The organism is Maribacter sp., assembly GCF_039968975.1.
GTDB lineage: Bacteria > Bacteroidota > Bacteroidia > Flavobacteriales > Flavobacteriaceae > Maribacter.
Map to the genome: position 1 here is coordinate 1 of NZ_JBDVOT010000158.1, position 48,698 is coordinate 48,698.

The 48,698-nt window shown below is 33.8% G+C and carries 43 protein-coding genes, 1 pseudogene and 1 riboswitch; of the genes and pseudogenes, 30 read left to right on the top strand and 14 right to left on the bottom strand.

Annotated elements, in window-relative coordinates; genetic code table 11:
- The coding region (locus tag ABJI11_RS10690; RefSeq protein ID WP_348351967.1) for a DEAD/DEAH box helicase at nt 1-810 on the top strand (810 nt) is incomplete at its 5' end.
- Nucleotides 811-885: 75 nt separating this feature from the next.
- Here the strand turns inward: ABJI11_RS10690 and ABJI11_RS10695 are convergent.
- A complete protein-coding gene (locus ABJI11_RS10695; protein WP_348351969.1) occupies nt 886-1,746 on the bottom strand; it encodes an RNA polymerase sigma factor RpoD/SigA in 861 nt (286 codons plus the stop codon).
- A 181-nt stretch (nt 1,747-1,927) separates the two neighbouring features.
- Between ABJI11_RS10695 and ABJI11_RS10700 the strand changes: the two genes are divergently transcribed.
- Nucleotides 1,928-3,283 (top strand): Xaa-Pro peptidase family protein, encoded by a 1,356-nt coding sequence (locus tag ABJI11_RS10700; protein ID WP_348351971.1) that lies wholly within the window; start codon nt 1,928-1,930, stop codon nt 3,281-3,283.
- 55 nt (nt 3,284-3,338) lie between these two features.
- Here ABJI11_RS10700 and ABJI11_RS10705 read toward each other — a convergent pair whose 3' ends face one another.
- Entirely contained in the window at nt 3,339-4,031 is a 693-nt protein-coding gene (locus ABJI11_RS10705; RefSeq protein ID WP_348351973.1) for a nitroreductase family protein, read from the bottom strand.
- Nucleotides 4,032-4,299: 268 nt separating this feature from the next.
- Here ABJI11_RS10705 and ABJI11_RS10710 point away from each other — a divergent pair, with 268 nt between their 5' ends.
- The 8 genes from ABJI11_RS10710 to ABJI11_RS10745 all read left to right on the top strand — a co-directional run bounded on the left by ABJI11_RS10710 (nt 4,300) and on the right by ABJI11_RS10745 (nt 11,761).
- Nucleotides 4,300-5,568: an aryl-sulfate sulfotransferase gene (locus ABJI11_RS10710; protein ID WP_348351975.1), complete on the top strand. Its 1,269-nt coding sequence runs from the start codon at nt 4,300-4,302 to the stop codon at nt 5,566-5,568.
- Nucleotides 5,569-5,777: 209 nt separating this feature from the next.
- Nucleotides 5,778-6,521 carry a hypothetical protein gene (locus ABJI11_RS10715; RefSeq protein ID WP_348351977.1) on the top strand — a complete coding sequence of 248 codons (744 nt, stop codon included), beginning with the start codon at nt 5,778-5,780 and terminating at the stop codon, nt 6,519-6,521.
- A gap of 137 nt (nt 6,522-6,658) precedes the next feature.
- Nucleotides 6,659-6,958 (top strand): hypothetical protein, encoded by a 300-nt coding sequence (locus tag ABJI11_RS10720; protein ID WP_348351979.1) that lies wholly within the window; start codon nt 6,659-6,661, stop codon nt 6,956-6,958.
- Nucleotides 6,959-7,309: 351 nt separating this feature from the next.
- The gene (locus ABJI11_RS10725) at nt 7,310-8,779 is read left to right on the top strand and encodes an aldo/keto reductase (RefSeq protein WP_348351981.1); all 1,470 of its coding nucleotides are present in this window, start codon (nt 7,310-7,312) and stop codon (nt 8,777-8,779) included.
- Nucleotides 8,780-8,831: 52 nt separating this feature from the next.
- A complete protein-coding gene (gene larE, locus ABJI11_RS10730) occupies nt 8,832-9,629 on the top strand; it encodes an ATP-dependent sacrificial sulfur transferase LarE (protein ID WP_348351983.1) in 798 nt (265 codons plus the stop codon).
- Nucleotides 9,622-10,281 (top strand): nickel pincer cofactor biosynthesis protein LarB, encoded by a 660-nt coding sequence (gene larB / locus ABJI11_RS10735; RefSeq protein ID WP_348351985.1) that lies wholly within the window; start codon nt 9,622-9,624, stop codon nt 10,279-10,281. The genes larE and larB overlap by 8 nt, the downstream gene beginning before the upstream one ends.
- Nucleotides 10,278-11,576, top strand: coding sequence for a nickel pincer cofactor biosynthesis protein LarC (gene larC, locus ABJI11_RS10740; RefSeq protein ID WP_348351987.1), 1,299 nt, complete (start codon nt 10,278-10,280; stop codon nt 11,574-11,576). Before larB ends, larC begins: the two co-directional genes overlap by 4 nt.
- Entirely contained in the window at nt 11,573-11,761 is a 189-nt protein-coding gene (locus ABJI11_RS10745) for a hypothetical protein (protein WP_348351989.1), read from the top strand. Before larC ends, ABJI11_RS10745 begins: the two co-directional genes overlap by 4 nt.
- A gap of 141 nt (nt 11,762-11,902) precedes the next feature.
- Here ABJI11_RS10745 and ABJI11_RS10750 read toward each other — a convergent pair whose 3' ends face one another.
- Nucleotides 11,903-13,246, bottom strand: coding sequence for a hypothetical protein (locus ABJI11_RS10750; RefSeq protein ID WP_348351991.1), 1,344 nt, complete (start codon nt 13,244-13,246; stop codon nt 11,903-11,905).
- Between the two features lie 163 nt (nt 13,247-13,409).
- On the opposite strand from ABJI11_RS10750, the gene ABJI11_RS10755 reads away from it, so the two are divergent.
- A complete protein-coding gene (locus ABJI11_RS10755) occupies nt 13,410-13,676 on the top strand; it encodes a hypothetical protein (protein ID WP_348351993.1) in 267 nt (88 codons plus the stop codon).
- Between the two features lie 559 nt (nt 13,677-14,235).
- Here the strand turns inward: ABJI11_RS10755 and ABJI11_RS10760 are convergent.
- From ABJI11_RS10760 to ABJI11_RS10770, 3 genes are all read right to left on the bottom strand, one after another.
- Nucleotides 14,236-16,263, bottom strand: coding sequence for an NADPH-dependent 2,4-dienoyl-CoA reductase (locus ABJI11_RS10760; protein ID WP_348351995.1), 2,028 nt, complete (start codon nt 16,261-16,263; stop codon nt 14,236-14,238).
- A gap of 248 nt (nt 16,264-16,511) precedes the next feature.
- On the bottom strand, nt 16,512-17,372 hold the full coding sequence (locus ABJI11_RS10765; RefSeq protein ID WP_348351997.1) for an outer membrane beta-barrel protein: 861 nt from the start codon (nt 17,370-17,372) through the stop codon (nt 16,512-16,514).
- 459 nt (nt 17,373-17,831) lie between these two features.
- Complete coding sequence (locus ABJI11_RS10770; RefSeq protein ID WP_348351999.1) at nt 17,832-19,130, bottom strand: Na+/H+ antiporter NhaC family protein; 1,299 nt, start codon at nt 19,128-19,130, stop codon at nt 17,832-17,834.
- Between the two features lie 47 nt (nt 19,131-19,177).
- A riboswitch (SAM-I-IV-variant riboswitch) is annotated at nt 19,178-19,275 on the bottom strand.
- A gap of 208 nt (nt 19,276-19,483) precedes the next feature.
- Here ABJI11_RS10770 and ABJI11_RS10775 point away from each other — a divergent pair.
- Complete coding sequence (locus ABJI11_RS10775) at nt 19,484-20,572, top strand: serine hydrolase domain-containing protein (RefSeq protein WP_348352001.1); 1,089 nt, start codon at nt 19,484-19,486, stop codon at nt 20,570-20,572.
- Between the two features lie 66 nt (nt 20,573-20,638).
- Here ABJI11_RS10775 and ABJI11_RS10780 read toward each other — a convergent pair whose 3' ends face one another.
- The 8 genes from ABJI11_RS10780 to ABJI11_RS10815 all read right to left on the bottom strand — a co-directional run bounded on the left by ABJI11_RS10780 (nt 20,639) and on the right by ABJI11_RS10815 (nt 30,520).
- Nucleotides 20,639-21,013 carry a response regulator gene (locus tag ABJI11_RS10780; RefSeq protein ID WP_348352003.1) on the bottom strand — a complete coding sequence of 125 codons (375 nt, stop codon included), beginning with the start codon at nt 21,011-21,013 and terminating at the stop codon, nt 20,639-20,641.
- A 204-nt stretch (nt 21,014-21,217) separates the two neighbouring features.
- Nucleotides 21,218-23,284 carry a tetratricopeptide repeat protein gene (locus ABJI11_RS10785; protein ID WP_348352005.1) on the bottom strand — a complete coding sequence of 689 codons (2,067 nt, stop codon included), beginning with the start codon at nt 23,282-23,284 and terminating at the stop codon, nt 21,218-21,220.
- Nucleotides 23,285-23,476: 192 nt separating this feature from the next.
- Nucleotides 23,477-24,817 (bottom strand): DUF3526 domain-containing protein, encoded by a 1,341-nt coding sequence (locus tag ABJI11_RS10790; protein ID WP_348352007.1) that lies wholly within the window; start codon nt 24,815-24,817, stop codon nt 23,477-23,479.
- Entirely contained in the window at nt 24,818-26,257 is a 1,440-nt protein-coding gene (locus ABJI11_RS10795; protein WP_348352009.1) for a DUF3526 domain-containing protein, read from the bottom strand.
- A gap of 2 nt (nt 26,258-26,259) precedes the next feature.
- Nucleotides 26,260-28,758, bottom strand: a complete 2,499-nt coding sequence (locus ABJI11_RS10800; RefSeq protein ID WP_348352011.1) for a TonB-dependent receptor — start codon at nt 28,756-28,758, stop codon at nt 26,260-26,262.
- Nucleotides 28,759-28,763: 5 nt separating this feature from the next.
- Nucleotides 28,764-29,453, bottom strand: coding sequence for an ABC transporter ATP-binding protein (locus ABJI11_RS10805; protein ID WP_348352012.1), 690 nt, complete (start codon nt 29,451-29,453; stop codon nt 28,764-28,766).
- A 240-nt stretch (nt 29,454-29,693) separates the two neighbouring features.
- Nucleotides 29,694-29,996, bottom strand: coding sequence for a hypothetical protein (locus tag ABJI11_RS10810; protein ID WP_348352014.1), 303 nt, complete (start codon nt 29,994-29,996; stop codon nt 29,694-29,696).
- Nucleotides 29,997-30,139: 143 nt separating this feature from the next.
- Nucleotides 30,140-30,520, bottom strand: a complete 381-nt coding sequence (locus tag ABJI11_RS10815) for a transcriptional repressor (protein WP_348352016.1) — start codon at nt 30,518-30,520, stop codon at nt 30,140-30,142.
- Between the two features lie 81 nt (nt 30,521-30,601).
- On the opposite strand from ABJI11_RS10815, the gene ABJI11_RS10820 reads away from it, so the two are divergent.
- The 18 genes and pseudogenes from ABJI11_RS10820 to ABJI11_RS10905 form a co-directional block, all read left to right on the top strand.
- Complete coding sequence (locus ABJI11_RS10820) at nt 30,602-31,006, top strand: MerC domain-containing protein (RefSeq protein ID WP_348352018.1); 405 nt, start codon at nt 30,602-30,604, stop codon at nt 31,004-31,006.
- Entirely contained in the window at nt 30,996-31,664 is a 669-nt protein-coding gene (gene folE / locus ABJI11_RS10825; protein WP_348352020.1) for a GTP cyclohydrolase I FolE, read from the top strand. Before ABJI11_RS10820 ends, folE begins: the two co-directional genes overlap by 11 nt.
- Before the next feature lie 21 nt (nt 31,665-31,685).
- On the top strand, nt 31,686-32,450 hold the full coding sequence (locus tag ABJI11_RS10830) for a hypothetical protein (protein WP_348352021.1): 765 nt from the start codon (nt 31,686-31,688) through the stop codon (nt 32,448-32,450).
- A gap of 152 nt (nt 32,451-32,602) precedes the next feature.
- Nucleotides 32,603-32,980 carry a hypothetical protein gene (locus ABJI11_RS10835; RefSeq protein WP_348352023.1) on the top strand — a complete coding sequence of 126 codons (378 nt, stop codon included), beginning with the start codon at nt 32,603-32,605 and terminating at the stop codon, nt 32,978-32,980.
- Nucleotides 32,981-33,020: 40 nt separating this feature from the next.
- A complete protein-coding gene (locus tag ABJI11_RS10840; RefSeq protein ID WP_348352025.1) occupies nt 33,021-34,667 on the top strand; it encodes an alkaline phosphatase PhoX in 1,647 nt (548 codons plus the stop codon).
- A 51-nt stretch (nt 34,668-34,718) separates the two neighbouring features.
- Nucleotides 34,719-35,675, top strand: coding sequence for a prolyl oligopeptidase family serine peptidase (locus ABJI11_RS10845; protein WP_348352027.1), 957 nt, complete (start codon nt 34,719-34,721; stop codon nt 35,673-35,675).
- A complete protein-coding gene (locus tag ABJI11_RS10850) occupies nt 35,665-36,624 on the top strand; it encodes a GTP-binding protein (protein ID WP_348352029.1) in 960 nt (319 codons plus the stop codon). Before ABJI11_RS10845 ends, ABJI11_RS10850 begins: the two co-directional genes overlap by 11 nt.
- 13 nt (nt 36,625-36,637) lie before the next feature.
- Nucleotides 36,638-37,834: a GTP-binding protein gene (locus ABJI11_RS10855; protein WP_348352031.1), complete on the top strand. Its 1,197-nt coding sequence runs from the start codon at nt 36,638-36,640 to the stop codon at nt 37,832-37,834.
- A gap of 15 nt (nt 37,835-37,849) precedes the next feature.
- Nucleotides 37,850-38,479 (top strand): ATP-binding cassette domain-containing protein, encoded by a 630-nt coding sequence (locus ABJI11_RS10860; RefSeq protein WP_348352033.1) that lies wholly within the window; start codon nt 37,850-37,852, stop codon nt 38,477-38,479.
- Nucleotides 38,476-39,717 (top strand): ABC transporter permease, encoded by a 1,242-nt coding sequence (locus ABJI11_RS10865; RefSeq protein ID WP_348352035.1) that lies wholly within the window; start codon nt 38,476-38,478, stop codon nt 39,715-39,717. The genes ABJI11_RS10860 and ABJI11_RS10865 overlap by 4 nt, the downstream gene beginning before the upstream one ends.
- A 16-nt stretch (nt 39,718-39,733) precedes the next feature.
- Nucleotides 39,734-40,144 (top strand): hypothetical protein, encoded by a 411-nt coding sequence (locus ABJI11_RS10870; protein WP_348352037.1) that lies wholly within the window; start codon nt 39,734-39,736, stop codon nt 40,142-40,144.
- A gap of 61 nt (nt 40,145-40,205) precedes the next feature.
- Entirely contained in the window at nt 40,206-40,592 is a 387-nt protein-coding gene (locus tag ABJI11_RS10875) for a hypothetical protein (protein ID WP_348352039.1), read from the top strand.
- A 164-nt stretch (nt 40,593-40,756) separates the two neighbouring features.
- On the top strand, nt 40,757-43,126 hold the full coding sequence (locus tag ABJI11_RS10880; protein ID WP_348352041.1) for a TonB-dependent receptor: 2,370 nt from the start codon (nt 40,757-40,759) through the stop codon (nt 43,124-43,126).
- 40 nt (nt 43,127-43,166) lie between these two features.
- Complete coding sequence (locus ABJI11_RS10885; protein WP_348352043.1) at nt 43,167-43,979, top strand: DUF4625 domain-containing protein; 813 nt, start codon at nt 43,167-43,169, stop codon at nt 43,977-43,979.
- 56 nt (nt 43,980-44,035) lie between these two features.
- Nucleotides 44,036-44,515 (top strand): DUF4625 domain-containing protein, encoded by a 480-nt coding sequence (locus tag ABJI11_RS10890; RefSeq protein WP_348352045.1) that lies wholly within the window; start codon nt 44,036-44,038, stop codon nt 44,513-44,515.
- A 214-nt stretch (nt 44,516-44,729) separates the two neighbouring features.
- A complete protein-coding gene (locus ABJI11_RS10895) occupies nt 44,730-45,503 on the top strand; it encodes a DUF1080 domain-containing protein (RefSeq protein WP_348352047.1) in 774 nt (257 codons plus the stop codon).
- Between the two features lie 72 nt (nt 45,504-45,575).
- Nucleotides 45,576-46,313 carry a DUF5995 family protein gene (locus ABJI11_RS10900; protein ID WP_348352049.1) on the top strand — a complete coding sequence of 246 codons (738 nt, stop codon included), beginning with the start codon at nt 45,576-45,578 and terminating at the stop codon, nt 46,311-46,313.
- Between the two features lie 327 nt (nt 46,314-46,640).
- Nucleotides 46,641-48,698: pseudogene (locus tag ABJI11_RS10905) on the top strand (glycosyl hydrolase); the annotation flags it as partial.

Genomic DNA, 48,698 nt, shown 5'->3' on the forward strand with positions numbered 1-48,698 from the left:
AAAACCAGACGTACATTTTTATTTACCGCTACCATGAGCGGAGCTATAAAACAATTGGTTCAAAATTACATGTCTAAACATGTAGTTCATAAAGAAGCAGATATGGCTACCCTAGGTCATAAAGGTATTGACCATAAATATGTAGTTGTAGAACCTATTGAGAAATTAGAAGTGCTAATGCATTTTTTAAATACCAAAGAGGGACAACAAGGTATTATCTTTTGTAAAACAAAAGCAGCCGTAAATAAGCTAGCAAAGAAACTAGCTATCAATAAGTTTTCTTCTGGAGCATTACACGGTAGCTTAACCCAAGGAATCAGAGACCGCATTATGGGTCAGTTCAGAGAAGGGCATATCAATATTCTTGTAGCAACTGATTTAGCTTCACGTGGTCTAGATGTTAAAGAATTGGCTTATGTGGTAAATTATCATTTACCAGACACCTACGATGCGTATGTGCATAGAACCGGCCGTACGGCTAGAGCGGGGGCAAAGGGACTTTCATTAACCATTCTACAAAAAGAAGAAGTTGCCGAAGTATTCGATTTTGAAAAAGAATTAGGCATTTCTTTCTCCAAATTTCAAAAGGCAGATGCGCAAAGTATTAAAGAAAACAACACCTTACTTTGGGCAAAAAAAATATTTAAGACTAAACCTAATCGCGATATATCAGACGAATTTAAAACCAAGGTCAAAACTATATTTCATCACTTAACCAAAGAAGAATTAGTGGAAAAAATATTAGCAAACCATATAGCCCAAACTACAAGTTTGGACAGTAAAATGAAAGAGCCCAACAGAAAAAAATAACATCGATTATTTTTTAAAAACCGAAAGCCGACCCATTGGGTCGGCTTTCATTTTATGTGTAGTATAAACTTTTACTTATAAATACGCTCTCAACATTTCGTTTTGTGATTTATTGCGAAGTTTACGTACTGCTTTTTCTCTTATCTGTCTTACTCTCTCCCTGGTTAGGTCAAAAAGCTCACCAATTTCGCTTAAACTTTTGGGGTTTCTTTCTCCTAAGCCATAATACAACCGTACAATTTCGCTTTCTCTACTCGGTAATGTATTTAAAGCTTGATTAAGGTCTGTTTTAAGAGAATCCATCATCATATTCGCGTCAGGTCTGTTTGCGTCTTTATTGCTCACAACATCATATAAATTAGATGATTCTCCTTCTTGAAAAGGGGCATCCATAGATAAGTGCTTACCTGAATTTTTTAATGCAAGCTTTACTTGCGTGCTACTCATATCAAGTTCTCTGGCTATTTCAATTGTACTTGGTGGTCTTTGTAATGATTGTTCCAGGGTAGAGTAGACCTTGTTAATTTTACTGATTTCACCAATTTTATTCAATGGAATACGTACCATACGGGACTGCTCTGAAATAGATGATAGTATAGACTGTCTAATCCACCATACGGCGTATGATATAAACTTAAAACCTCTTGTTTCGTCAAAACGTTTTGCGGCTTTTACCAAGCCAATATTTCCTTCGTTAATTAAATCTGAAAGTCGTAATCCGCTACCTTGATATTGTTTTGCCGTAGATACTACAAAACGTAAGTTAGCATTTACTAATGTATTTAGGGCATTCTGATCTCCTTCGCGTATTCTTCTAGTTAACTCCACTTCTTCATCTGCGGTAATCAAATCAATTTTTGATATTTCTTGAAAGTATTTTTCTAATGATTTAGTGTCTCTGTTTGTAATTTGCTTAGTGATCTTCAGTTGCCTCATATATTATTTTTGTTTTTATCGTTACTATAACTTAAACTATTTTTTGATGATATCCTAATGAAATTGATTATTTGTTGAAATTATTTTAATTAATTCTAAAATTCAATTCATAAAATTTAGTAATTTTCTTCAAATTGATGTTATTTTATCAAATCATTAAATTCTAGACAACCATAATACCATGAAAACAACCATCGCTTTATTTATCCTATTATTTTCTAATGCATTTCTTTTGGCACAAACTCCTATGCAATCCTATTTTGAATGGACAGAATTGCCTTTTTCTAAAGAAGAACTAAAGCAACGTCGAGAAAATTTAATGAATATTTTAATCGAAAACGAAAAATCAGGTTTGGCTGTGATACCTGCTAATGACGGATTTTCATTCGGAGAAACTTTTAGACAAGCAGATGATTTTTACTATTTCACCGGTCTAGAATTACCTAACGCTATTCTTGTGCTGAATTTAGAAAATAAATCAGCCTCTATTTTTACTCCTGAACATGATTTACGATTTGAAAATGGCTCTAGAAAAAATGATTTTCCCGGAAGACCTTTATTAAATGACGAAAGTATATCTGATAAAGCTGGTATCAGCCTAGCTTCCATTAAAGATTTTGCGTCTGTAATGAATACTGAAAGTACCAAAGAAAACACCATTTTAATTAATAGTGGACGACAAGGCAATATTAGATATGCATCTGAAGATTACATTGCGACCTATTCTCCTGTTCAAGTGCTTTTACAGGCTTTGCAGAATAAACATAAAGGATTGAAGTATGAAAATATGTACGAAGCTATTGCCAATGTTAGAATGATCAAATCTGAAGCAGAAATAGAAATCATTAGAAAGGCTGCTACCATAACAGTAGAAGGTATTAAGCAATCTGCTAAAAAAATTAAACCTGGGGTAGATGAGCGTTACCTAGAAGGTATTTTGGAAGGTGACTTTAAAATCAACGGCTCTCAACGACTGGCTTTTGGGTCCATCATTAAGTCGGGACCAAATTCTCATTGGCCATGGAGAATATTAGCTACCCACTATAACCGTAGAAATAGAGTGATGGAAAGTGGCGACTTGGTTATTTTTGATGTCGGTTGTGAATATGAGCAGTACGTTAGTGATATTGGAAGAACATTCCCGGTTTCTGGGAAATTTACAGATAGGCAGAAAGAGATTCTTGTAATGGAAACCAATATTGCAGATGAGATAATCAAGTTCCTTAAACCCGGAATTACCTTTAAAGATGTACAAACACTAACCAATAGCATTATTCCTAATGATGCAAAAAAATATATGCAAGTTGGTTTGTTTTTTGGTCACCATTTAGGACTCTCGACCGGCGACCCAAACTTAGCTACCGCAGAATTAAAACCAGGTATGGTATTTACGGTTGAACCATGGTATTACAATCATGATGAAAATATATCTGTTTTTACTGAAGATATGATTCTTATAACTGAAGAAGGTTGTGAAGTGCTAAGTGCCAACTTACCCAGAACCCCTGATGCATTAGAAGGTTTGATGAAGCTATAACAAACTCATTTTAATTTATTAAAAATTAGAATTTAGGCATACATTACTTAAAGTGTTACTCATAGAACTTAGAAACCTCATCTAATGGTTTTCTTTCAATATCCGGAACATAGGTTGGTGTCTTTGGATACCCAACTGGTAACAATAAAAATGCGCGTTCATTACTTGGTCTATTCAACAGTTTTGCTAAAAAATTCATGGGGCTAGGAGTATGCGTTAACGTAACCAAACCTGCATTATGTATCGCAGTAATTAACATACCGGCAGCAATACCAACAGATTCATTTACGTAGTAATTATTTACCTTTTCACCATTCTCACCTAAATCATGTACTTTCTTAAAAACGATTATAAGCCAAGGAGCATCTTCTAGAAATGGCTTATACATATTTGTACCCATTGGCTCCAGATCTTTTAACCAACGTTCGCTCATTCTATTTTCATAACTTTCTTTCTCTTCCGCTTCTGCAGCTTCTCTGATCTTTGATTTCAGCTCCGCATTAGAAACAGCGCAAAAGGTCCAAGGTTGTTTATGTGCACCAGAAGGTGCAGTAGATGCTGTTTTAATAAGCGTTTCAATAACTTCTTTAGGGACTAGTGTTTCTGCATATTCCCTTACGGATCTTCTTTCATCTAGGTGCTTATAAAAAGCCTCACTCTGTTTTATGAGTTCTTCTTGAGATAAAGCATTTTCTTTATAAAGTACATGCGTATGTCCGTTTACAGATATATGAGATTCAGCAGCCATTATTGAAGTAAAATTTTAATTGTTATTTCTATTCTCAAAGATATTGCTTTTTTGAGGTATTGTTTTAATACTACCAACTACTCATTTTATATGCATAGGTCAGTTCATAAGAATTTGGCTAAAACCATTTACCGTGAATAAACACGGTTTTACTTATTCTTCATCCAAATACACTGATTGTTTCAATTTTGCATAAAGCCTAATTCTATATTTATCCTGTAGCTTAAACGAGCTACATAAATTATATTAAATCTTAAAACAACTAGTTATGAGTAAATCAACTTTTAAGATAGGTTTTTGCACTGTTTGCATAATATCTATGTTTATTACTTCTTGCAGTGACGACGACGCTGACTTGACTCTTTCTGAAGATACTTCAACAACTGAAGACTCTGAAACTGTTAGCAGTACTGTAGATTCCAACTCTTATATATTAGCAGTTGCACCAGATGATGGTGTATTCTTAATTGATCATGACGGTAATACATTGTTTGACTGGGACTTTGACGGGGACCAATTGGGCAACGATGCCGAACTGCTTAGCGATGGTAGTTTAGTAGCCACTATTAAAGTAGATAATCCTCAAATAAACTATGGTGGTTATGGGGGTAGTTTTAGAAAAATTAATGCTGACCAAACAATTGATTGGGAAGTTAATTATTCAAGCGACAATTACATATCACACCATGATGTCAACTACTTATCTAACGGCAATATTATTTTTCCTGTCTGGGAAAAGGTAAGTGCTGAAGATGCGCAAGAATTGGGGTTTTCCGGTAATTTTGATATTTACCCAGAAGCCATAATAGAAATGAACCCATTGACACAAGAAATTGTTTGGGAATGGCATGCCATAGATCATATTGTTCAAGATGATGATGAAAGTAAAGAAAATTTTGGGGTAGTAGGTGACCTACCAAATTTAATCGATATTAATTACAATGATGACCAAACCGATGGTGATTTAATGCACGTTAACGGCATTACTTTAGATGAAACGAATGATTTGCTCTATATGACCGTAAATTTCTACAGTGAGGTTTGGGTTATTGATCATAGTACATCAACTGAAGAAGCAGCTTCTGATACCGGCGGTAATTATAACCTAGGGGGTAATTTGGTGTACCGTTTTGGAAATCCTTTAGCGTATGACAACATTGGGGAAGTCACTATGAACAGAGTGCATTATCCAAACTTATTCGATGACAATAAAATGTTGGTTTTCGTAAATAACAAATATGACAATCAATCTGCAGTGGCTGAATATCAGTTAAGTCCGCCGTATGAATTAATTGCAGGTCAAGATAGCGAACCAACAATTACTTGGGAATTTACAGATAGTGATTTATATAGTAACGGATTAGGTAGTGGTGTACGAATGAGCAATGGTAACACACTTATTGCAGAAGGCACTGGCGCCATTTGGGAAGTGAATAATGCTGGAGATGTATTATGGAGATTTACAAATTACAGTAGACCGTGGCGGGCATACGCTTTTACTAAAGATGATGAAGCCATAACAGCTTTGGGTCTATAAAAATAGTTTTTGGTTTAGATTGATTGGTAAGAAAAAGCTCTAGCAGAAATGCTGGAGCTTTTTTGTAAATTAAAATCTTACTAAATTATATCTTTCGTTTATTAGTTGATGCCCTTCACCAATAGTTAATTGACATTCACTTAATTTTCTTTAAAAACACTAATGTTAATGGTAAGTTTGTTTAAATAACAGAAATCTAATAGTTAAACATGAAATTATATTTTAAATTTTTAATACTGTTTGCATGTATAAGCACCCAAGCGCAAAATACAGTAGATAACATAACCTACAACAGTAAATTAGACCAAGACAATGTTTATGTGGAGTTGAGTACTACAGATGAACCTACCATGATGTCTATGTTACACCGAGGCTTCTATGTCTACTTTGATGAAAAAGGTAAAAAGAAAAAGAATGTTTCCGTTCAATATCCTTTAGAAGTTAAAATGCCGCAACGTCCAGATAGAAATGAAAGAGGAAGCGATAATAGAGATGAAGAAAAGGAAAAAAAAGGACCCAATATACCTTTACTAATCGAAGAAATGCCGAAAACTGCCAAATATATTAATTACGATTCTGAGCAAGAATTTCATTTAGACTTAAACAACTTAGGTATCAATATTAGCTATTTATTTAATGAAGAGTCAAAAGAATTAATATACAGACTTTCAATTCCTAAGAGTAGCATAGCGGATAGTGGTACAGAGTATTCAAAACTGTCTATAGGTATCGTTACTCCGAAGATGGAGACACCAAACAAAGATCTAAACTCAAATATAAGTTTTGGAGGGGGCGGACAGGGCAGAGGATCTGGAGGAGGAAGAGGTCAAAGAGGCTCTGGAGGCGGTCAAGGTCGTGGTGGTCGTGGCGGGTCTCAAGGTGGACCATCACAACAAGATGAAAGACCAAAAGAAACTAGTATTAATATTTGGTTCAAGGCTCAAGTAGATTAATATTTTTCATATTCATAATTTTATATTTCATCTATTGATTCAGCCAGTTTGTAGTTATAAAAGTGCTATTTGTATATCATTTTTATAAACACATTTAGATTAAGAGTATTTTTGCATTCTAATTAAAACACAATACCATGAAAAAAGTAATAGCCACATTTATTCTTATAGCTTCTTTTACTAGCTGTAATAGCGTTAAAAATATGGATACTTCTCAAGTATCTAGTGCTGCTCAATTATTAGGTTCTTTAAGCTCTAATTCTACAGTTCAACAAGTATCTAGCTTATTTAGTCTTTTGGATACTAATAATGACCAAGCTATTAGCTCATCTGAAGCTATTGGAGAAGTTTCTGAAAATTTTGATGTTTTGGATACTGATAATAACTCAAGTCTTAACCTTCCAGAATTAGAAGGTATTCTTGGATTATTAAAATAAAAAATAGTTCACATAAAAAAAGGCGTATTCAAATGAATACGCCTTTTTTGTTTCCGTATTTTAAAATTGGCAAAAACTATATTTAATCTGCACTCATAATTTAAATGCAATCTTTTTAATAGAAATACTGCTTTTATAATAATTAAAATGTCCATTTAAATATTTCAAATTTGCATTTCAAAATCATGGTGGATGTCGCCTATAAAAATTATCATATATACTATATTACCCCAAAAATTTGGTGTATTAACCTACAAATTAATAATGATGTTAAATTGATTATAATTAACGTTTAAATTTTATTTTTTCAAATAAGGATGTTGAACTTCAAGAAGACAAAACCTAATTCTTATGAAGAAAATATATCCAGTTACTAGACGAGATTTCATCAAACTTTCAAGTACAGCTGCCGCAGGAGTTGCCATTTTACCAATGGGCGGAGTTAATTTTTCCGATAAAGCACCTGCTCCAATGTTGAGAAGCTTTGGTCGATTAAAGAATAAAGTAACAACTTTAGGTCTCGGAGGTCAGGCTTCTATACAATGGACACCAGAAGGTGTTGACCCAATTCAGATTATCACAAAAGCTTTTGACTTAGGCATTAACTATTTTGATACTTCTAATGTATATGGACCCAGTCAAACATATTATCATAAAGCATTTGAAAAATTAGACTTAATTCCAGGAAAACCTAATTATAATAAAGAATTGAGGGAGTCTATTACCTTAACAAGTAAAACTTTAATGCGTTGGGGAAAACCAGGCTGGGAGGAAAGGGAGAATGTTAGAAACAAATCTCAAGGGGAAGGAATTCAAACTGCTGCCGAAGATGTTAGAAGAACAATGTCTCAGATTTTTGGAGATGGGAAAGGAAACTATCCAGAAGGTTCTTATGTAGATATTATGTTGATACATAGCTTAGAGACTGTTGAAGAAGTTGATGTTTTATATAAAGGAATTGAAACACCTATAAAAGAAGATGAGAATTTTGGAGCCTTAGTAGTATTACGTGATTTTAGAGATGGCACCAATTTTACAGGAACCAATCCTAAAAATGAAAAATTAATTAAACATATTGGGTTCTCAGGTCATAAGAACCCTGTTGCAATGATTGATATTATACAACGAGATAAATATGGCTTACTAGATGCACTTTTAGTCTCCATAAATTCTAATGATCATTTATACTTTAACATGCAAAATAATGTAATACCATTGGCTAAAGCAAAAGGCATTGGGGTTATCGGTATGAAAGTATTTGGTGCTGGTACCATGTACAATAAAGTAGGAGCTTTCTCAAGAACTCCTGATCAAATTTACCGTAAAGTGGGTTCTCCAAGTTTACCAAGCGATAAGCTTATTGAGTACGTATTAACTACCAAAGGTGTTGATACCCTTATTATAGGTATTGGCCAGATTGATGATGACCCATTAAAATGCCAATTAACTCAAAACTACTACGCTTCTCAAGTAAAACCAGAATCTATGCCTTTAAAAGAGCGGAAAGAAATAGAAGCAAAAACGTCACAAATTTCAAATGGTAGAACTAATTTCTTTCAATTAGATAAGATTGATATGACGGCTCCTAGAGAAATTGAAAAAACTGTAGTTGATGGTAAAGTTAAAATTACATGGCAAACCGCGTATGCTGCCGCTAGCCCTATTTCACATTATGAAATTGTAGCAAATAACAAAGTTTTAGGTACGGTTAAACATGAACCACAACTTTTAAAGAGTGAACCATTTACTTTTGAAACTGATGAGTTGAATTTAGAGGCTATTACTGTTCGCACAGTAGATGAAGATGGTTCTAGAGCCTAGTGCTTAATCGTTATAGCAAATTAAAATTACTGCTAATTCATAAAATTTACCCATGTCAAAATTAACATTGCTTAAAAATTGGTTCAAAGAACATAAAGGAACCGTTACAGCATTTTCAGGAGGCGTAGATTCTTCCCTCGTATTATATGTTTCAAAAATGGTCCTTAAAGACCAAGCTATTGGATTAATATCTAATTCTGAAAGCTTGAAAACTAAAGATTATAAAATTGCGACCGATTTTTGTAAAACAAATAATATCAGTTTAAGAGTCATTAAAACTGATGAATTAAATGATCCAAATTATACAGCCAATCCTACTAACAGATGTTTTTTTTGTAAAACACATTTATACGAGGCAATGGTTGATATTATAAAAGATGAATATCCTGAATTCACAATTTTAAACGGTACCAATCAAGATGATTTAGGAGATTATAGACCAGGTTTACAAGCGGCTAAAAACCACGCCATAAGATCTCCTTTAGCAGAACTTCAAATTACTAAAAAAGAAGTTATTGAAATGGCAGAAGTTTTAGGATTAGAAACTGCACATAAACCACCAAGTCCCTGTTTAAGTTCAAGAATACCTTACGGAACTGATGTAAATAATGAAAGACTGAAACAGATAGAACATGCAGAATATCATCTTAATAAATTTGATTTTTTTGATGTTAGAGTTAGGCATTTGGGCGTAGAAGCGTCAATAGAAGTTCCAGAAAATGAAATTGAACGTTTAAGTTCTCATTTTGATGAAATTTCTAAAGGATTAAAAGATTTAGGTTTCTTAAAAGTAACTATTGATGAAGAAGGATTTGTATCCGGAAAATTAAACCGAGTATTGAATGGATAAAACATTTATTATTGATGAAGAGAGAAAGCAGCGTATAGGCTTTGACGAGGTAATTTATGGAGCCTCAAAAAGTGTTGCTTTATTAAAAAACATATTAAAAGAATATTCTGATAAAAATGAAAACGTATTAGTAACTAAACTACAAGAAGATAAAGCGAAGGTTTTATTAAAAATTTATAAAAATGCTTTTTATGAGACAGATTCTGGCATATTTACTTTAGCGAACATAAAAATAGAAGAAAATGGTTCTGCGAAAGTGGGAATTATATCTGCAGGTAGTTCTGACATTGGTGTGGCCAATGAAGCCTATTATACATTAAGCTATATGGGAGTGCAATCACGTATCATTCATGATGTTGGTGTTGCTGGTCTGCATAGGCTACTAAATAAGTTAGAAGAATTAAAAACTTTTGATGTATTAATTGTAGTTGCAGGTTTTGAAGGTGCATTACCAACAGTAATTGGTGGTTTGTTGCCGCAACCAATCATCGGTGTGCCTACTTCAGTAGGGTATGGTTCAGCGAAAGAGGGTGAAACAGCTTTACATGCAATGCTTACCAGTTGTGCAAATGGTATTACAGTAGTAAATATAGATAATGGTTATGGTGCCGCCATGAGTGCATTCAGAATGATTAAATTATTAAATAAATGAATTCGATTTATATAGAACCTTTTTCTGGACTATCAGGAAATATGTTTTTGAGTGCTTTTTGTGAGTTACTTGGTGATTATGACCTTTTAACAGATTTACCTAAAAAATTACATTTACCAGATGGCAAAATTGAAGTTAAATTAGTAGATAAGAATGGGATCAACTGTAAGTATGTTGAGGTTATTGATTTAAATATAGGTAAAGAAGCATCAGAAGATGATCACTCACATGATCATAGTCATGGGCATTCTCATGAGCACTCGCATACGCACAGTCACGATGATGGGCATTCGCACTCACACGAACATTCTCATGACCATCATCACGGTGCACACCGCCATTTAAGTGATATTAAAAAAATAATTGATGGAGCTCATATTAGTGCTAATGCTAAAAAAATAGCACATGAAATTTTTCTTTTAATAGGTAAAGCAGAATCAAAGATTCATGATATGCCATTAGAGACTATTCACTTTCATGAAATTAGTGGTGTAGATTCTATTATTGATATTGTAGGTAGTGCAGTTCTTATTGATAAACTTAATATTTCAAAAGTATATAGCAGTCCTATTTGCACAGGTTATGGTATTGTAAAAACACAACATGGTATGTTGCCAGTACCAGCACCTGCAACAGCAGAATTATTACAAGGAATGCCACTTTATGCAGGTAATGAAGAAGGGGAGAAGATAACCCCCACTGGAGCTGCTATTCTTCGATATTTAAACCCTGATTTTACAAGCAGAGGTTATGTGCCTTTAAAAACAGCATATGGTCCAGGTAAAAAAGACTTTGTGAATGCAAACGTTGTTCGTATTTCATTATTGAAAATTGAAGTAGAGAAAAGCAAAGACAGTTATTTGCAGTTAGAAGTTTCTATTGATGATATGTCTCCTGAATATTTGGGAACAGACTTTCAAGATAGGTTATTAACAGCAGGTGCTTTAGATTTTAGTATCACACAACAATTAATGAAAAAAGGTCGATTTGCTTTTTTATTAAGTGTAGTTCTTCCTCTAGATAATTTAGAAAAAGTATCTAACTATATTTTTGACAATACTAGTACTATTGGTGTTCGGTATTACCCAATAGATCGTATTGAATTACCTAGAGTACAAAAGAAAACTAAAACCGAATTTGGAGAAATTCTCGTAAAGGAAGTTATAACCCCTACAAATAACACAAAAATAAAACCTGAATTTGAAGAGGTAAAAAGAGTATCAAAATTAATAGATAAATCACCTTATCAGGTTAGCAATTCAATTAATATTAATCCAATAAATTCAAAACCATGAAAAAAGTATTCTCTATTTTTTTATTCGCTATTTGTATTCAAGTAGCGCAAGCACACCCAAGTGTTGAACATCATGCACATAACTCATTTATTGAGCAATGGGCTTGGTTTGTTTTTCCTGTAATTGCCATTGCTGCAATAGCATGGAAATTTTTTAACTCACGCTCTAAAAACGTAGTAAAGTAAAAAGAGCCTTATTAACTTTAAGTGAAAAATTAACTAAAAAGAGTGTATCCTTTTCCTTGAATACACTCTTTTTATACTATTAAAAATAAACTTTAAATAAAAGCAATTAAAACATTTATATTAAGTTTTTTATAATGTTATTTATTGATTATACGATGGTAACTCTACCACATAAGACTCTACTGAAGAACCATCTTCACTACCGCTCCAATCAGAACCAAAAAGAACTCTTGTACCTGTTGGACTAATTACGGCGTGCGGCTCTCCCCAATAGTCAAACTCATCTTCATCAGCTCTATGATGCCCTATTCTATACACCTCTACACTACCAGGCTCTACATAGGCAATTACTAGTTCTTGATCTAATAACGCTTGCCCGTCTCCTTCAAAGCCTATCATAGAAGCAGCTATCCATCCTGGGTTTTTATGTGCTATAGCAGAAATATGAGTTCCGGTTTTTGGATAGTCATACCCTAAATCTTCAGAGATGACCGGTAAACAATTTCCTGTATTTAAATCATAGGCTATGATATTCCCAAGGCAACCACCATTTGGTCCAGCATCAAAACTTACTGAAAAGTCAGTATCTGTGCCATCTGCCATTTTACCTAAACAAGAATGTTCTGGCTTACTTTTGTTGAGTCTCGCTTTAAAGTTACCATTGGCATCATAAGATGATACGTTGTGGTAAAAAAGGTTACCACTAGGTGCTGGCATTACTGCCGTATAATTGACATCATCTAAATTAAAGGTTATTAATTCTTGTGTAGACAACCTATAAGAATAGGTTTGGTTATTATCACATCTAAATCCGATTACATCAGAATCCCAGGACATCATCTGTACATCGTTACCCATACTAATACTTCCGGTACAGTTAATTATTTCTTTAAGATTCACAAGTATATCCTTAGTTCTAGATGATACTGTATATTTAATAAAGTCATCCGTAACGGCATCCAAATAATATAAAATATCAGGATTATTAAAATCCCAAAAGAGCTGTTCCAAATCATCGGGTCTAACATCATCAAGGTTTCGAATAAACTCATAGGTAATACCGTTCAATAATTGATGAACTCCATTAGTTTGATCGTACAAAATCATTCTAGTTTCATCTGCATTCCAAGCCTGTATGGTACTATACATTGGCTTTATAACTCCACCAGTACCTGCATCAGAAATTCTTCTAATGATTGTACCAAATGAAGGGTCAACAATTGTTTGCAAATATCCCGGCTTAGCTACATCTTGCATGGGGTGCGGTGATAAGTCGTTCACGATAAGCTCAGTTGCCACCTCTATTGTTGTTGCATTTTCATCGGCTGTAGCTTCTTGACCCTCATCTTGTTCAGATACATCTTCGGTACTTTCAATTATAGGATTACTATTTTCATTTACAGGAAGAATAACTTCATCATTCGTGCATGCCAGCAAGGTAAAACCCACAGCAAATAGCAGTAGATTAGTTTTCATTTTTTTCATAGTGTTTATTTTGGGGTTAGTTTATGTACGTTTAGAACTGATGATTTAGTTGTTAAAACAATGATTTTCCGTAATTTGAGACAGATTTACTAATCTTTAAAATTTAATCCAGAAGATGGTAAGTAGACGAAAAATATAGATTTATAAATCACTAGTTTTTTAAATGAACAAGGCACTCTTTGCACTAATTTTCACACTATATACTGAATATAATAATGTGCTATTTTCTCAGAATACTTTTGATTCAGTATCTATTGATAATCATTTGACTTCTATTTATAAAAAGTTTAGTGACAATAAACATGACTACGCTGGTAAATATGGGGAAGCTAGAGATAGCATTTTAATAAGGTTTCAAAACACATTGGCTATAACTCTTGGAAAGGAATCTTTTTTAATGTTAAATACGATTCGTTATCTAAATACATAAAAATCCTATCATCAGAAGATGATAAACTAAAGATATTTTCTTGGAATGAATTTAGTGGCGGCACATGGCATGTTTATAATTCTATGTATCAATACAAGGTAAATAATGAATTAACCGTTGGGTTTCTTACAACAAAAATTATATTATTACAGATAACACTAATGTTTATCATTATCAAACATGTTATATCGACAAAGATAAATACCTAGTAAAGGCATAAGGTACACACGGAAGTGGTAAAGAATTTTATGTGTTTAGATTATTAGGTTTTAAAGATGGTATTTTGAAAGATTGTAATGGTTGCTTTCATGGGGAAGATAAATTCATCTAAGAAATAGGTCGGGGCAAAGATGAACTGATACCACAATACGACCCAGAAACAAAAGAAATATCTTACCATGAGCTAGTTGAGAATTATATAGGCGGAGACTTAGATTCCCCATCGGGCTTCATGGACGCCACCGGTAAAATTTTAACACTGAACTATAAAGACGGAGTATTTTTACCTCTCAAATAATATTTCATTTCCAAGTAAATACTTCACTTATTTTTTCCAGTGCTAAATTTTAGCAGCTAATCTACAAGCCTGATTTATTGCACGTTTAGCATCTAATTCTACAGCAACGTCTGCTCCACCAATAACATATGTCTTTATACCTTTTGCTTGAAGTGGTTCTAATAGTTCTTTAAACGGCAATTGCCCGGCACAAATGATAATAGAATCTACTGCAAGTAACTTTTGCTCATTGTTTTGGATATAATGCAAGCCTTCATTATCAATTTTAGTATACTGCACTTCATTGATAAACTGTACTTTTTTCTTTTTTAAGGTAGATCTGTGAATCCAGCCTGTGGTTTTACCTAACTTACCACCAAATTTACCCTTACTACGCTTAAACATAAATATTTCTCTAGGCGATGGATGAATTTCTGCCTGAATATTTTCTATACCGCTACGAGCTTCTAAAGTTTTATCAATACCCCATTCTTTAAGCCATGCATCAATATTTAAAGCGGTACTTTCCCCTTCATGTGCTAAATATTCAGAAACATCAAAACCGATTCCTCCTGCACCGATAACCGCTACTCGTTTACCAACCGGTTTTTTATATTTTAAGACATCTATGTAATTTAATACCTTGGCGTGGTCAATTCCTTCTATTTTGGGGCTTCTTGGTTGTATTCCGGTAGCCACAATAATCTCATCAAAATTGTCATTTTGCAAGTCATCTGCAGTTACTCTAGTATTCAGTTTAACCTTTACGTTATGCAGCTCTAACTGCTTTTTAAAATATCTTATAGTTTCATAAAACTCTTCTTTACCGGGAATTTGTTTTGCTAGATTGAATTGTCCTCCAATTTCACTTTCCGAATCTATCAATGTTACATCATGACCACGCTGCGCAGCAACGGTAGAAGCTGCCAAACCTGCAGGACCAGCACCCACAACGGCAATTCTCTTCTTTGTTTCTGTTGGCTTATAATTCAATTCCGTTTCATGACATGCACGCGGGTTCACTAAACAACTGGCTACCTTACGTTCAAAAACATGATCTAAACAAGCTTGATTACAACCTATACATGTATTTATTTCATCGATTCTATTACCTTTAGCTTTGTTTACCCATTCTGAATCTGCCAAAAATGGGCGTGCCATTGAGATCATATCTGCATGACCTTCTGCTAAAACTTTTTCAGCCGTTTCTGGCATATTAATTCTATTAGAGGTTATTAACGGAATAGACAATTCCTCTTTCATCTTTTTAGTAACCCATGTAAATGCAGCCCTAGGCACAGATGTAGCAATGGTTGGTATGCGTGCTTCATGCCAACCAATACCTGTATTGATGATGGTAGCACCAGCTTTTTCAATTTCTTTGCCCAATGCAACTACTTCTTGCCAGGAACTTCCCTTTTCGACCAGGTCTAACATAGATAGTCGGTAAATGATGATAAAGGCTTTGCCAACAGCCTCTCTTGTCTGTTTAACAAGTTCTATTGGCAAACGCATTCGGTTTTCATAGCTACCACCATAATTATCGTTGCGCTTATTTGTTCTATCGGCAATAAATTGATTGATCAAATATCCTTCTGAACCCATAATCTCTACTCCGTCATAACCTGCTAATTGAGCTAATTTGGCTGAATTAACGAAATCGTTGATTGTACGTTTAATTCCAGATTGTTTTAGTTTAAATGGTTTAAAAGGGGAGATGGGTGATTTAATTGCGGAAGGAGCAACGGCAAAAGGATGATACCCATACCTGCCCGCATGTAGTATTTGCATACATATTTTACCATCTTCTTTATGTACGGCATCAGTAATGACCTTATGATGCGATGCATGTTTCTTTGTACTCATTCGGGCAGAAAAAGGACCAGTCCATCCTTGTATGTTAGGTGCTATACCTCCAGTAACTATTAGACCTACACCGCCTTTGGCACGTTCAGCAAAATAAGCGGCTATTTTTTCCACTCCATTTTTTTCCTCTTCTAATCCAGTGTGCATAGACCCCATTAAAATTCTATTTTTAAGGGTGGTAAATCCTAAATCTAATGGCTCAAAAATGTGTTTATACTTGGTCATTTTACTAATGGTTTTATTTCACTTACTATGCATGCATAATAGTTGAAGATACACTTAATAACTGAACATTTTGTGAGTAGCTATAAATTACACCGAAAAATGATTATTGATTATTTAAAAATATAACCATCTTCAACGTTCTTAGAAAACAGAATTCAATTCTATTTTTTATTGATTAGAATAAATAAAAAGCCCCTATTAAAACAATAGTTTTAATAGGGGCTTACTAATTATAAACTCTTTTAATATTACTCTTTACTTGCTTTTGCAAATTTATAAGTAACACCAATGTTTAAACCAAATGATGAATAAGGTACTTTTTGAGAAAGTTCTTGAGTAGGATCTGTATTAGTATTAGATAACTCGTCTACATATGTAGTATTTCTATTAAAACCTTCTGGTAGATTATCAATGGTAAATAAACCACTAACGGCAACAGTTCCATCAGGTAGTTTAACATCTGTATTAAATTCAGAGATTTCTGAATCTTTACGCTTTAAACTAATACCATAATATTCAACTTCTGCAAAAATGCTAAAATTAGAATCTAAGTCATACTTATACCCAAGTGCACCTACAAAACCTAAAGGAAAATGACCATGAAAATCTTCTTTATAGTTTGTTTCAGAATATGATCCGTTTGGAACTCCAAAAGCTTCTGCTTCTGCTTCAGAAAAAACAGATTTCTGATAGATAACTCCTTCTGTTTTACCACCTAATTTTAATAAAGCCCCAAAACGACCATATATATTATTGGTAAATTTATAAACTACTGATGCAGAAGCTCCAAATGCACGTGCTCTTGCTACAGCATTTACCTCTGTACTTGGTAAATCAACAATTGATACATCTTGGTCTGTACCTTGTAAATAACCTACACTAAGATCTACACCAAAAGAATCATCAAAGAAGTAAGTTCCTCTAAGTTGAAAATTTGTTCCTTCGCCGTAACTACCATACGAGTTTTCAGTTGAAGAAGCGTCAATGCGTTCTCCTAATTTCATGGTTGCGCTACCAATTGCATAACCTGAACTTGCAGATACTTGCCATTGTCCGTAAGATACCGAGCTTAATAAAAAAGCTGCACAAACAGCGATTAAGTGTTTCATAATAAATGATTTATAAGTTGAAAATTGATTAACCTAATTTTTTGTCAAGTAAAAAGAAAACCACATAAACACCTCATAAAAAATGTTTATAAACTATAAAACTTAAATGAATCTTTACGAGTTTAAATGTACCCTTTAAATTAGTCTATCAAAGTTACTTTATTAGGAAAAGTTCTTAGATCTATGTTTTTGGTTTAACACTCTGACTAATATTTACATTTTATTTAGATATAAATTTTATCAAATATTTAATTTCAAAGCATTAAAACATACTTATCTGTAATATTTTAATAAATCACACTATTGAACACCTCTAATTCTTGGAAGTACATCTAGCTAATAATCCATGATACATTCGTACATAATACGTACTAGCCATTAGAAAGTAGCAAATAAATTATTCTAAAAACGGACTAGCATATTTTTCCTCGTCATAAACGTATTATCAATAAAGCATTGTTACCCTCGCAATGGTCTTAATCCGATAAATAGTAGCGTATAAATAAATAAAAGCAATAAATACCATGTATTACTAACCAAATCTAAATAATCTATTTTCCCTTTAGAGAAACTTAAAATCATTAAAACTTGTGCTCCATAAGGTAATAGTCCTTGAAAAATACACGCAAAAATATCTAAGATCGAAGCAGTTTTCTTATTATCTAAATAGTACTCGTCATTTATAGTTTTTGCAATAGGACCGGCAATTATAATTGACACCGTATTATTGGCAATTGCCATGTTAATTGTACTCACCAAAGTGGCTATACCAAATTGTGCGGATTTCTTATTTTTAATCAGCTTTCTAATATTGACCAATATAAATTCAATTCCGCCATTTCTTGCTACCAAGGCTGCCAGCCCGCCGGTCAACAAAGACAATAGAAATATTTCTGTCATATTGGTAAATCCCGCATAAGCAATCTTAGCGGATTCAATTAACGTGAAGTCTCCATAAACAATACCTAATGCAACTGCTGCTAAGGACCCCAACAAAAGCGTTACAAATACATTAACTCCTACAATTGACAAAACAATTACTAATACATAAGGTAAAATCTTTACAATATCATAGTTATAAATAGTGTTTTCAGATACGGCGGACTCTAATCCCAATCCTTGAAAAATTAATATTGCGATGGTAAATACTGCAGCTGGTACCGCTATTTTGATATTCTGTTTAAATTTATCGCTCATTTTACAACCTAAAGATTGTGTTGCCGCTATGGTGGTATCTGATATAACGGATAAATTATCACCAAACATACTACCACCCAATAACGCACCGCATAGTATTGCCAGCTCTGCATTACTTTCTTCTGCAAAACCTACCACAATAGGTGCCAATGCAACTATTGCACCAACTGAAGTTCCTGTTGACACCGATAGAAATCCGGCAATAATAAATATACCTACATATATGTATTGTATGGCTATAAGATCTAAACCAAGATTTACAATGGCATCTACACTACCGGTTTCATTAGTAATTGCCGCGAAAGCGCCTGCTAATAAATAGATAAGGCACATCGTCAATATCTTATCATCGCCACAACCTTTTAAAAGCATATCTATTTTATTTGAGATAGGCTCCCTAAAAATGATGAATGCAACTACAATACCCATAATAACTGCAATAGGAGCGGGTAGTGCATAGAAATCATTCTGATAGATGCCTACCCCTAAAAAAGTAAATACAAATACAAACAGGGGTATTAATGCCGAAAATTTTGGTATGATCTTTTTAGCAACTTCCATTTCTTTTTATTTTAATAAAAAAGGAATAGCAAAAATTAGATGGATCATGAATTAACATTTGTTCCAATTAATGGCTTATCTATTTAGCACCTTGCTTGTTATTGCAGGTTGCTATCTCCTTTTTTTGAGATTCTTGATAACAATTTTAAGGCGGCAAATTTAGGGTTTAAATAGTTCTAACAAATCTTAAAAAAGGTTAAATTATTCTCATAAAATTCTTACTTATTAATTAAGCATATACTGCTTAACAATTACATAAAATTTAACTTCAATTACTATTTTATTAACAACCTCATACAATTAAATAAACGAAGTTTGAACACCATAACATTTAACAATTCAGCTATTTACGTATGATTATAAATTACTTCAAAGCTTTATTCATATCCTTTTTATTTCTTTTAATCGTTTCATGCTCTACTGAAATAGAAGAGTTAGGTAAAGATTTTGAATGTGATAAACTAGACTTATTTTTCTCTAAAATTGAAGATCAAAATTTAGGAATGGGCAGTATTTCTATTTATAAAAATGGTAAGGAAGATTATCAAAACTCCTTTGGTTTTATTGATAAAGAATATTCTATCAAAGCCAATATAAACTCTAAATATAGAATCGCTTCTATTTCTAAAATGTTTACCGCAACTATGATTATGCAACTTATCGAAGAAAGCAAATTAAGCTTAAAAACTACATTAGACCAATACTTTCCTGAAATACCAAATGCAAAGACTATTACTATAGAACAATTAATGAATCATAGAACCGGACTTTTTAATTTTACTGAAGGTGATTATGAACCAGAAGAAAGAATTCAAAATTCATCAAGACAGAAACTTTTAGAAATTTTCATTAAAAACGGAACTAATTTTAAACCAGGTGATAAGTTTGGATATTCAAATACCAATTACTTATTGTTATCCTTCATAATTGAAGATATTGAGGAAAAAACTTATGCTACTTCTTTCAATGACAGATTAGCAAAACCTTTAGGGCTCAATAATACCTATAACGGAAAAGAAATAGATGCTACAAATAATGAAGCGTACTCTTATCAAATTGAAAATGACGAATGGGTACGATTGATTGAAACTCATTATTCAATTCTTCAAGGTACTGGCTCAATAGTTTCTACTGCCGCTGGGGTGAATAAGTTTTATAATGCTTTGTTTAAAGGAGACTTGATTTCCGAAAATTCACTTCTTAAAATGACAACTATGGTAGATGGTTACGGTTACGGCATCTTTACTATTCCCTTTTACAATAAAAACGGATTTGGACATGATGGTAGGGTAGACGGTTATCAATCTTTAAGTATTTATTTTCCTTCAGATGATGTAACGCTTACCTATTTATCTAACGGTGTAAATATGGCACCAAATGATATTGTTATTGGTGCTTTAAGTATTTTTTCTGGTTTAGAATATGATTTACCTAAAAAGTAAATTTAAGTTTGGCTAATAGGGCGCTGTAGCCATATTTAAAACATTGGCAAGAATAATAAAATTAATTCAGCTTACCTTTTTACCATACATATGATAGTTAATTAAATCTATTGAATGATGCATATCGGTTTTGGTAAAAGGCTTGGTAATAAAATCTACACAACCAAGTTCTCTTGCCACTTCTTCAAATTCTTGCTTAGTAGAGGTAGAAATAAAAGGTAATTTATTACTGAACATTTCTAAGAATGAAAGACCATTCATACCAGGCATCTCAATATCAGAAATAACAAATTGTGGCTTGTTTATTTGAATATGAACCCACGCATCATAAGAGTCTTCAAAAGTTGTTACTTTACCAACTAAGGGATGAGTTTTGGCGAGCTTTTCTGCTAACGACAGCCAAAGATGGGAATCATCTACTATAACTAGTTCTAGTTTCATGCTAATAGAGTTTAAAGGGTGAAAAGTACCCTATTGTCTCAAAATGAAAAATTAATTCAGTTGAAAGGTGTAAAAGTTTCTTTATGTGTTAATTTTTTACATTAAATACCAAACCAACTTCTGAATTAAAAAAATGGAAAGTACTTTTTTTATAAAGCTTAGGTTTCCTAAATCTGACATTTAATTTTCTCTTTTAGAATTTATTTAAGAAGCTATTTTTAGATTTTCTTGTTTTTTAGGTATTGTAAAAAATACACTAGTACCTTTATTAGGTTCGCTTGCAACCCATAATTTACCACCATTACTTTCTACCATATCCTTACATATAGATAATCCTAAACCAGTACCTTTCTCATTATTGGTACCATATGTTGATTTAATATGTTTTTTTTGAAAAAGCATAGCTTGTGTTTCTTTATCCATACCAACCCCATTATCGGCAACTTCTATTTGTAGTTCATCATCTTTCTCTATAACACTAATAATTATTTTACCTTGTTTATTGGTAAATTTAATGGCGTTACTAATTATATTTCTGACGATAATAGTAATATGATTGCTGTCACTATAACTAATGGTATTTATTGGTATATTATTTATAATATTAATTTCTTTCTTTTTAGCCAATGGAGTCAATATTGAAACTGTCTTCTTTACAATTGCGCAAACCTTAATATTAGAACTATCTAATACAGTGCCTTTCATTTGTGTTTTTGCCCATATTAATAAGTTGTTCAACATTTCAGAAATACCTTGAATATCACTTAAAGCTTGTGGAAAAAAAGTATTGTAATCTTCTTTACTAATAGTCTCATTAGAAGTCATTTTCATTAAAGTGTAGAAAGAATTTATAGGTCCCTTTAAATCATGGGCTATAATAGAAAATAGTTTATCTTTTGTTTTATTAGATTCTTCTAATTGTGCTTCACGCATTATTAAAGCATCTTGTTTTTGTTGTAATATTTTATTGTATTTTTTTTGAAGTTTCCCTGTTCTATATAAAAAAACAAGAAATAAAGAAACAATGGCTAGTGCTGTAATTGCTATATAGACATATATTTTTTGTTCAGCAATAGCTTTTTCTTGATTCTCTATTAATTGTCGTTTTTCATTCTCGTACTTTGTTTTACTGCGTAAAATTCCAAGTCCTTTTTTAAATTTTTCTGTTGAACTTTTCTCATATAATTCAAGATAAGTAGATTGATATTTATAAGCTAATTTGTCTTGACCCTTGAGATGGTACACTTTAGACAAAATTAAATTTGATTCTTTGATTGATTCCGCTATTTGTTGTTCTGTAGATTTAGCTAAACCTTTTAACCCGTATTCTTCAGCCTTCTCTATATTATTCATTTTCAAATAACACTCGGCTAAACCTTTGTATACAAGTGTATATCCGTAACTAAAATCTATTTCATCGCATAATTTTTCCGATTTCAAATAATAATCCAGAGCTTCCTCAAGTTTATTTTGTTTTAAAGCTAAAGACCCTTTCTGCTCAAAAGCATGAGACATCCAATCTATACTATTTTGCTTTTTAAAAAAATCTAAACTCAAATCAACCGTTCTTTCAGCCTCTTCAAAATCTCCCATTTGTGCATATACAGATGCCATATTAATTAGGGTGTAAGCCAATACTTCATCATTCTCTTGCTCTGTACTTAATTTTCTTGCTTTGACTAGAAATGTTAAGGCAGTCTCATTATCATCATTAAGACCATATAAATTAGCAATATTGACATTGATACCTATCATTCTATCCACATCGTTAATCTCTGTGGCGACAGCTAAAGCTTCTAAGAATTTAGTTAAGGCTTTAGCATCCTCTCCCTGTAACCAATAGTCAAGCCCTATATTATTCAATGCTGCTAACTTTGGCTTATTAAGTTTATATGAATTAGCTATATCTAGAGCTTTCATATTATACTCATAGGCTTTTTCTATTTTGCCTTCCTCAAAATACAAATATGCATAGGTAGATAATGCTGTGCTTTCACCAGCCTTATAACCAGTTTCTAAGCTTAAATCATACCCTTCTTTTATCAAAACATAAGCACTATCAGTATTTGATCTAACTTTTAATTTTGCTAATTCTAGCACTAAATTTATATATTCTTCATTCGGCTGTTTAAAATCTTTAGAAGCTTTTAATTCTTCAATCTTCACTAAAGTACTTTGTTCAGATTGAGCGAATATTGCAACAATACCAAAAAGCATCAAAAAAATTGAAACATAGAAATGGCTCGTAGTAAGAAATACCTTTTTCATCATTTAAATTTTCAAAAAAGATACTTTACATTAATAGAATAAAAATATTAATGTTGTGAAACACTTTAATTTGTAAGTAAATTCATACAAATTGTATGTATTTGAATTTAATTTTATTAAAATTCAAAGTAAATCATCCAGAGAATTATCAACTCAAATACATACAACCATTATAATTTCTATGGAGATTAAAAATTATAGCTTTCTGAGATTAAAAACACCTATTAAACCGATAATTAAAGTTATTAGTAGTGTTGGCAATACTAACTTCAACCAACTAAAATTATAATCTAGTTGGTAGAATTTTAAATCGTGTTTTGTCCAGTCTACTGAACTCTCAGATTTTTCACTGAAGATTTTGTCATAAAAGCCCAGTCTTAAATTTTCATGAAATTTGGTTAATGCATCTAAAAATCCTAAATGACTTATCATATCTGTGCCTGCTAGGTGATTCATACTTAATTGTGCATGCATAGTTGGTATAAACAGGGCTGCTTTTTCACTTACAGTATTACGTTGCATAATTTTCTTTGTCATTTCTTCACTGGTTTCTTTAGCTGCTAAATCTCCCATATGCTGCATGCCATAATACCAGACCCAGCTAAATCTATCTTGCGGTACTTCATAATTTATGTACTGGGGATAGGCTTCTATAAACCCGTTCATGGTAACATCTTTTTCCATATCCCATTTTTCATGATAACCATCTCTCTGCTCTACCATTGCATTTAAGGCTTCTGGCACTTGGTAGGTGTTGATCACATAGTTATTCACTAATGCAGGAATCAATATGGTCAGTACTACCCAAATGGAGATTAACGCCAATGCATTAAAGCTTGAATTTTTTAATAGAGATACCATCCAGAAACATAGAGCGCTCCAAAACATTAAATACAAAATACTTTGTAGAAAAATAGCCCAGAAATTAGCGTTCATTGAAATTTGTAAGATAGTACTTGCCAAAAACATAAGCACAATTAAAACCGCAAATACAAAGAGTATTCTCACTACCATTTTTTTGAATAAAAACTCAGCTTTTCTTGATGTCTGTGCGGCTAAAATTCGCCAAGTACCCAGTTCTTTTTCTTCTGAATATAGATTAAATGTCATGGCTATCAGTACCAATGGAAACAAGTAAATAATTACAAAGCCCAAGTCTAAATTACCCGACATTAATAATGACGGATTCTCAAAATCCGTATCATATTTTTGCCCTTCAAGACCACGAATGGTTACGGCTTGTAATAGCGGATTAACATCACTCTGCCCTATAGAAATTGCACTTATATTTTCAGGCTTTTTTGCCAAAGTAAAACGCAAATAATATAAGAGCAGACCTAAATCTTCACTATGGTATTCTATGTTCTTTTTAATACTTTCTTCCTGAAATACTTGGGCTGCGGCTATGGTCTTCTCTTGTTTTACCAAGTATTGTTTTCCTATAAGAATGCTGATAACCCCAACAGACAGTAACAAAACAAGACTAACCAAAAATATTTTCGTTCTAAAAAACGATTTAAATAACAAACTAAACATCTATATGGCTTTTAGGTTTGTTGACAATTTTAATAATCCAAATACGGATAAAAGACTCCATAATAACAAGGCAATCAAAGAGGTCAACTCATTTTTAAATACCTCTTTTATACTCAAAAAATGATATTCAAAAGGAGGAAACTCTTTCCAGTAATCACTAGATATAGTATCAGGTCCTTCTTTGCCTTTGTTCGGAATAAAATCCATCTGAAGCTGATTCATATCCTGAGCTAATTTGAAACGATAAGTTTCTGCCTCATCCTTAAAATGAAGAAAAGATTGAAAATCTGTGCCAGAGAATGCCATTGATAAATTTTTAATTGCAGAATACGGATTTATGAATGCAGAATAACGCTCTAAGTTGTTTTGTTTATGATATACTTCATAAAGTTCTTCTTGATGTTCTAGGTAAACTTCAACACTTAATTCCTCGCCCTTAGACATTACAAATCCTCCGTAATTAAAAGGAAGATCTTCAACTTCTGTAACCTTATTAACTAATAAAACAGAGTCTTTCAATGCCTTGAAATGTGGGTCATCTGGATTGTGACTATCTCCCAACATTACTAAATCATGCTCTACAGCAGTTTCCATTTCTATTTTAGAAGGAGTAGGGTATAGGTAGAAACCCATTGCTTGCAATGACTTTGGCACTATAATCACAAATAACAGCCAAATACCTAACAGCTTTACCAAAGCGCCTTTAGCAGTTGCGCTAAAAGCGGAAACCAAAATAGTTATGGCACTTAATATACCGAAGAATAAAAAATAGGAAATAAGCAAAACCCCATACCTCAATAAACTATCGGTATGCATACTATCATGGGATTCTAACAGAACAAAAAGAAGCAATACCAAGAAAATAGAGGTCAGAAAAATGAGCGACAGGCTCCATAGACCCAACCATTTTCCAAAAACGATTTCTTTTCTTGTTATTCCTTGTCCTATTAAAAGTTTGAGCGTTCCGTTTTCTCTTTCTTGAGCTATGGTCGCAAAGCCCAAATAGAAAATTAATAACGGAACGATAACTTTTAGTAGCATTGCTAGGCTTACTTCCCCAAAACGTAAGAGCCCGGTAGACATACTCGCTTCAGAAAAATTAACGGTATTCTGTTTATGTGCCTCCAAGAAAACGGCATTACCCACAAAATTTTCCATTCCAAGGTCAAACACACTTAAAACGTGTTTTAGTCTAAGTGCAAATGAGCCGTAATGAGACATTCTATGCGGATGTTTATCTGGGTTGTTTTCCCAACTTTCTTGAACTTCCTCTTGAATTTCGTCTCGGGTAAAATTTTGGTCATGATAATTCTCCCAACCACTATACGCAGAAAAGAGTAGCAAGAATAGCATCAAAGTAGATGCTATCAACATGACCTTAGATCTAAAGGCATCTTGCCATAATTGGCGCGCTAACAATTTTATTACGTTTTTCCTCATTATTAGAATTTATAGGTTGCATTCAGCAATACATTTCTAGGAGCTCCAGGACCTAGTCTAGAAGGGTTAAGACCACCTAACCAATACGTTTCATCAAACAAATTGTTCAATTTTAAGGTTAGTTGTATACCTGTATTATTAGGCTTGTAATACACCGCTGCATCAAATACAGTGTATGATGGTAATAATAGTCTATCTGTATCGTATGTAGGGTTGTACCACGTATATCGTTCATCCATAAATTGAGCACCCAAACCAAAGCCTATTCCTTTTAAGGTTTCATTTGTAAAATCATATCGCCCCCAAATATTTGCATTGTGTTTTGGAGCTCCACCTATAGGTTCACCAATGAACTCTTCTATGGCATCTTCTACAATTTCTGCATCTGCAAAACCATAAGATGCGGTAATTTGAAAGTTAGATGATATGTAACCAGATACATCCATCTCAAAACCTCTACTTCTTTGTTCTCCTCTAGTAGTCAAATTGTCCAAATCATAGGTATCACCTAAAAGGATATTTTTTTGCGTAATGTTGAATATAGCAAGGTTCGCAAATATTTTTCCGTTTAAGAATTCACCCTTTGCCCCAATCTCTGTTAAGCTACTTTCAAGAGGATCAAACCTACTTGGTGACGTGGACCAAAAGAAACCTTCCGCAGTTGGTGATAACGAAACTGTATTGGTGTGCGGCTGAAAGCCCTCTAAATAAGTAGCATACGCACTAACGGTATTGGATACTTCATAGGTTAAACCTAATCTAGGCACGATAGCATCATTTGTAAACTCTTGCTCATCGCCTTCATAATCAAAAATATCAGTAAAACGCTCATATCGTAGATTTACCAAAGCTGAAAATTTACCTACCTTGAACTGATTTTGAATATAGAAACCATTTGATGTGTTCAAATTTGCAGGAATACTCAATTCTGCAAGATTATACGCATTAGTATTTCTAGCACCGTTAAAAGGATCTTCTAAATTAAAATGAGGTACTGCAGGTACTGGCATAGTAACACCGTCTACCACCATCTGCTGAAAGTTAGCTGCATTTGCAGGATCATAATTAGATTGACCACCATCTACCGTTAAGTATCTTCTGGCACGCAAAAAACCTGCACCAATTTTTCTTTCCCAGCGTGTAGCGTCATAACCAACTAGTAACTTGTTGGTAATCTTATCCGTTTTAATATCGTACGTAAAGTAGGTGCTAAAATTATCAGTTTCCCAATATTGCTGTCTTTCATCATAACGCATTCTAGCTAGCGTTGGTATCACATTTCCATCAATATCTACCGCTGTACCATCAACTCTATGTTCTGCTAAATCTTCATCCCAAGTCTGTTTCATAAACTGGGCGTTGAAACCTAAATTATCAGATAACTTTTTACTGAAGTTAGCCATGAATATAAACTCTTTATTCTTGTAATGATCGCTAGATGCACCAACGTTCATCGTAATCGGGGTACTATCTAAATCATATTCACCATTAATAGCACCAAAAATTGGCTGACCTCTATCTAAATTACCTACAGCGTCGCTATAAATCATTTCTACATTTAACGATGTAGTTTCATTTGGGATATAACTCAATGAAGGCGAAAACAAAATAGCATTGTTGTTTACCACATCTCTAAATGAATCTGCTTCTTGAATAGCAGCATTAAAACGATATAATAACGTTTTTGATTCGTTCAACGGACCCGTAAAATCAGCAGTAGCCCTAATGGTTCCAAAACTTCCTGTTGTTAACGAAACTTCGCTACGCTTTTCTGTCAATGGTTTTTTAGTAACCATATTTACTGTACCCCCTGGGTCAGCACTTGAAAAAGTTACCGATGATGGCCCTTTTATTACTTCAACACGCTCTAGGTGAGAGGTAATTGGTTGTAGAAAATAGTATTGACGTGTACGCATACCGTTTAGTACCTGCCCGTCATCCGCTTGCGTAATACCTCTAATATTGTAATGATTATATAAACCTGTAACAGATACGTTACTTACGGTTTTTACCGCATCGGGTAATTGAAAAGCTAGTCGATCTGAAATTAATTCTTTAGTTACGGATGTTATTGCCTGCGGTAGTTCTTTATTGGCGATCGCTACTTTTGTTGCAGAGAACGAATAGTCACTATTGTAATCTGTTCTGGCTCTTCCAATAACTTCTACCGACTGTAATTGCTCTATGTTCTCTTGTAATTTTAAACTACCTAAATCATAATCTTGTAATTGATCAAAAACTTTTTGAAAACGCATCGTTTTCATGCCTATGTAGCTAACTGTTATTTGATAATTTCCGGTTTCTTTTATTTCAAAACTAAAGTCTCCGTTTTCTTGTGAAGTAGTACCGGCTTTTCTGGACGCATTGTCATAGGTATAAGAAATAGTGGCTCCAAAAATTGGTTGCCCTACGTTATCAATAATTTTACCCGTTATTGAATTTTGGGCAAGTGTTACATTACATACTAGCAATGCTAGTATCATTTTTATATAGTTGTTCATCTGTTCTAAATAGTTTCTAGGTAAAGTTGATTTAATTCATTTGCGTTAATCTCGCTGGCTTTTAGCTTCTGCGCCAAAACACCTTCTTTCATGATACCAATTGTGGTACCTAATTCTACGGCATTAAAAATATCATGCGTAGCCATGAAAATGACTTTTCCCATTTTAGCAAGTTCTTTACAAATCTTGGTGAATTCGGCTGTAGCCTTAGGATCTAGACCAGAAGTAGGTTCATCCATAAATATTACTTCTGCATTTTTGGCAAGTGCAACCGCAATTCCCACCTTTTGGCGCATTCCTTTAGAATAAGCTGATAATCTTTTGTGCTGGGCATCTGGCTGTAAGCCTGTTTTGGTTAAGAAAGCCTCTAATTCTGATGTTGAATACGTAAAGCCAGCTAACTTGCTAAAAAAATTAAGATTCTCTATACCTGTAAGGTTACCGTATAATTGAACTGTTTCTGGTATGTACGCGGTAAGTTGATTGGTATCATCTTTTCCAACCTCCTTATCGCCAACAAAAGCTTGCCCGCCATCTTTTTTAATGAACCCTAAAAAAATGTTTATGGTGGTAGTTTTCCCCGCACCATTTTGTCCTAACAAACAAAATATCTCTCCTTTTGAAACCTCAAAAGAAACATCTTTTAATGCCATTTTTCCATTATAGGACTTGGTTATATTTAATGCTTTTAGCATATAACTATTGTGTATTAAAATTGGTAGTACTTGTAGTAACACATCATTAAACCGCAATTAACACGGTTTTTGAGTATTTTAAAATTATTGAAGTTTACCTTAAAATAAAGGCATTGTCCATATGATGAATTTCGTATTATTAAAGATTGATTAGCTAAAAAAAGCACGTTTAAAAATCTTAATAACAATGAAAAATGATTTAATACCCAAACTTCAGGTATCTAAAACATGACATACGGATTAAATAAATTGTGGAGGAGGTCTAGTATAGAGATAACTAGATAAATGCCTATCGTTTAAGGCTACAACTGGAGCGGCAATGGTAATCGTTGGCTCACAATCATAAAATTCTATTTGCGGAACAACAAGGGGTTGTGTCTTTAAGAGCGGAGTAAAATTAACAGCTGTGGTTATATGACAAACCTCGCAATGTTGAATGTCATTATCGTCTGCATGATGAGAAAGCGAGTGCAAGCCAGCTACCTTGAACAATAGAATCAAGGAAACATAAAATATGGCAATAAGATGACTACTGTTTTTCATCTGCAAGCCGTAAAAATAAATATTATTATGATTTATTTAAGAATTAATTTTAAAAAACTATTTAATAAAAAATTGGGTTTTATTCAAGCAACAGTTATAGTTAAACTCCGGATGCTTATTTTTCAACTAATTCTAATAAGAGGTTACACAAAACACTCTTCGCATTTACCTTGAATCAATAACTGCGATACTTCAATTTTTCTGTTCGGTATTTGAGGTAGTAGTACGGTAAATGACAAACAATCAACTCTGCCACAACTAAGACATTGAAAATGAGGATGAACATCTTTATGCTCTTTTGAAGTACAACCATTACATTTTGCATACCATTTTAGACCCTCTTTTCCTAAAAAGGAATGCAGAATACCATCGTCTTCTAGCTTATCTAGCACACGATAAATAGTAGTCTTATTAAATGTATCCCCTAACTGCTTAATTAATGCCTTCGCAGAAATAGCTACATCACTAGTATTGAATTCATTAAGCAAAACTTCTACTGCTTTGGTTTTTCTAATTACTCCCATACAACAAATATAACGCAACCTTGTTGCATTAACAAATTTTATATCTACATTTGCAACTCAGTTGTATTAATACAAAGTTCAATGATATTACTTAAACAGAAATCTGACATTTTAGGCAGTTTAGCCAGTACACTTTGCCTTGCACACTGTATTGCCACACCGTTTCTATTTCTAGCTCAAGCTAGTGCGACAACATTATCTAGTGGTCCTCCTAATTGGTGGAAATCTTTGGATTATTTATTTCTAATTATTTCATTTGCCGCCATTTTTTGGACTACAAAAACCACTACTATTAATTGGTTAAAACCATTAATATGGATAAGTTATTTTGTATTATCTGCAATCATAATAAATGAGAAGTTAGAACTATTCCCTATACCCGAAGTAGCCATATATGTTCCTACTATAGCATTGGTAATACTTCATTTATATAATAGAAAATACTGTAAATGTGCTACTGATAATTGCTGTGTAAATGAAAGATAAAGAACATATAGAAAGCATAGGAGACAACCATATTTCTTCTAACGTAGAAACGCCGCTAAGGGCAGATGCCTTTGACAAAAGTGATGATGAAAAAATAGAAAATATTCAGCATCATTTTTCTAAAATAATGGAAGAACTAGGCTTAGATTTAACCGATGATAGTTTGTCTGGAACGCCATACCGTTTTGCTAAAATGTATGTAAAAGAATTGTTTTACGGTTTAAACCCAAAAAACAAACCTAAGCTTTCAGTTTTTGAGAATAAGTACGAGTATAAAAAAATGCTTATTGAGCAAAACATCACTATAGATTCATCTTGTGAGCATCATTTTTTACCAATTACTGGTCATGCACATATTGCATACATTCCAAAAGATAAGGTTATCGGTTTGTCTAAAATTAACCGTCTGGTTGATTATTATTCACACCGCCCACAGGTACAAGAACGTTTGTCTCTACAAATTTTAAAGGACCTTCAAGGCATTTTAAATACTAAAGATGTCATTGTAATGATTACTGCTAAACATCTTTGTGTATCATCAAGAGGAATTAAAGACAAAGATAGTTTTACCACCACTATTGAATATGATGGTGAGTTTAACAAAGCTAAAATAAGAGCAGAATTTTTTAATGCATTACAGAACGGAGACAATTTATAAACTAATCTACAAGATACAGTTATGAAAATTAAAGAAACGGTAAACACACATTACCCTAGTGCAAAAACAGGTAATGAAATAACAGAAGGCTATTTATCTCTCTTAGAAACGGAGTATAAATCTGATCTAAAAAAAATGTTGTTTGCTACTTCTGTCTGTTCAGATGATGTAAATGTTTCTACAGATTTTCGTAAAGTTTTAAGCAGACCTTTTACCATGGGTGGGCTTGGCGGATTACCATTTTCTGGATTTACAGGCATGGTCGCTTTTTCTCACCATATTCCAGATGACGGAGATGCATTTATATTCTACGGTCCACATATTGGTATTACAGATGAAGGAGAACTGGGTCGTATGCGCAGAATTGGCCAATCTAGGTTAACAAATAGTTGTGGCGCCTTAATGCTTGCTCTTGAGCGATTTAGCCAAAATACCGAGGAACCAATTTACGTACCTCAAAATGTATATTACGACCAACAGCAAATACAATTAGAACAATCGTTAATGCCTTTTAAGCATGATATCATCAATTCTGATAATCCTAAAAAAGCCATAACCGATTATACTTATATCGCCATAGACAAACAAATAAAACAATTGGTGAAAATGAGTTTAAGTGAATTCACATGTAAGAGAATATTTCTTTTGGGTGGCGTAATTATCAACACTAGTGAAGAATTTAACGATTATGTAGATGTTAGAAATTTTGATGTTATAAACACAGAAGAGCCTAACAATTTTAAATCGGTATCTATTATGGAAACAGAAGCATTCAAAAATCTATAACTACATAATCATCAATATTTTATCATATTTTATTAATGCAAAACAACCTATTTCTTTTATGTCCTACAGATAATTTAGAACCTATAATTGATTGTATGTATAGTTATGACAACTATTTCTACACCTCATTAGGGAATACATTCTCAAAGGATTTGAAAACAATAGAAAACCTTAAAGCATTAATAAAAGCAAAAAGTATTGGAAACATATTTTTTATACTCTCCAGTGATAATAAAATTATTTTAGATGCAATGGGTACCCAATTTTTTAGAGAAACCACAGGCTTAGAAGAACTTTATACAAAAATTGAAGAGCAAAAAAGTTGTTCTAGATGTTGGGATAACAACCATTCTAAAAATTTACTGTTTTCGTACTATTTAAATTATAAAATTAAAGAACTCAGTAATGACTTAAGTCAAATGTGCTTCCAATCCGTTTCTATAAAAGGAAAAATTTACAAGCAAAATGAACATAAATTTTATCCCATTTATTCAAATTTAATTTGTCAAGAAAAATTTCATTTTAATTAAAAATGCTATGACATATAATCGCAGAAAATTTATTTCCTTTATGGGAAAAGCTGGGTTAGGCACTGTGGTTATGCCTCAGTTTTTAATTAGCTGTGGTAGTACTGCAACACCAACCAATGCTTTTGGAAATATATCAAAAGAAAGGCTAAATGCATTGAAGGCTTTTGCTTTACAAGGTGTAGCTGCAACTGACCAAGATGATTTAGTATTGGCAAATGGACTTGATTATCATACCATTGTTAAATGGGGAGATAAAATCAGTGATACGGACACATTTGGGTTCAATAATGATTTCACCTGTTTCATTCCTTTTGACGATAATAATCCAAAAGACGGACTATTATGGGTAAACCATGAGTATATAAATCCTTTTTTTGTATCTAACTATAGTTCATCTAAAGAAAACGAGCAACCTAAAACAAAAGAGCAGGTAGATAAAGAAATGTACAATGTTGGCGGTAGCATAGTACGTATTAAAGAAGAAAATGGTACTTGGAAAATAGTTGAAAATGATTCACATAATCGTAGAATTACCGCAAAAACTCCAATTAAATTAAATTGGGATTTTCCTGTTAAAGGCGCAAGTACCGTTTTTGGCACAAACAGTAATTGCTCTGGTGGTATTACACCATGGAAAACATTTATTACCTGTGAAGAAAACTATGACGGCTGTTTTGGCGAAACTGAATATGACGAGAGCAATACAGCTACCCACAGACCTAGTTATTATGGATGGGAAAAATTTTATAACTATCCGCCAGAGCATTATGGTTGGGTAGTTGAAGTTGACCCAAAGAGCGGGACTGCACAAAAACATATTGCCTTGGGCAGGTTTGCACACGAGTGCTGTACTTTATATGAATTAGAGGATAAAAGAGTGGTTGCCTATACCGCAGATGACAAAAATGATGAACATCTGTATAAATTTATTTCTTCTAAACCAGGTTCTTTAAAAGAAGGAACACTTTACGTAGCCGATACGGTAAACGGTAAATGGTTGGCTTTAGATTGGGAAAATCAACCCATATTGAAAACAAAATTTAAAGACCAAACCGAAGTTTTGATAAGAGCTAGGGAAGCTGCAAAACTATTAGGAGCAACAGCATTGAACAGACCAGAAGATATTGAAATTGATCCTATTACCGGTAACATCTTTATTACATTGACCAATAATAAACCTAAAGGTGATTTTCATGGTTCTATCTTAAAGGTTGAAGAAAACAACGGTGCTTTTGATGCTTTGAGTTTTAATGCAGAAACGTATTTAGCCGGTGGCGATGAAAACGGATTTTCATGTCCTGATAATTTAGCTTTTGATATGTCCGGAAATCTTTGGATGACATCAGACATGTCTGGCAGCTCTATGAATAGAGAAGATAAGCCATACATGGCTTTTAAAAATAATAGTTTATTTGTAATCCCAAGATTAGGTAATGATGCCGGTAAGGTTATTCGTGTTGTTTCGGCCCCGGTAGATGCTGAACTTACCGGACCGTGGTTTTCACCAGATGGTAAAACCTTGTTTTTGAGTGTTCAGCACCCAGGTGAACAAACAAAAGATATAAAACAACCTACTAGTACATGGCCTTTTGATGCAGATAAAATTCCTAAACCTGCTGTAGTTGCAATAACCGGCGATTTAATTGAAAAAATGAATTTGCTAAATAGAATTGAAGTCACTTCCTGATCAATTAATTCAAACATCTAAGTTGACGATATAAACGAAACAAAAGGCTTAATGATGAGATATCAACTTTCTATATTTTTACTTTTGGTTTTATTGGTTAATAAAGCTCATTCGCAGAATGGAAAAATTATAGAAAAAGAGAGAATTACGTTGAGTGATTCTACAATGGCATTAATTCAAAGAGCTGATTCTACGCTCGTGGCATCTCTTAAAAAGGTTGAATTTTTTCGCATCACCTATTTATCAGATTCTTTAAAAATTAAAGGTTTTATAGCTAAACCAATTGAAGACGGTAATTTTCCATGCATTATATCTAACCGAGGTGGAACAGGTAAATTCGGTCAATGGAACGAAGTAGGTATAGGCTTCTTTTTAGGAAAACTTGCCAGCTGGGGTTATGTCGTTGCTGCAAGTCAATATCGTGGAAACGACGGTAGTGAAGGTGTTGAAGAAGCTGGCGGAAAAGATTTGAACGATGTTTTAAACCTCGTGCCTACATTTAATGAAATTACAAACGCAGATACTTCTAGAATTGGAATAGAGGGTGGCAGCAGAGGTGGCATGATGACGTATTTAGCACTTAAAGAAACTTGCATTTTTAAGGCAGCGGTAGTACTTGCAGGTTCAGCCAACGCTTTTACCCATCTTAAAAATAGACCAGATTTTGAAGAGCATGTGTATTCAAAATATATTCCAAATTATTATCAGAACAAAGAAGAGGAACTAAAATCTAGATCTGCTGTTTTTTGGGCAGACAAATTATGCAAAACCACACCACTATTACTAATGCACGGTAGTTCAGATTGGCGCGTTAAAGCGTCAGAATCTTTAGAATTGGTCACTAAACTTTATGAATATAAACATCCTGTTCGGTTTATTTTATTTGAAGGAGCTGACCATGGTATAAGAGAATATCGCAACACCTATTTTAACCAAACCAAAAGCTTTTTTGATTACTATTTAAAAAACTTAAACGAGTTACCAAACATGGAGCTTCATGGAAGATAAAGAGTGGTTTAAAATATACGAAACAAGAACAAAACAAGTAAAACTGAATATGGAAGCCATAATTACAATTGTGGGTTTCTTAGGTGCAGGTAAAACAACCTTACTCAAATACTTAATCAACAGTTTTATTGATAAAGGCTGGAACCCCTATATTATTCTAAATGATTACGAGAATGCCCATATTGACGCACAACAACTAACAAATCGTGTAGAGTTGAATTCTATTAAGGCCCTTAGTGGTAGCTGTATTTGTTGTAACGGTATTATGGAACTTAGAGATACGGTAAATAGAATTCCGAAAAGACCATACGGAATAACATTAATTGAAGCTAACGGAACTTCAGATGCCTGTACACTAATGGAATTTCTTGGTGTAGGGCTTAATGAGCGATTTTTACCTCCTATTCAAATTTCTGTTGTTGATGTTAAAAACTGGCAAAATAGGGGAGAACATAATGAATTGGAAACTAATCAGATTCAAGTGTCATCGCTACTTGTGTTAACCCATTTAGAAAGTTCTTCTAAAAGCAGACAAACAAAGGTTAGAAAGGAAATTAAAGAGCTAAACCCATATGCCAAAATAGTTACATTAAACGATTTAGATATTTCCATTTTGACAGAGCTTGTGCCAAATAAAAATATCGCAAAAAAGTTAGACCATCAAAAAGCACATTGGGCTTCTTGCTCTATAGACCTTCCCAAATTACCAAACTTAGATTGTATCTATGAAATTTGTAAAAACCTACCTGATAGTATACTCAGGGTCAAAGGGTGCACTACAATCGGTAGCGAAGAAGATTACACCTATTTTGAAAGAACACCAGATGGTAACGTTTCCATTAGACCATTTAGGGGAATTCCTATTACCGGAGCTAAACTGTTAACTATTGGACCTGGTAGTACTCCTAGTATTCTGGAGCACGCTATTGAAACAAGCCAAAACATATAAAAGAATTGAACACATGAAAAAATTACCTGTTACTGTATTAAGTGGTTTTTTAGGAGCTGGAAAAACGACACTTCTTAACCATATTCTACATAATAAAGAAGGTTTAAAAGTCGCTGTTATTGTAAATGATATGAGCGAAGTAAATGTAGATGCCCAATTTATAGAAAATGAAAATACACTCTCAAGAACGGAAGAGAAACTGGTAGAAATGTCTAATGGTTGTATTTGTTGCACATTGCGAGAGGACCTTATGATAGAGGTTGAAAAATTGGCTGCACAAAATAGGTTTGATTATTTGTTGATTGAAAGTACCGGTATTAGTGAACCAATCCCAGTAGCGCAGACCTTTACATTTGAAAGTGAAGACGGTACTATTGATTTAAGCCGATTCAGCTATATAGACAATATGCTGACCGTTGTAGATGCGTTTAATTTCTTAAAAGATTTTTCAAGTTCGGATTATTTGACTAGTAGAGATTTGACAAATATTGAGGGCGACAATAGAACCATTGTAAATCTATTGACCGATCAAATTGAATTTGCCAACGTAATCATTCTTAATAAAATTGATTTGGTGACAAATGATGAACTTGAAGAACTACGTGCAATTATCAAAAAATTAAATCCAGAGGCACGCATTATTAATGCTGAAAATTCTAAGGTTGAAATAGAAAATGTAATTAACACAGGTTTGTTCGATTATGAAAAAGCCGAAGCATCAGCTGGTTGGTTACAAGAATTAGAAAATGAACACGTGCCAGAAACTGAAGAATATGGTATTAGTTCTTTTGTTTTTAGAAGTAAAAAACCATTTCACCCAGAACGATTTTTAAATTATCTAAACCAGCGTTTTCCTCAAAACATTATTAGAAGTAAAGGCTTGTTTTGGTTGGCTTCTCGTTCAGACCAGGCTTTACTTTGGAGTTCTGCAGGTGGTTCTTGCAAAGCTGATTCTGCAGGAGTATGGTGGGCATCTATGTCATTGGCAGAGCGTGTAGGCTACGGTGCTTTTGCTGAAAATCAAAAACAGATAGAATCAGATTGGGATGTTCATTTTGGAGATAGAAAGATAGAACTGGTATTCATAGGTCAACATATAAACAAAGAAGAAATGATTTCAGAATTGGAAAATTGTGTGCTTACAGAACCTGAAATCAACCTTTGGGCACAACAATTATTTCCAAGACAAGATCAGTGGCCAATAGCTTAAAAAGGTAATATTAAAATGGTACAGACCGATCATCTTAAATTTCAATATAGAAAAAGCGAACAGCAATTTAGCTTTCCTAATATCAGTCTTAAAGAACAAGAACATTTACTTATTCTTGGTAAATCTGGTATTGGAAAAACTACGTTGTTACACCTTTTAGCCGGTTTACAAAGACCTACCAATGGCTCTATTGAAATTAATAAGGTACTGATCAATTATTTATCCCATTCGCAACTAGACAAATTTAGAGGACAACACATTGGGCTCGTCTTTCAAAAAAGTCATGCAATTACGTCTTTAAATGTTTATGAAAATCTAAAAGCACGTCTTCTTTTCAGTAAAAAATCTATCTATCAAAAAAATATAGATGCTTTATTGAAACAATTAGATTTATTCGAATTTAAAAAAAGTAACATCAATGAGCTTAGCGTAGGGCAATTGCAGCGTTTGGGTATAGCCATGGCAGTAATTCATCAGCCAAAACTTATACTTGCAGATGAGCCTTCTTCTAGTTTAGATGATGAAAATTGCGCAATTGTGATGAATTTACTACAACAACAAGCCCAAGAAAATCAGGCAAATTTGATAGTCATAACCCATGACGCACGAATTAAATCATCATTTAAAAATGTGATGACATTATGAACAACTGGACCATTAGTCTTAAAAACTTACTAAATAAGCCACTATATGCGTTTCTAAGTGTATTCTCACTTTCTATTAGTGTAGCACTATTACTTGGCATTCAACAATTAGATACTTCTATACAAAACCAATTTGAAAACGGATCAGGAAATATAGAAATGGTAGTAGGCGCAAAGGGTAGTCCTTTGCAATTAGTACTTTCCTCTGTATTACATATTGATAATCCTACCGGTAATATTCCGTATACAGAAGTTGAGAAGATGTCCAAAAACCCAATGATCAAAGATGCGGTACCTATTTCATATGGCGACAACTATAAGGGCTACCGTATTGTTGGATCTACTTTAGATTTTGCAAAAATATATGAAGCAGAGCTTTTAGAGGGTAAAGAGATAAATCATACTATGGAGGTTGTTTTAGGAAATGACGTTGCTAGGAAATTAGGACTAAAACTAGGCGATACGTTTTTAAGTTCTCATGGATTAACCGAAAACACCATAGAAGAGCACGAACAGTCTTTTACTATTGTTGGTATCTACAAACCAACTTTTAAAGTAATAGACAGACTTATTGTAACCAATTTAGCCAGTATTTGGGATGTACACGAGCATGAACCTGAACACGATGAAAAACAGGAAATGCATGAAGCACATGAAGAGGGACATGAACATGATATCCATGAAGAAGATGAAAGAGAAATCACCTCTATTTTAGTTTCATTTAAAAGCCCAATGGGTTTAATGACCATGCCAAGAACTATTAATGCCCAAACCAATATGCAAGCCGCATTGCCCAAATATGAATTAGAACGATTATTTCAGTTTACAGGTGTTGGGGTTAAGGCTATTTCTTGGATTGCCTATATAATAGTACTCATTTCATGTATTACCATTTTTATAAGTCTCTATAAAATGGTTAAAGAACGTGCTTTTGACCTTGCTTTAATGCGTACCTATGGGGCAAGTAATTTTCAGTTGTTCTGTATTGTTGCCATTGAAGGTATTATTATGGTATTGGTTTCTATGTTTTTCGGGTTTTTATTTTCACAAATCGGGTTGCACTTAATCGTTAATATTTTTAAATCTCAGTTTCAACAAGATATTATGCTAACATTTTCAACACCTCAGATGATACGCACCTTACTCATAATATCGATAATAGCCATGCTATCTATTTTGCTGGCCATACTTCCTATATTAAAAATGAATATTTCAAAAATTTTAAGCGATGAAAAATAACTATCTCTATATACTAATGATGCTCATTTCAATGAGCGCTGTAGGTCAAGTTCATCTTACTTGGGAAAATTTGGCTAATATAACATACACTGAAAAGTATTTTGTTGCCTATGATTCTAATTTTTTATACCCTGAATTTAGCACAGAAATGTCGAATCTTGTGGGTAAGAAAGTTTCTCTTTCCGGTTATTATTTAGATATATCACCTACAGGGGATATGATTATATTATCAAAAAATCCGATGGCATCATGTTTCTTTTGTGGTAATGGTGGACCAGAAACAGCGGTGGAAATTCAATTCAAATCTAAACCAAGTTTTAAAACAGATGATATCGTTGTTATTACAGGCACGCTTAAACTAAATAAAGATGACATTGAACATTTTAACTATATACTTACTGACTGCTCTGGTTATATATTGAAATAATCAAACTGCTCAATCAAATACAAATCATCTTTAACAACACTACTAATGCAACTTAGTTGCATTGTGTCAAAAAAATTATATCTTTGCCGGATATTATTTACCAATTGCTACATTACAGCGTTACACCACTTTCATTTTAATGAACTTTAGTCGATATAAAATAGTTATTTCCTCCGTTTTACTTGTTCTTTTTCTAGCTACGAAATTGACGGGTATTCATGCTCTGGTTGAAACACATAATGCAGATGAAGTAGATAATTGTACTATTTGTGACTATGCTATTTCACAAAACCTGACTCCAAATATAGCTAATGAACTTAACGATTTTCTGGTAGAAACTTTACTGCTTTATGTACGGATAGAGGTCATTAACAACTACAACTATTCGGCTACCAGTACTATTATTACAAGAGCACTATTTTCTAGACCTCCACCTTCTATACTATAAATTTTTTTTACATACCTGCTTTGAAATTAAGTAATCTATCTGTCTTACGCTTTAAGACATTAGGTTAGTTATAACTCAACTTATTTTCAAATTAGTTATGCGTATAGATATTGTAATGGTTCCTTTTTTCACAGAACATCAATTCAATTTTTTAGCACTCCATTATGTTTAAACAAATACTGGGTATTTGGCTATTTTTTAGTCTTTGCTCAACTGTATTAGCACAAGATTCCTTTCAAATAAAAGGCATTGTGCAACACGCAAAAGATATGTCACCGGCGCAAGGTGCCACTATTATCGGAAAAAATTTTTACGCTGTTTCTTCAGAAACGGGTGCTTTTACCATTTCTAATGTAGTTAAAGGCACACACTCTCTTACGGTATCTCATATAGGATGTGAACCAACAACTATTAGTGTTGAAGTAGGCCAAAACATAAAAGAATTGACAGTTTTCTTAGTAGAATCTGCTACTATGCTTGAAGAAGTTAAGGTTAATGGAAAAACTAAAAGAAGAGAAGTCATGGAAGTGCCTATTGTTTCTCAGACAGTATCTAAAGAATTTCTAAATCAGAATAGAGAGAATACACTAATGCAAACGTTGAGTAAAATTGCAGGTGTAAGCACTATAAATATTGGCTCTGGACAATCTAAACCAGTTATAAGAGGTTTAGGTTTCAATAGGGTTGCTGTGGTACAAAACGGTATAAAACACGAAGCACAGCAATGGGGAAATGATCATGGTTTAGAAATTGACCAGCACGGTATTGAAAATATACAAATCATTAAAGGTCCGGCTTCTTTATTATATGGTTCAGATGCCATTGCAGGTGTGGTAGATATACAACCAAACAAAACTCCGCTACCGAACACTTTTGGTGGCGAAGTCAATATTCTTGGAGAAAGTAACAATGATTTATTGGGTGTTTCTGCGGGTATAACCTCAAGAAAAAATAAATGGTTTTACCGTGGGCGATTAACCTACAGAGATTACGGGGATTACAAAGTACCTGCAGACAGAATCAACTATGAAAACTATGTTTTTGAGTTAGATGACAATAACTTAAGAAATACTGCCGGGAACGAAGCAGATGCCAGTATGGGTGTTGGCTATATTACAGAAGGTTTTAAGTCTGAAACCGTATTTAGCAATGTAAATGCCAAAAACGGATTCTTTGCCAACGCACACGGTCTTGAAGTTCGTACATCTAGTATAGATTACGATAGCTCAAACAGAGATATTGACCTTCCATACCACAAGGTAAATCACTTTAAAATAACAAATAATACTTCTATCAGTGCCGGGGAACATCTATTACAAGTAGACCTTGGGTACCAAAACAATAACAGGGAAGAACATTCAGAACCTGTGCCGCACGGCTATATGCCAACACCGCCAAACACGAAAGAAAGGTTGTTTATCAAAAACACATACTCATTAAATTTTAGAGATTCATTTAACCCTACAGAAAAGCATGATATGGTGCTAGGCTTAAACACAGAATATCAAAATAATAATATTGGTGGATGGGGATTTTTAATACCAGAATATAATCGATTTACAGCAGGTATTTTTGCGTATGATCAGTTTGAAGTAAATACTAATTTTCATGTCTTAGGAGGATTGCGTTATGATGTTGGCAGGGTAGATACCAAGGAATATTTTGATTGGTACCCTTCAACGGTAAACAATGCCGATGGTTCAACATCATATATACACCAACAAAGGTCTAGAAACAAAACTTTAGATTTTGGTAGTCTTAGTGCGTCCTTGGGATTGAGTTATATTAAGGACAAAACCAATTACAAAATAAATGTTGGTCGAAGTTTTAGAATGCCTTTGGCCAACGAATTAGCTTCAGACGGAGTTAATTATCATATGTATCGCTATGAAAGAGGTAATTTAGATTTAGACCCAGAAGTATCATACCAGCTAGATTTATCCGTAGAACATACAGAAAACTCTTTTAGTATTGGGGTTAGTCCGTTTGTAAACATTTTTCAAAATTACATTTACCTCAATCCGACTTCAAGTTATTATGAAACCATACAAATTTACGAGTATACACAAGCTGAAGTATTTAGGATAGGAGGAGAACTCAACGCGAGTGCCACAATAACCAATAACTTACAGTTAGATGCCTCTGTAGAGTATGTGTATTCAGAGCAAACCAGCGGACCAAAAGAAGGATTTACATTACCATTTTCCCCGCCATTATCTGGATTGTTATCTGCCAGGTATCAATTTGAAAAGCTTTTGTTTTTCAATAAACCTCAGTTCATTGCAGACTATAGAATTACCGCGGCACAAGAAGAAATTGTTCCTCCCGAAGAAAAAACCGATGGTTTTCAAGTTTTAAATATGTCTTTTTTATCAGAAATAGATGTGTTCAAAAACAATTTACCCTTAGAAATGCGAATTAAGCTGAACAACGTATTTGACACCAAATATTTTAATCATACTAGTTTTTACAGGCTAATAGATGTGCCAGAAGCTGGTAGAAATATATCATTATCACTAACAATAGTTTTTTAAACAATCAATAATCATAAATCAGTAATTAAATTTAAGTACCATGAGAACAATTAGTATTAAACCGAATGTAAAATTTTTAGCAATCGTTGCGTCTGCAGGACTCTTTTTACAATCATGTAGTAGCGATGATGATGATAGTACCATTTCATTGAGCGCACCAGAAATTACCAATTTTGAATTTGGTGAGGGGTTTCATGACGAAGGTGAAAATAACGAATCAGAAGAAGCCTATGCTCTTAAAGGTGCCGATATTCATTTAGAGGCAGAAATTAATGCCCCGGCAACTGTAAGCAGTATTACTGTTTCTATTCATTCAGATGGGGTAACCGCTGGAGAAGGTGAAATAGACTGGGAATTTGAACAAGTATTTACAGATGCTAAATACTTAGTTATTAATCCTGAGTTTCATGAACATATAGATGTTCCTTCCAATATTCCTTCAGGGGAGTACCATGTTGAACTATTAGTAACCGATGAATTGGGAAATAGCACAGAAGTGGACGGTCACCTTCAAATCATTGACAGCATTACCATTAGCGGTTTTGAAATGAGTGAAACGGTAGTAAGAGGAGATGATTTTCACATAGAATTTATGATTGAAGCAGTAAACGGTATTCACAGTATCTCTGTTGATCTTCATGCCCATGATCTTACACCTGCAGAAGGAGAAGTAGAGTGGGATTTTGAGGAAGAATTTCTAGAAGGATATCATGAAGAAACGGAAGCAGAATTTCATGAGCATATTGAGGTACCTACAACTGCTCCTGCAGGAGAATATCATATCACTTTTACAGTTGAAGATGAGGATGGTAACACCATTGAATTTGAATCACATATAGATATAACTGCTTAACAATAATCAAAACCTCACAACACACCTTTGTGCTGTGAGGTTTTAAATTTAATTTTATGAAATCTACATTTAAAAACTTTTACTTTTTAGTTATTATATTTTTAGCAGCAGCTTGTTCTAGTGATGATAGTACTGAAATAGATGAAGAGGTACCTACCATTAGCGTTAATTATACCGCTGGTTTTCCGCAAGGTTGTGCTTTCTTAACAAAAGGCGAAACCTATAATTTTAGGGCTATGGTTACGGACAATAGCGAATTGGCTGCTTACAGCATTGATATACATCATAATTTTGACCATCACACACATGATGACCAAGTAACGGAATGCGATTTAGGAGACATTAAACAATCTGTAAATCCATTAATTTTCATTGAAAATTATACTATTGAAGGATCTCTTACCAGCTATGAAATTAATATACCGGTAACCATACCAAATGATATAGATACCGGCGATTACCACTGTGCATACTCGGTAACAGATGCAACTGGTTGGCAGAGTAGAACTTCAATAGATATAAAAATTGTGGAGTAATTCTTTTCTAAAAGAATAGTCATAGTAGTGATGCTGTTGTACTTCTGATATTCTATTGGCCAACATCTTTAAATTATAATGCGGTCATAAGTTATATTGTAAATTATTAGTATTTTTTGCTTTTAGTATCAAGTAGTATTTTCAATTTGTAATCACTACTTTAGTTTTGATAAACCCGGCTGCATTTATCAACTTATAATTTAAGATTACATCAATGACTAAATATTCCCTTTACATTCTAACATCAATAGTGCTTTTCACAACCTCATGTAAGACCGATAAAAAAAAAGATTTTGAGATTTTACGTTCTAAAGAAATAGCAGCTCAAAACAAGGTTCACAATGAGTTATTGGATATTGAAAAAGAGCAGGGTTGGAGCTTACTTTTTGATGGCGAGTCATTAAAAGGCTGGCATCTTTTCAATAAACCAGATTCCACACAATTCTCTGCATGGGAAGTAAAAGATGGAATGATATTTTGCAATGCTACGGATGAAAGTAAAGTGTTTGGAGATTTAGTTACCGATAAAGCTTATAAAAACTATGAGCTGCAATTCGATTGGCAAATGGCTCTCAGAGGTAACGGAGGTGCTTTTATCAACGTCCAGGAAACACCAGAATATAAGGCTACTTACAACACTGGTATAGAATACCAATTATTGGAACCAGAACATATGGATACAGCAACTCCTTTAAAAAGACCTGGTACCATATGGGGCTTGACCCCACAGTTAAATACCGTTGAAGCTAACCCGGTAGGGCAATGGAATACCACCCGTATTATCCAGAAAGACGGTAAAATTCAATTTTACCTTAATGGTATACTCACTGCCGAGGAAGAAATAAACTCCCCCACATGGAGAAACAAGGTCGCCAGCTCCAAATTTAAAGACGCACCTGGTTTCGGTAAAGCAACACATGGTAAAATTGCATTTCAAAATTGGTATTTTGAGTCTTGGTTTAGAAATGTAAAAATTAGGGAGTTGTAAACAATACCTTAACCATAATTTAGAAATTAAACTTCATATTTTAAGACCAATACTATTAGCCGACCCACCACCATACAAGAAGTTTTAATTCAATTAGATGCCATTATAGAAAATGCCATCTCCAGTAACGACCGTATTGGTTATTTTGCCTTTTTATACAGACGGGTTACCGCTGAAATTCTGAATGAAGTACAATTAGGCAATTTCGAAGATAATGCTAGAATGGAAACTTTTGATGTTGCCTTTGCCAACTACTACATTGATGCATACAATGGTTATACCGCAAACCAACCAATTAGTAAATCATGGCAATTTGCATTTGATACCAAAAACGACCTGTTAACCATTCTACAGCATATCATGTTAGGCATCAACACCCACATTAATCTTGATCTGGGTTTAGCAGCTAGCGTTGTAATGCAAGGCAAAGAAATAAGTGATATAGAAAATGATTTTAATACTGTAAATACCATTCTTGGTAATATCGTCAATGAAATGCAAGACCGCCTTAGTCGTGTATCTCCATTACTATTTCTTTTAGATTTCGCAGGAAAAAATACCGATGAACAAATTATCAACTTTAGTTTGGCTAAAGCTCGTGAACTTTCATGGATAAATGCAAATCTACTTTGGGGATTAGGAGATGGTCACCAAGATGCCGCCATTCGTCAAATGGACAACACCGTGTTAAAACTTGGCGAATTTATAAAAGCACCAAAATCAAAAATAGTTACTTACGCACTAAGGCTTTTAGGCAAGTTTGAAGAAAAGAACGTAGGCCTGGTAATTTCTAGATTACGAGAGGATTAGTTTAGTTGCAAATGAATATCTAAAACCCATTTTTTCTTTAACATTTTGAGTTCTATTTTCTCAAAAATGACAATTCTTTAATGCCCGATTGTGAAAAATTCTTCTTACAATTATCATTTTTGTAATTGTACGTTAAAACGATATTAAATAGTCTTAAAAGACCATCTTATTTCGCTAAATTCAAGCATATAAAATAAATGGATTTCGGTCTTATATCTAAAAGATATCTCCCTTAGAATTTTGCTAAGATTACACCTTCCAATCTATTGTTTTATAGTGACTTATATTTTAACATTATCTCAAACCAATCCAACTATGAAGACTATTATGAAGTCCTTTCTACTGCTGTTATGCATTAGTAGTTTAGGCGTCTCTTTGCGTGCGCAAGAAAAAAGTAAAAACCCATTTAGCGGGTTAGAATTCAGGAATATCGGACCTGCTATGACCTCTGGTCGTATTGCTGATATTGCCATTCATCCGGATAACGAAAACATCTGGTATGTTGCCGTAGGTTCTGGCGGTATGTGGAAAACAATGAACTCCGGTACTACTTGGAAACCCATTTTTGAAAAACAAGATGTATACTCCATGGGTTGTGTAACCATAGACCCAAGTAACCCACACACTATTTGGGTAGGTACGGGTGAAAATGTAGGTGGTCGCCATGCCGGCTTTGGTGATGGTATCTATGTGAGCCATGACGATGGTAAGACTTGGAAAAATATGGGTCTGAAAAATTCAGAACATCTTTCAAAAATTATTGTTCACCCAACAGATTCCAATACCCTTTGGGTAGCTTCTCAAGGTCCTTTATGGAGCAAAGGTGGCGAACGTGGTGTATATAAAACTACTGACGGTGGTAAAACTTGGAAACGTACTCTTGGCGATGCCGAATGGGTAGGTGCTACAGATATGTTGATCGATCCAACCAACCCAGATGTTTTATATGCCGCTACATGGCAAAGACACCGTACGGTTGCTGGTTATTTAGGTGGTGGCCCGGGTTCTGGATTACATAAAAGTACAGATGGTGGGGAAACCTGGAAACCGCTTAAAAACGGTATTCCTAAATCCAACCTTGGTAAAACAGGTTTAGCAATGTCGCCTTTTAATTCTGAAGTTATTTATGCAGCGCTTGAACTTGATAGAACTAAAGGTGGATTTTATATGTCTACCAATGGAGGTGAATCTTGGGTTAAACAATCAGAGGCAGTTTCTGGAGGTACCGGTCCACATTACTATCAAGAAATTATAGCCTCGCCTCATGAAGAAGGTACCGTTTATTTTATGAACAATAGCGCTTTAGTTACTACGGATCATGGTAAAACATTTTCTCAAATGAGCAGGTCCAACCAACATAGTGATAGCCACGCATTGGTTTTTAAAAAATCTGACCCAAATTATTTGCTTATTGGTACAGACGGTGGTCTTTATGAAAGTTTTGATAATACTGAAAGCTGGAAATATGTAAGAAACTTACCTATTACCCAGTACTTTAAGATAGCAGTTGATGATGCCAAGCCTTTTTACAATGTATATGGTGGTACTCAAGATAATGGCTCTCATGGCGGACCATCAAGAACTAGAAGTTCAGACGGTATTGCCAGTGCTGATTGGTGGAAAACTTTAGGTGCAGATGGCGCCCAAACTGCTACGGAACCTGGTAATCCTGATATTACATATGGTGAGTTTCAACAAGGGGCTTTATGGCGAATTGATAGTAAAACATTAGAAAGTGTTTTTATTCAACCTCAAGCTAGGGAAGGTGACTCTTTTGAACGCTTCAATTGGGATGCTCCAATTCTTGTGAGCCCTCATAACCCAACACGTTTATACTTTGCATCGCAACGTGTTTGGAAATCAGAAAATAGAGGAGATGCATGGAATCCTATTTCCGGAGACCTTACACTTGATCAAGAAAGAATGACGTTTCCTTATTACGGAACATCGCAAAGCTGGGACAATGCCTGGGATATTAAGGCAATGTCTAACTACAACACCATAACCTCATTGGCCGAATCTCCAAAACAAGAAGGATTGATTTATGCTGGTACTGATGACGGATTAATTCAGGTTACAGAAGATGGTGGTACTACGTGGAGAAAATTTAGCCTAAACACTATTAAAGGTGTTCCAGATACGCCATTTGTAAATGATGTTAGAGCAGATCTTTTTGATGCTAATGTAGTATATGCAGCATTAGACAATCATAAATACGGAGATTACAAACCGTACATTCTTAAAAGTACTGATAAGGGAAAATCTTGGACTTTAATCAATGGAAATTTACCGAACAAATTATTGATCTGGAGATTGGTACAAGACCATGTAAAAAAAGATTTACTATTTGCCGCAACAGAATTTGGAGTATACGTAACTCTTAAC

What these genes read in the sequence shown, in the direction of transcription:
- ABJI11_RS10780 (WP_348352003.1), bottom strand. Translation starts at nt 21,013, where the DNA reads ATGAAACTAGAACTAGTTATAGTAGATGATTCCCATCTTTGGCTGTCG.
- ABJI11_RS10890 (WP_348352045.1), top strand. Translation starts at nt 44,036, where the DNA reads ATGAAATCTACATTTAAAAACTTTTACTTTTTAGTTATTATATTTTTA.
- ABJI11_RS10860 (WP_348352033.1), top strand. Translation starts at nt 37,850, where the DNA reads ATGGTACAGACCGATCATCTTAAATTTCAATATAGAAAAAGCGAACAG.
- folE (WP_348352020.1), top strand. Translation starts at nt 30,996, where the DNA reads ATGAAAGATAAAGAACATATAGAAAGCATAGGAGACAACCATATTTCT.
- ABJI11_RS10760 (WP_348351995.1), bottom strand. Translation starts at nt 16,263, where the DNA reads ATGACCAAGTATAAACACATTTTTGAGCCATTAGATTTAGGATTTACC.
- larE (WP_348351983.1), top strand. Translation starts at nt 8,832, where the DNA reads ATGTCAAAATTAACATTGCTTAAAAATTGGTTCAAAGAACATAAAGGA.
- ABJI11_RS10695 (WP_348351969.1), bottom strand. Translation starts at nt 1,746, where the DNA reads ATGAGGCAACTGAAGATCACTAAGCAAATTACAAACAGAGACACTAAA.
- ABJI11_RS10805 (WP_348352012.1), bottom strand. Translation starts at nt 29,453, where the DNA reads ATGCTAAAAGCATTAAATATAACCAAGTCCTATAATGGAAAAATGGCA.
- ABJI11_RS10845 (WP_348352027.1), top strand. Translation starts at nt 34,719, where the DNA reads ATGATGAGATATCAACTTTCTATATTTTTACTTTTGGTTTTATTGGTT.
- ABJI11_RS10700 (WP_348351971.1), top strand. Translation starts at nt 1,928, where the DNA reads ATGAAAACAACCATCGCTTTATTTATCCTATTATTTTCTAATGCATTT.
- ABJI11_RS10770 (WP_348351999.1), bottom strand. Translation starts at nt 19,130, where the DNA reads ATGGAAGTTGCTAAAAAGATCATACCAAAATTTTCGGCATTAATACCC.
- ABJI11_RS10895 (WP_348352047.1), top strand. Translation starts at nt 44,730, where the DNA reads ATGACTAAATATTCCCTTTACATTCTAACATCAATAGTGCTTTTCACA.
- ABJI11_RS10815 (WP_348352016.1), bottom strand. Translation starts at nt 30,520, where the DNA reads ATGGGAGTAATTAGAAAAACCAAAGCAGTAGAAGTTTTGCTTAATGAA.
- ABJI11_RS10865 (WP_348352035.1), top strand. Translation starts at nt 38,476, where the DNA reads ATGAACAACTGGACCATTAGTCTTAAAAACTTACTAAATAAGCCACTA.
- ABJI11_RS10830 (WP_348352021.1), top strand. Translation starts at nt 31,686, where the DNA reads ATGAAAATTAAAGAAACGGTAAACACACATTACCCTAGTGCAAAAACA.
- ABJI11_RS10840 (WP_348352025.1), top strand. Translation starts at nt 33,021, where the DNA reads ATGGGAAAAGCTGGGTTAGGCACTGTGGTTATGCCTCAGTTTTTAATT.
- ABJI11_RS10725 (WP_348351981.1), top strand. Translation starts at nt 7,310, where the DNA reads ATGAAGAAAATATATCCAGTTACTAGACGAGATTTCATCAAACTTTCA.
- ABJI11_RS10745 (WP_348351989.1), top strand. Translation starts at nt 11,573, where the DNA reads ATGAAAAAAGTATTCTCTATTTTTTTATTCGCTATTTGTATTCAAGTA.
- ABJI11_RS10755 (WP_348351993.1), top strand. Translation starts at nt 13,410, where the DNA reads ATGAACAAGGCACTCTTTGCACTAATTTTCACACTATATACTGAATAT.
- ABJI11_RS10715 (WP_348351977.1), top strand. Translation starts at nt 5,778, where the DNA reads ATGAAATTATATTTTAAATTTTTAATACTGTTTGCATGTATAAGCACC.
- ABJI11_RS10885 (WP_348352043.1), top strand. Translation starts at nt 43,167, where the DNA reads ATGAGAACAATTAGTATTAAACCGAATGTAAAATTTTTAGCAATCGTT.
- ABJI11_RS10705 (WP_348351973.1), bottom strand. Translation starts at nt 4,031, where the DNA reads ATGGCTGCTGAATCTCATATATCTGTAAACGGACATACGCATGTACTT.
- ABJI11_RS10810 (WP_348352014.1), bottom strand. Translation starts at nt 29,996, where the DNA reads ATGAAAAACAGTAGTCATCTTATTGCCATATTTTATGTTTCCTTGATT.
- ABJI11_RS10775 (WP_348352001.1), top strand. Translation starts at nt 19,484, where the DNA reads ATGATTATAAATTACTTCAAAGCTTTATTCATATCCTTTTTATTTCTT.
- ABJI11_RS10750 (WP_348351991.1), bottom strand. Translation starts at nt 13,246, where the DNA reads ATGAAAAAAATGAAAACTAATCTACTGCTATTTGCTGTGGGTTTTACC.
- ABJI11_RS10880 (WP_348352041.1), top strand. Translation starts at nt 40,757, where the DNA reads ATGTTTAAACAAATACTGGGTATTTGGCTATTTTTTAGTCTTTGCTCA.
- ABJI11_RS10855 (WP_348352031.1), top strand. Translation starts at nt 36,638, where the DNA reads ATGAAAAAATTACCTGTTACTGTATTAAGTGGTTTTTTAGGAGCTGGA.
- ABJI11_RS10850 (WP_348352029.1), top strand. Translation starts at nt 35,665, where the DNA reads ATGGAAGATAAAGAGTGGTTTAAAATATACGAAACAAGAACAAAACAA.
- ABJI11_RS10800 (WP_348352011.1), bottom strand. Translation starts at nt 28,758, where the DNA reads ATGAACAACTATATAAAAATGATACTAGCATTGCTAGTATGTAATGTA.
- ABJI11_RS10765 (WP_348351997.1), bottom strand. Translation starts at nt 17,372, where the DNA reads ATGAAACACTTAATCGCTGTTTGTGCAGCTTTTTTATTAAGCTCGGTA.
- larB (WP_348351985.1), top strand. Translation starts at nt 9,622, where the DNA reads ATGGATAAAACATTTATTATTGATGAAGAGAGAAAGCAGCGTATAGGC.
- ABJI11_RS10795 (WP_348352009.1), bottom strand. Translation starts at nt 26,257, where the DNA reads ATGAGGAAAAACGTAATAAAATTGTTAGCGCGCCAATTATGGCAAGAT.
- ABJI11_RS10720 (WP_348351979.1), top strand. Translation starts at nt 6,659, where the DNA reads ATGAAAAAAGTAATAGCCACATTTATTCTTATAGCTTCTTTTACTAGC.
- ABJI11_RS10870 (WP_348352037.1), top strand. Translation starts at nt 39,734, where the DNA reads ATGATGCTCATTTCAATGAGCGCTGTAGGTCAAGTTCATCTTACTTGG.
- ABJI11_RS10785 (WP_348352005.1), bottom strand. Translation starts at nt 23,284, where the DNA reads ATGATGAAAAAGGTATTTCTTACTACGAGCCATTTCTATGTTTCAATT.
- ABJI11_RS10790 (WP_348352007.1), bottom strand. Translation starts at nt 24,817, where the DNA reads ATGTTTAGTTTGTTATTTAAATCGTTTTTTAGAACGAAAATATTTTTG.
- ABJI11_RS10710 (WP_348351975.1), top strand. Translation starts at nt 4,300, where the DNA reads ATGAGTAAATCAACTTTTAAGATAGGTTTTTGCACTGTTTGCATAATA.
- larC (WP_348351987.1), top strand. Translation starts at nt 10,278, where the DNA reads ATGAATTCGATTTATATAGAACCTTTTTCTGGACTATCAGGAAATATG.
- ABJI11_RS10820 (WP_348352018.1), top strand. Translation starts at nt 30,602, where the DNA reads ATGATATTACTTAAACAGAAATCTGACATTTTAGGCAGTTTAGCCAGT.